At 55.4% G+C, this 54,345-nt stretch carries 65 protein-coding genes (1 of these 65 running past the window's edge); 50 read left to right on the top strand and 15 right to left on the bottom strand.

The window, feature by feature from the left end:
- Window positions 1–53: 53 nt before the first annotated feature.
- The gene (locus tag EU556_RS08480; RefSeq protein WP_135433185.1) at window positions 54–1,445 is read left to right on the top strand and encodes a mercuric reductase; all 1,392 of its coding nucleotides are present in this window, start codon (window positions 54–56) and stop codon (window positions 1,443–1,445) included.
- A gap of 5 nt (window positions 1,446–1,450) precedes the next feature.
- On the opposite strand, the gene EU556_RS08475 is transcribed toward EU556_RS08480, so the two are convergent.
- The 7 genes from EU556_RS08475 to radC form a co-directional block, all read right to left on the bottom strand.
- Window positions 1,451–2,212: a hypothetical protein gene (locus tag EU556_RS08475; protein WP_135433183.1), complete on the bottom strand. Its 762-nt coding sequence runs from the start codon at window positions 2,210–2,212 to the stop codon at window positions 1,451–1,453.
- Window positions 2,213–2,347: 135 nt separating this feature from the next.
- Complete coding sequence (rny, locus tag EU556_RS08470) at window positions 2,348–4,045, bottom strand: ribonuclease Y (protein WP_135433181.1); 1,698 nt, start codon at window positions 4,043–4,045, stop codon at window positions 2,348–2,350.
- A 128-nt stretch (window positions 4,046–4,173) separates the two neighbouring features.
- A complete protein-coding gene (locus EU556_RS08465; protein ID WP_135433179.1) occupies window positions 4,174–4,464 on the bottom strand; it encodes a cell division protein ZapA in 291 nt (96 codons plus the stop codon).
- Between the two features lie 30 nt (window positions 4,465–4,494).
- On the bottom strand, window positions 4,495–4,791 hold the full coding sequence (locus EU556_RS08460; RefSeq protein ID WP_135433177.1) for a hypothetical protein: 297 nt from the start codon (window positions 4,789–4,791) through the stop codon (window positions 4,495–4,497).
- Window positions 4,792–4,917: 126 nt separating this feature from the next.
- Window positions 4,918–7,353 (bottom strand): phenylalanine--tRNA ligase subunit beta, encoded by a 2,436-nt coding sequence (pheT, locus tag EU556_RS08455; RefSeq protein ID WP_135433175.1) that lies wholly within the window; start codon window positions 7,351–7,353, stop codon window positions 4,918–4,920.
- Window positions 7,354–7,478: 125 nt separating this feature from the next.
- On the bottom strand, window positions 7,479–8,126 hold the full coding sequence (locus EU556_RS08450; protein WP_135433173.1) for a DUF1684 domain-containing protein: 648 nt from the start codon (window positions 8,124–8,126) through the stop codon (window positions 7,479–7,481).
- A 316-nt stretch (window positions 8,127–8,442) separates the two neighbouring features.
- On the bottom strand, window positions 8,443–9,207 hold the full coding sequence (gene radC / locus EU556_RS08445) for a RadC family protein (RefSeq protein ID WP_135433171.1): 765 nt from the start codon (window positions 9,205–9,207) through the stop codon (window positions 8,443–8,445).
- A gap of 111 nt (window positions 9,208–9,318) precedes the next feature.
- Between radC and EU556_RS08440 the strand changes: the two genes are divergently transcribed.
- The gene (locus EU556_RS08440; protein WP_135433169.1) at window positions 9,319–10,566 is read left to right on the top strand and encodes a metallophosphoesterase; all 1,248 of its coding nucleotides are present in this window, start codon (window positions 9,319–9,321) and stop codon (window positions 10,564–10,566) included.
- A gap of 59 nt (window positions 10,567–10,625) precedes the next feature.
- Here the strand turns inward: EU556_RS08440 and EU556_RS08435 are convergent, their stop codons facing one another.
- Together EU556_RS08435 and EU556_RS08430 are read right to left on the bottom strand one after the other, a co-directional pair.
- Window positions 10,626–10,964: a hypothetical protein gene (locus EU556_RS08435; protein ID WP_135433167.1), complete on the bottom strand. Its 339-nt coding sequence runs from the start codon at window positions 10,962–10,964 to the stop codon at window positions 10,626–10,628.
- A 31-nt stretch (window positions 10,965–10,995) separates the two neighbouring features.
- Window positions 10,996–12,102 carry a hypothetical protein gene (locus EU556_RS08430; protein WP_135433165.1) on the bottom strand — a complete coding sequence of 369 codons (1,107 nt, stop codon included), beginning with the start codon at window positions 12,100–12,102 and terminating at the stop codon, window positions 10,996–10,998.
- 174 nt (window positions 12,103–12,276) lie between these two features.
- On the opposite strand from EU556_RS08430, the gene EU556_RS08425 reads away from it, so the two are divergent.
- The 11 genes from EU556_RS08425 to EU556_RS26020 all read left to right on the top strand — a co-directional run bounded on the left by EU556_RS08425 (window position 12,277) and on the right by EU556_RS26020 (window position 20,955).
- Window positions 12,277–14,094 (top strand): type VI secretion system Vgr family protein, encoded by a 1,818-nt coding sequence (locus EU556_RS08425; RefSeq protein WP_135433163.1) that lies wholly within the window; start codon window positions 12,277–12,279, stop codon window positions 14,092–14,094.
- Between the two features lie 10 nt (window positions 14,095–14,104).
- Window positions 14,105–15,859: a polymorphic toxin-type HINT domain-containing protein gene (locus tag EU556_RS08420; RefSeq protein ID WP_135433161.1), complete on the top strand. Its 1,755-nt coding sequence runs from the start codon at window positions 14,105–14,107 to the stop codon at window positions 15,857–15,859.
- Window positions 15,860–15,874: 15 nt separating this feature from the next.
- Window positions 15,875–16,633, top strand: coding sequence for a PoNe immunity protein domain-containing protein (locus EU556_RS08415; RefSeq protein ID WP_135433159.1), 759 nt, complete (start codon window positions 15,875–15,877; stop codon window positions 16,631–16,633).
- A gap of 37 nt (window positions 16,634–16,670) precedes the next feature.
- Window positions 16,671–16,856: a hypothetical protein gene (locus tag EU556_RS08410; RefSeq protein WP_135433157.1), complete on the top strand. Its 186-nt coding sequence runs from the start codon at window positions 16,671–16,673 to the stop codon at window positions 16,854–16,856.
- Window positions 16,857–17,275: 419 nt separating this feature from the next.
- Entirely contained in the window at window positions 17,276–17,857 is a 582-nt protein-coding gene (locus tag EU556_RS08405) for an imm11 family protein (protein WP_135433155.1), read from the top strand.
- Entirely contained in the window at window positions 17,857–18,450 is a 594-nt protein-coding gene (locus tag EU556_RS08400) for a hypothetical protein (protein WP_167855512.1), read from the top strand. The genes EU556_RS08405 and EU556_RS08400 overlap by 1 nt, the downstream gene beginning before the upstream one ends.
- 229 nt (window positions 18,451–18,679) lie before the next feature.
- Window positions 18,680–19,255, top strand: a complete 576-nt coding sequence (locus tag EU556_RS08395; RefSeq protein WP_135433151.1) for an imm11 family protein — start codon at window positions 18,680–18,682, stop codon at window positions 19,253–19,255.
- Between the two features lie 5 nt (window positions 19,256–19,260).
- Window positions 19,261–19,836 carry an imm11 family protein gene (locus EU556_RS08390; RefSeq protein ID WP_135433149.1) on the top strand — a complete coding sequence of 192 codons (576 nt, stop codon included), beginning with the start codon at window positions 19,261–19,263 and terminating at the stop codon, window positions 19,834–19,836.
- 142 nt (window positions 19,837–19,978) lie between these two features.
- Window positions 19,979–20,521 (top strand): SMI1/KNR4 family protein, encoded by a 543-nt coding sequence (locus EU556_RS08385; protein WP_135433147.1) that lies wholly within the window; start codon window positions 19,979–19,981, stop codon window positions 20,519–20,521.
- Window positions 20,522–20,582: 61 nt separating this feature from the next.
- Entirely contained in the window at window positions 20,583–20,756 is a 174-nt protein-coding gene (locus EU556_RS26025; RefSeq protein WP_167855511.1) for a hypothetical protein, read from the top strand.
- A 31-nt stretch (window positions 20,757–20,787) separates the two neighbouring features.
- Window positions 20,788–20,955: a hypothetical protein gene (locus EU556_RS26020; RefSeq protein ID WP_167855510.1), complete on the top strand. Its 168-nt coding sequence runs from the start codon at window positions 20,788–20,790 to the stop codon at window positions 20,953–20,955.
- A gap of 48 nt (window positions 20,956–21,003) precedes the next feature.
- On the opposite strand, the gene EU556_RS08380 is transcribed toward EU556_RS26020, so the two are convergent.
- Window positions 21,004–22,035 (bottom strand): hypothetical protein, encoded by a 1,032-nt coding sequence (locus tag EU556_RS08380; RefSeq protein WP_135433145.1) that lies wholly within the window; start codon window positions 22,033–22,035, stop codon window positions 21,004–21,006.
- A gap of 217 nt (window positions 22,036–22,252) precedes the next feature.
- On the opposite strand from EU556_RS08380, the gene EU556_RS08375 reads away from it, so the two are divergent.
- The 5 genes from EU556_RS08375 to EU556_RS08355 all read left to right on the top strand — a co-directional run bounded on the left by EU556_RS08375 (window position 22,253) and on the right by EU556_RS08355 (window position 27,652).
- On the top strand, window positions 22,253–23,092 hold the full coding sequence (locus tag EU556_RS08375) for a TssN family type VI secretion system protein (protein ID WP_135433143.1): 840 nt from the start codon (window positions 22,253–22,255) through the stop codon (window positions 23,090–23,092).
- Between the two features lie 101 nt (window positions 23,093–23,193).
- Complete coding sequence (locus tag EU556_RS08370) at window positions 23,194–24,327, top strand: hypothetical protein (protein WP_210116247.1); 1,134 nt, start codon at window positions 23,194–23,196, stop codon at window positions 24,325–24,327.
- A 33-nt stretch (window positions 24,328–24,360) separates the two neighbouring features.
- Entirely contained in the window at window positions 24,361–25,254 is an 894-nt protein-coding gene (locus EU556_RS08365) for a hypothetical protein (RefSeq protein ID WP_135433139.1), read from the top strand.
- A 33-nt stretch (window positions 25,255–25,287) separates the two neighbouring features.
- Window positions 25,288–25,713, top strand: coding sequence for a GPW/gp25 family protein (locus EU556_RS08360; protein ID WP_135433137.1), 426 nt, complete (start codon window positions 25,288–25,290; stop codon window positions 25,711–25,713).
- Between the two features lie 91 nt (window positions 25,714–25,804).
- Complete coding sequence (locus EU556_RS08355; protein ID WP_135433135.1) at window positions 25,805–27,652, top strand: type VI secretion system baseplate subunit TssF; 1,848 nt, start codon at window positions 25,805–25,807, stop codon at window positions 27,650–27,652.
- 165 nt (window positions 27,653–27,817) lie between these two features.
- Here EU556_RS08355 and EU556_RS08350 read toward each other — a convergent pair whose 3' ends face one another.
- Entirely contained in the window at window positions 27,818–30,370 is a 2,553-nt protein-coding gene (locus EU556_RS08350; protein WP_135433133.1) for an ATP-dependent Clp protease ATP-binding subunit, read from the bottom strand.
- Window positions 30,371–30,679: 309 nt separating this feature from the next.
- Between EU556_RS08350 and EU556_RS08345 the strand changes: the two genes are divergently transcribed.
- The 7 genes from EU556_RS08345 (at window position 30,680) to EU556_RS08315 (ending at window position 36,256) form a co-directional block, all read left to right on the top strand.
- Window positions 30,680–31,120 (top strand): type VI secretion system contractile sheath small subunit, encoded by a 441-nt coding sequence (locus EU556_RS08345; RefSeq protein WP_135433131.1) that lies wholly within the window; start codon window positions 30,680–30,682, stop codon window positions 31,118–31,120.
- A gap of 76 nt (window positions 31,121–31,196) precedes the next feature.
- A complete protein-coding gene (locus EU556_RS08340; RefSeq protein WP_135433129.1) occupies window positions 31,197–32,570 on the top strand; it encodes a DUF5458 family protein in 1,374 nt (457 codons plus the stop codon).
- Window positions 32,571–32,670: 100 nt separating this feature from the next.
- Window positions 32,671–33,072: a type VI secretion system tube protein TssD gene (gene tssD, locus EU556_RS08335; protein ID WP_073287881.1), complete on the top strand. Its 402-nt coding sequence runs from the start codon at window positions 32,671–32,673 to the stop codon at window positions 33,070–33,072.
- A 223-nt stretch (window positions 33,073–33,295) separates the two neighbouring features.
- The gene (locus tag EU556_RS08330) at window positions 33,296–33,970 is read left to right on the top strand and encodes a hypothetical protein (RefSeq protein ID WP_135433127.1); all 675 of its coding nucleotides are present in this window, start codon (window positions 33,296–33,298) and stop codon (window positions 33,968–33,970) included.
- Window positions 33,971–34,183: 213 nt separating this feature from the next.
- Window positions 34,184–34,807, top strand: a complete 624-nt coding sequence (locus tag EU556_RS08325; RefSeq protein ID WP_167855509.1) for a carboxypeptidase-like regulatory domain-containing protein — start codon at window positions 34,184–34,186, stop codon at window positions 34,805–34,807.
- A gap of 128 nt (window positions 34,808–34,935) precedes the next feature.
- Window positions 34,936–35,853, top strand: coding sequence for a UV DNA damage repair endonuclease UvsE (gene uvsE, locus EU556_RS08320; RefSeq protein WP_135433123.1), 918 nt, complete (start codon window positions 34,936–34,938; stop codon window positions 35,851–35,853).
- Between the two features lie 37 nt (window positions 35,854–35,890).
- Window positions 35,891–36,256: a hypothetical protein gene (locus tag EU556_RS08315; RefSeq protein ID WP_135433121.1), complete on the top strand. Its 366-nt coding sequence runs from the start codon at window positions 35,891–35,893 to the stop codon at window positions 36,254–36,256.
- A gap of 74 nt (window positions 36,257–36,330) precedes the next feature.
- Here EU556_RS08315 and EU556_RS08310 read toward each other — a convergent pair whose 3' ends face one another.
- Window positions 36,331–36,684 carry a hypothetical protein gene (locus EU556_RS08310; RefSeq protein ID WP_135433119.1) on the bottom strand — a complete coding sequence of 118 codons (354 nt, stop codon included), beginning with the start codon at window positions 36,682–36,684 and terminating at the stop codon, window positions 36,331–36,333.
- A gap of 309 nt (window positions 36,685–36,993) precedes the next feature.
- Between EU556_RS08310 and EU556_RS08305 the strand changes: the two genes are divergently transcribed.
- Window positions 36,994–38,328, top strand: coding sequence for an NAD(P)/FAD-dependent oxidoreductase (locus EU556_RS08305; protein ID WP_135433117.1), 1,335 nt, complete (start codon window positions 36,994–36,996; stop codon window positions 38,326–38,328).
- Between the two features lie 69 nt (window positions 38,329–38,397).
- Here the strand turns inward: EU556_RS08305 and EU556_RS08300 are convergent, their stop codons facing one another.
- The 3 genes from EU556_RS08300 to EU556_RS08290 form a co-directional block, all read right to left on the bottom strand.
- Window positions 38,398–39,486: an acyltransferase family protein gene (locus EU556_RS08300; protein ID WP_135433115.1), complete on the bottom strand. Its 1,089-nt coding sequence runs from the start codon at window positions 39,484–39,486 to the stop codon at window positions 38,398–38,400.
- 150 nt (window positions 39,487–39,636) lie between these two features.
- Window positions 39,637–40,962, bottom strand: a complete 1,326-nt coding sequence (locus tag EU556_RS08295; protein ID WP_167855508.1) for a phage integrase SAM-like domain-containing protein — start codon at window positions 40,960–40,962, stop codon at window positions 39,637–39,639.
- A 2-nt stretch (window positions 40,963–40,964) separates the two neighbouring features.
- Window positions 40,965–41,645, bottom strand: a complete 681-nt coding sequence (locus tag EU556_RS08290) for a LexA family transcriptional regulator (RefSeq protein WP_135433111.1) — start codon at window positions 41,643–41,645, stop codon at window positions 40,965–40,967.
- Between the two features lie 128 nt (window positions 41,646–41,773).
- Here EU556_RS08290 and EU556_RS26305 point away from each other — a divergent pair, with 128 nt between their 5' ends.
- From EU556_RS26305 to EU556_RS08180, 24 genes are all read left to right on the top strand, one after another.
- Window positions 41,774–41,953 carry a hypothetical protein gene (locus EU556_RS26305; protein ID WP_210116246.1) on the top strand — a complete coding sequence of 60 codons (180 nt, stop codon included), beginning with the start codon at window positions 41,774–41,776 and terminating at the stop codon, window positions 41,951–41,953.
- Window positions 41,954–42,033: 80 nt separating this feature from the next.
- The gene (locus tag EU556_RS08285; protein ID WP_167855507.1) at window positions 42,034–42,354 is read left to right on the top strand and encodes a helix-turn-helix domain-containing protein; all 321 of its coding nucleotides are present in this window, start codon (window positions 42,034–42,036) and stop codon (window positions 42,352–42,354) included.
- Window positions 42,355–42,358: 4 nt separating this feature from the next.
- Window positions 42,359–42,664 (top strand): hypothetical protein, encoded by a 306-nt coding sequence (locus EU556_RS08280; RefSeq protein ID WP_135433107.1) that lies wholly within the window; start codon window positions 42,359–42,361, stop codon window positions 42,662–42,664.
- Between the two features lie 76 nt (window positions 42,665–42,740).
- On the top strand, window positions 42,741–43,052 hold the full coding sequence (locus EU556_RS08275) for a hypothetical protein (RefSeq protein ID WP_135433105.1): 312 nt from the start codon (window positions 42,741–42,743) through the stop codon (window positions 43,050–43,052).
- Window positions 43,053–43,056: 4 nt separating this feature from the next.
- Window positions 43,057–43,323 (top strand): hypothetical protein, encoded by a 267-nt coding sequence (locus EU556_RS08270; protein ID WP_135433103.1) that lies wholly within the window; start codon window positions 43,057–43,059, stop codon window positions 43,321–43,323.
- A gap of 2 nt (window positions 43,324–43,325) precedes the next feature.
- Window positions 43,326–43,727, top strand: a complete 402-nt coding sequence (locus tag EU556_RS08265) for a hypothetical protein (RefSeq protein WP_135433101.1) — start codon at window positions 43,326–43,328, stop codon at window positions 43,725–43,727.
- A 10-nt stretch (window positions 43,728–43,737) separates the two neighbouring features.
- Window positions 43,738–44,046 carry a hypothetical protein gene (locus EU556_RS08260; RefSeq protein WP_135433099.1) on the top strand — a complete coding sequence of 103 codons (309 nt, stop codon included), beginning with the start codon at window positions 43,738–43,740 and terminating at the stop codon, window positions 44,044–44,046.
- 67 nt (window positions 44,047–44,113) lie between these two features.
- Window positions 44,114–44,569: a hypothetical protein gene (locus EU556_RS08255; RefSeq protein WP_135433097.1), complete on the top strand. Its 456-nt coding sequence runs from the start codon at window positions 44,114–44,116 to the stop codon at window positions 44,567–44,569.
- A 70-nt stretch (window positions 44,570–44,639) separates the two neighbouring features.
- On the top strand, window positions 44,640–44,861 hold the full coding sequence (locus tag EU556_RS08250; protein ID WP_135433095.1) for a hypothetical protein: 222 nt from the start codon (window positions 44,640–44,642) through the stop codon (window positions 44,859–44,861).
- A 69-nt stretch (window positions 44,862–44,930) separates the two neighbouring features.
- A complete protein-coding gene (locus tag EU556_RS08245) occupies window positions 44,931–45,812 on the top strand; it encodes a hypothetical protein (RefSeq protein ID WP_135433093.1) in 882 nt (293 codons plus the stop codon).
- Window positions 45,813–45,824: 12 nt separating this feature from the next.
- A complete protein-coding gene (locus EU556_RS08240; RefSeq protein WP_135433091.1) occupies window positions 45,825–46,619 on the top strand; it encodes a hypothetical protein in 795 nt (264 codons plus the stop codon).
- 64 nt (window positions 46,620–46,683) lie between these two features.
- Window positions 46,684–47,130, top strand: coding sequence for a hypothetical protein (locus tag EU556_RS08235; RefSeq protein WP_135433089.1), 447 nt, complete (start codon window positions 46,684–46,686; stop codon window positions 47,128–47,130).
- Window positions 47,123–48,202: a 3'-5' exonuclease gene (locus EU556_RS08230; RefSeq protein ID WP_135433087.1), complete on the top strand. Its 1,080-nt coding sequence runs from the start codon at window positions 47,123–47,125 to the stop codon at window positions 48,200–48,202. The genes EU556_RS08235 and EU556_RS08230 overlap by 8 nt, the downstream gene beginning before the upstream one ends.
- Window positions 48,202–49,248: a hypothetical protein gene (locus tag EU556_RS08225; RefSeq protein WP_135433085.1), complete on the top strand. Its 1,047-nt coding sequence runs from the start codon at window positions 48,202–48,204 to the stop codon at window positions 49,246–49,248. Before EU556_RS08230 ends, EU556_RS08225 begins: the two co-directional genes overlap by 1 nt.
- Window positions 49,248–50,738: a replicative DNA helicase gene (gene dnaB / locus EU556_RS08220; RefSeq protein ID WP_135433083.1), complete on the top strand. Its 1,491-nt coding sequence runs from the start codon at window positions 49,248–49,250 to the stop codon at window positions 50,736–50,738. Before EU556_RS08225 ends, dnaB begins: the two co-directional genes overlap by 1 nt.
- Window positions 50,738–50,938: a hypothetical protein gene (locus EU556_RS08215; protein WP_135433081.1), complete on the top strand. Its 201-nt coding sequence runs from the start codon at window positions 50,738–50,740 to the stop codon at window positions 50,936–50,938. Before dnaB ends, EU556_RS08215 begins: the two co-directional genes overlap by 1 nt.
- Window positions 50,922–51,608, top strand: coding sequence for a hypothetical protein (locus tag EU556_RS08210; RefSeq protein WP_135433079.1), 687 nt, complete (start codon window positions 50,922–50,924; stop codon window positions 51,606–51,608). Before EU556_RS08215 ends, EU556_RS08210 begins: the two co-directional genes overlap by 17 nt.
- Window positions 51,605–51,787, top strand: coding sequence for a hypothetical protein (locus EU556_RS08205; protein WP_135433077.1), 183 nt, complete (start codon window positions 51,605–51,607; stop codon window positions 51,785–51,787). The genes EU556_RS08210 and EU556_RS08205 overlap by 4 nt, the downstream gene beginning before the upstream one ends.
- Window positions 51,784–52,320, top strand: coding sequence for a hypothetical protein (locus tag EU556_RS08200; protein WP_135433075.1), 537 nt, complete (start codon window positions 51,784–51,786; stop codon window positions 52,318–52,320). The genes EU556_RS08205 and EU556_RS08200 overlap by 4 nt, the downstream gene beginning before the upstream one ends.
- Complete coding sequence (locus EU556_RS26300; protein ID WP_210116245.1) at window positions 52,317–52,532, top strand: hypothetical protein; 216 nt, start codon at window positions 52,317–52,319, stop codon at window positions 52,530–52,532. The genes EU556_RS08200 and EU556_RS26300 overlap by 4 nt, the downstream gene beginning before the upstream one ends.
- 4 nt (window positions 52,533–52,536) lie before the next feature.
- The gene (locus tag EU556_RS08195; protein WP_167855506.1) at window positions 52,537–52,974 is read left to right on the top strand and encodes a VRR-NUC domain-containing protein; all 438 of its coding nucleotides are present in this window, start codon (window positions 52,537–52,539) and stop codon (window positions 52,972–52,974) included.
- Between the two features lie 21 nt (window positions 52,975–52,995).
- Window positions 52,996–53,331 (top strand): hypothetical protein, encoded by a 336-nt coding sequence (locus EU556_RS08190; RefSeq protein WP_135433071.1) that lies wholly within the window; start codon window positions 52,996–52,998, stop codon window positions 53,329–53,331.
- 79 nt (window positions 53,332–53,410) lie between these two features.
- The gene (locus EU556_RS26295; RefSeq protein WP_210116244.1) at window positions 53,411–54,223 is read left to right on the top strand and encodes a terminase small subunit; all 813 of its coding nucleotides are present in this window, start codon (window positions 53,411–53,413) and stop codon (window positions 54,221–54,223) included.
- Window positions 54,147–54,345: the 5' portion of a PBSX family phage terminase large subunit gene (locus EU556_RS08180; RefSeq protein WP_135433069.1), read on the top strand. The gene runs 1,064 nt beyond the window's last position; 199 of the gene's 1,263 nt are visible here — the first part of the coding sequence; the start codon lies at window positions 54,147–54,149; the stop codon falls past the right edge of the window. The genes EU556_RS26295 and EU556_RS08180 overlap by 77 nt, the downstream gene beginning before the upstream one ends.

Below are 54,345 nucleotides of genomic sequence, written 5' to 3'. Positions count from 1 at the left end.
TTCAGCTTCCGCACGCGGGCCTAACAATTTAACCGCCTTAAGTTCTGCTTTTTATGCCTACTTCCTACGACGCACTAATTATTGGCTCTGGCCAAGCCGGAAATCCACTTGCTACCGCCTTGGCTAAAGCCGGCCGCAAAGTAGCCATAGTGGAGAAATACCTGCTGGGTGGTTCCTGCATCAATTATGGCTGCTCACCCGTGAAGGCGCTGCTGGCTTCGGCAGAGCGGGTGCATCAGGTAGCTACAGCGCAAGAGTATGGCGTGCATTCCTCTAACCCCCAGGTAGATTTTAAGGCCATTATGGCTCGCAAAGACACTATCATCCAGGAAATGCGCGACGGGGTACGTAAGAACCTCACAAAAGAGCATTCCGGAATTACGGTGCTACACGGCCACGCGGTATTCACGGGTCCCAAACAGGTGCGCGTAATGGCGCCCGACGGTCAGAAACACGATTTAAAAGCGCCTCTGATCTTTATTAATACGGGTACTCGCTCGGCCATTCCCCCCGTTGAAGGGCTAGCCGACCTGCATTTCCTGACCAACAAAAGCATTCTGGAGCTGCAGGAGCTCCCGGAGCATCTGCTCATCTTGGGCGGTGGCTATATTGGGCTGGAGTTCGGGCAGATGTTCCGGCGCTTTGGCAGCCGCGTTACTATCATTGAGCACGCCAAAACGCTGCTGGAGCGTGAAGACGATGACGTGTGCCAAGCCATGCAGGAGCAATTGGGTGCCGACGGGGTAGAGTTTGTGCTGGGTGCCGAGGTAAAGCGCGTCACCCGGAACGCCGACGGTGTATACACCCTCACGGCCCATACCGCCGATGGGGAGCGGCGCCTGCGGGGCTCCCACCTATTAGTGGCCGTTGGCCGGGAGCCTAATACCGACGATCTAGGCCTAGATACCGCCGGTATTAAAACAAATGAGCGAGGCTACATCTTGGTGAACGAGCGTCTGCAAACCAACTTGCGCGGCGTATACGCCCTCGGCGACGTGCACCCTGGCCCGCAGTTCACCCACCTCAGCTACGACGATTACCGCGTAGTGCGCGACAATATTATTCATCGGAAGCGCCGCTCCGCCAAAGACCGCCCTCTACCCTATGTTGTGTTCACGCAGCCCCAACTCGGCCGCATTGGCCTATCAGAAAAACAGGCCAAAGAGCAGAAACTCGATTATCGTGTGGCTACTATGCCCGTTAAGTACGTAGGCCGGGCCCGCGAAACGGGCAATAAGGAAGGGTTCATGAAAGTGTTGGTAGATGCGAAAAACCACATCATTGGGGCCACTATCTTCTCGGAACAGGGCGGCGAAATCATGTCGATGATTCAGCTCGCTATGACCGGTAAGCTCACTTGCGACCAACTACAAAACATGGTGTTTGCCCACCCCACCTGGGCAGAGTCGTTGAATAACCTGTTTGCGAAGCTGGAGAAGGCCTAGTGACTTTACTTCTCATTGAACAGATGGGGATAAGCTACCAACCCGAAGGATGTGAACAGCCTTGCCTCTTTCGTGTCTCGAACGCGGATGTCAGATGAACTATGCTTTCTTTCATCCGGCGACCAAGACAAGCTACTAGCTAGTTGCAATTGCAGCCACCGAAAACTATTCCTTCCGCTGAAGCGCATAAACAACATGGGTTCTGCGCGGGTCATGCGCTGCAAGGGCAAAGGCAAGCCCTTATCCGTGAGCGATGTAAAACGCACCTGCGACAACCGAAATGCGCCGCCATATGTAACGCGGCCGGCATCATTGGCAACGTAGGCATCGGCAAAAAGCTTATGGTAACGTGCAGCATACTCATACGTTACTACCGAATCTAGCCACAACGTCTCAAACCCATCTCGGCTGAACCGACGGTTGCTGCGGCCGAAGCCATACCCTATCAAACCACCTACTAACCATTGTTCATTCAGGTACCGGTAAGTACCTAATCCAAGCTCCATCTGTCGATTTCGGAAATAGGTGGAGTCGCCACCACCGGCACGCAGACCGCCTGCCGCCCTAACTATCACATGCTCTACAGGCGAATAGCTAGCTGATGCTTCCAAACGGCCATTCAAATAAGCACTAGCTACCACTTCTGCCTCTCCTTTCTGGCGTATAACCGGAGCGCCTGGCTGCAAAGGTGCGTACACCGAGCAACTAGCTAACAGCCAGCTTAGCAATACAAAAAAGCCAGTGTAAAAGCGTAGAGGTTGCTGCATATCACTACTTAAAAAGATTGATGTGCCCTAGGTCGACAGTAAGTAGAGTAGATTGGTAATGTAAACGTTGCATAAAGCAAAAGGCCCGTTGCACAGTGCTGTGCAACGGGCCTTCTCCATCTATTTTTACCTACTTTATTTAGCGTAGGCCACGGCGCGCATCTCCCGGATAACCGTGATTTTGATCTGGCCGGGGTACTGCATTTCCTTCTCGATTTTCTGCGAAATCTCGTAGCTCAGCTCGGCGGCGCGCTCGTCGGTCACGTTCTCGGCGTCTACCATTACGCGCAGCTCGCGGCCGGCCTGGATGGCGAAGCACTGGTTCACACCTTTGAAGCCGTTAGCGGTTTCTTCCAGTTGCTTGAGGCGCTTGATGTAGCTTTCCATCATTTCGCGGCGGGCACCTGGCCTAGAGCCAGAAATGGCGTCGCAGGCCTGCACCAGCGGCGAAATCATGGCAGTCATCTCGATTTCGTCGTGGTGGGCGCCAATGGCGTTTACCACGTCGGGGTGCTCCTTATACTTCTTGGCCATCTCCATGCCCAAAATGGCGTGGGGCAGCTCGGGTTCTTCGGTGCTTACTTTTCCGATATCGTGGAGGAGGCCGGCGCGCTTGGCGTGCTTCACGTTAAGGCCTAGCTCTGCGGCCATGGTGGCGCAGAGGTTAGCTACTTCGCGCGAGTGCTGCAGCAGGTTCTGGCCGTAGGAGGAGCGGAAACGCATCCGGCCCACCATCTTGATCAGTTCAGGGTGCAGGCCGTGGATGCCAAGGTCGATGATGGTCTTCTCCCCGATTTCTACGATTTCCTCGTCGATGTTCTTGCGAGTTTTGGCCACAATCTCCTCGATGCGGGCGGGGTGAATCCGGCCGTCTTTCACCAGCAAGTGCAAGCTTAGGCGAGCTACCTCGCGGCGAACTGGGTCAAAACCTGAGATAATGATGGCTTCGGGCGTATCATCCACAATGATTTCAACACCAGTAGCGGCTTCCAGCGCCCGGATGTTGCGGCCCTCGCGGCCAATAATCTTACCCTTAACGTCGTCGGACTCGATGTTGAATACCGACACGCAGTTCTCAATGGCATGCTCGGCGGCGGTGCGCTGAATGGTTTCCAGCACCACCTTTTTGGCGTCTTTGGTAGCCGTCAGTTTAGCCTGAGCCACTACATCTTTAATGTAAGAACTAGCCTGAATCTGCGCTTCGTTCTTCAGCGATTCTACCAGTTGCTCGCGAGCTTCGGCGGCAGTCAGGCCCGAAATGGCTTCGAGCTGCTGTAGCACTTGTTGCTGCTTGGCGTTGAGGTCTTGGGTACGCTCTTCCAGCTCCTGTTCTACTTCCTGCTCGCGCTGCTCTAGCTTAGCCAGCTGATTTTCGAGTACGGTGCGGCGCTTCTCTTCCTGGGCTTCCAGCTTCTCGCGTTGCTGCTGGGCCTGGGTTTCAATTCGCTCGCGGGTAGCTTCGAGGTCTTTTTCCTTGCGCTGAATCTGCTCCAGCTGCTTCTGGGTGGTTAGCGTGAGTTGCTTGATGCTCTGCTCCTGCTCAACCACGGCGGCACGACGGTCAGTCAGTTCCTGCTCTAAAGCCTGCTTTTGGCGACGGCTTTCCTGCTCAAATTCCTGCTTAAGGTTACGGAATTTATCCTTCGATTGCTGAATCCGCTCATCGCGGGTGCGGGTGGCCTGTAGTTCGGCATCCTGCAGAATCTGCTGGGCCCGGGCTTTGGCGTCGGCTTCGTGGTCCTGCCGGGCCTTACCGGCCAGCAGGCGCCCCACCACGATGCCGACCACAAGGGCCAGCACAGCGGCGAGAACAATATAAACAGTGGTGGACATGAGCTATGGTTTTTGGAAAGGTGAAATCCATAGCATGAAAGCACAGCCAACGCCCGCGCGGCCGGCAGAGCCGATTGCCCTGCCCCGCTTCGGGCTCACTCTTCGCGCCGGCCCTGACCAAGTTGGGGTCAGACCAGCACCACTCCCGACAGCAGCTCGTCCAGGCGCGCGAGGCGCTCAGTCAGGGCCGCATCGGTCCCGTCCTTTTCCTTGCTGACCTTCAGGCGGTCAGCCATTGTAGATAGGGCAATCATGGCCAGCAAATCTTGCTTGTCCTGAATGCCGTACTGCTCCCGAAATTCCTTTAGCCGCTCATTCAACAAGCGGCCGGCCATACGTAGGCGCTCCTCGTCCTGGGGGCTTACCCGCATGGGATAATCCCGGTCAGCAACGCGGATTTTAATGGATAGATCGGTCATCAGTACTATAGGCGCGGTGGGTTTGGTGGGTTACTCCCTCAAATAGGCAAGGCACTTATCTATTTCGCGGATGTATTCGTTAAGGCGAAGTTTCAGCTCGTTGGTGTTGGCAGGTTCTCCTGCTATGGTATTGACAAGTTTAACAATATTCTCCTGATTCTGGAAATCCTTCAACTGCCGCTCCCGGTCCCGTACATCGGCCCGCAGCTGCTGAATTGTGGTTTGGGCGTCGGCTAGCTCCTCGCGCAACTGCTGATAGGCAGCCACTAAGGTGGTCACCTGCCGCTCTAGGCGGTCTAGTTGAGCAAGCTGCTTAGAAGAAGCCATAGGCAGAGAGAAATATTTTTGGTGAAGGTAACAAACCTCATCCGCACAAACACTCTCCCTAGGCCTAGCGGCTCCCGCAGGAAAACGCTAAATCCAAGGAGAGTGTTCAAGTGGCCTAGGAAATTGTTACTTCCGGATCAGGGCCCCGGCCTGCTTCTCGAATTGCGCAATCAGGCGCTGCATCACGCCGTCAATGGCTTGGTCGGTGAGGGTTTGGGTGGGGTCCTGGAGCAGGAAGCTCACGGAGTACGACTTCTTGTCGGCGCCCAGGTTCTCACCCTCGTACACATCGAACACGTTCAGGCTCTGCAGGAGCTTTTTCTCGGTGCGGCGGGCAATCTGCTGGAGCTGATCGAAGGTGACGGTTTTGTCAACTACCAATGACAGGTCGCGGCGCACCTCAGGGAACTTGGGCAGCTCACGGCCGACCAGGGTGTTCTTGTACTTGCGCATCAGCCAATCCCAATCGAGCTCAGCATACCACACGGGCTGCGACACATCGAGGCGCTTGAGCACCGCATTTGACACGGCACCCAACTGAGCTACTGGCTGATTTTGGGCCAGCAGAGTAAGGCCGCCAGCCAAGTAGGAGTGCTGCACCGGCTGCGACATCGGAGCTGGGAAGCCCAATGAGGCTAGCACCTGCTGCACCGCACCGGCAAGCTGGTGGTAGGTAGCCTTCTCCGACTTCTGCTGCCAGGTTTCGGCGGCGGTGTTGCCGGTTATGTAAATGACGAGCTTGTTGTTCTCCTGGTAAGCACCGTCGGCGAGCCGGTGGTACGTTTTGCCGAACTCGTAGAGCTTCAGGTCGCGCTGGCGGCGGTTCACGTTGTAGCGGATTACCTCTAGGCCACTGTGCAGCATGGTGGGCCGCATCACGTTCAGCTCGGCGCTATTGAAGTTGAGCAGCGGCACCAGCGTCTCATCCTTCTCCCCTTCCTTCTCGAAATAAAGCGAGTTAGTGATGGAGTTAGTGATGATTTCGGAGAAGCCTTGGCCGCTGAGCAGGCGCGCCGTGTTCTGCCGGATGATTTCCGGGTCAGGGTTCGGGAATTTCGCCAGGAAGGAAGCCGAGTTGTGAGGGCGCAGGGCTACGTGGTTGTAGCCGTAGATGCGCAGAATTTCCTCAATCACATCGGCCTCGCGGGTCACGTCTACCTTGTGCGGCGGCACCGACAGAATCCACTCGGCGTGTCCGGCCTCATCCTGCAGCTCTTCGGCAATCAGAATGTCAAGATCAGTCAGAATTTGACGGATACGCTCCGGGGCAATGTACTGGCCTACGAGCTTCTCCACGCGGGGCAGGCGCAGGCGCACCGGCATATGGCTGATGAGCGTGGGGTACACGTCTACTACGGGGGCAGCCACGGTGGCGCCGGCCACTTCCTGCAGCAGCAGAGCGGCGCGCTTCAAAGCCACCGGCACCATGTGCGGGTCGGTGCCCCGCTCGAAGCGGAAAGAGGCGTCGGTTTTGAGTTGGTGTACCTGCCCGGTTTTACGCACGGCGGCGGGCTGGAAGTAGGCGCTTTCCAGGAAGACGCGGGTAGTCTGGTCAGATACGCCGGAAGTCTTGCCTCCGAACACTCCCGCTAGGGCCATGGGCGTGCCGTTGGCGTCAGCAATAACTAAGTCCTCTGCCTTCAACGTGCGCTCTAGGCCATCCAGCGTCACAAATTTCTCGCCGGCTTCGGCCCGCTTCACCCGGATTTTGCCACCCGTAATCTGGTCGGCGTCGAAGGCGTGCAGGGGCTGGCCTAGCTCGTGCAGCACGAAGTTGGTCACGTCCACCACGTTGTTGATGGGCGAAAGGCCGATGCTGCGCAGGCGGCGCTGCAGCCACTCGGGTGAGGGTCCTACCTGTACGTTTTCCAGCAGCAAGCCGGCGTAGCGCGGGGCGGCTTCGGCATCTTCCAGCTCTACGCTGATGTTCTGCGTGGCTTCGGCGGGAGCGTGAAACTGGCTGATGTCGGGTAGGTGACAGGGCTGGCGCAGCAGGGCGCGCAGCTCCCGTGCTACACCGTAGTGAGAGGCCGCATCGGCACGGTTAGGCGTCAGGCCAATTTCAAATACCGAATCAGAGCCCAGGCCGAAATACTCAGCGGCGGGGGTACCGTTGGGCAGCTCGGTGTCCAGCTCCATGATGCCGGCGTGCGAGGTGCCTAGGCCTATCTCATCCTCGGCGCAAATCATGCCCTCGGAGGCCGCGCCCCGGATTTTCGACTTCTTGATTTTGAAGGGCTGCCCTTCGGTGGGGTGCAGTTCGGCTCCTTCCAGGGCCACCACTACTTTCAGGCCGGCGCGCACGTTGGCGGCGCCGCACACAATCTGGCGGGGCACAGCGTCGCCCACGTCTACGGTGGTGAGGCTGAGCTTGTCGGCATCGGGGTGCTTCTCGCAGGTAAGCACGGTGCCCAGCACCAGGCCACGTAGGCCACCGGGCACGCTCTCCAGCTCCTCAATCCCTTCTACTTCCAGGCCGGAGCCAGTCAGCAGCTTGCCAATTTCCTCGGCAGATTTATCGGTGGGGATGAGCGTACGGAGCCAGTCGAGGGATATTTTCATGATGGAGTTACCAATTAGCAGTTGCCGGTTGCCAGTTTCCGGGCGCGGCAAAGGTACGGATTTGGGTTGGCGGCCTCAACAGTGGCCTAGCGCATATAATGGGACATGCCGGAGTGGCCTAGCACCTAGTGCCCTTCACCTTCGGCGTGGGCGGCATGGTCGTGGAATTCCTGCTCGCCGGCGCGTATTTCGATGGGCAGGCGGTTATCAGTGGGCGGTACGGGGCAGGCGTAGCCGCTGTTGTAGGCGCAATAGGGGTTGTAGGCCTCATTGAAATCCAGCACGATGTCGGTGGCACCATTCTCGGGCTTCGCCGCGTCGAGGTAGCGGCCACCGCCGTAAGTAGTAAAGCCGTTGGTGCGGTCGGTGAAAGGGATAAACAGCGTGGAATCCTTGCCGTCGGCCTTCAGGAACATCGTGAGCTTGTACTCCTGCTTGTTGAAAACAAAGGAGGCCCGGCCCCAGCGTAGGTATTTCTCCGCTTTGCCATCCGTCAGCGCCATCGGCACGGTGTCGCGCTGCGTAAAGGTTTCCAGTTGCGCCTCAAACCGGTAGTCTTTATTGGGTGCAAAATAGCGCAGGCTGTCGAAGGCCTGGCGTTGCTCGGAGCTGAGCGGTGAGCCTTGCACGCGGCGGTAGCCATCGTCCTTTTCCTTGCGGGCCTTGCGCAGGCGGGCCGCATATTGGTCGTCGTTAAAAACCAGATCCTTGAAAAAGTAGCCGAAGACAATCAGCAGCCCGATGCCGATAAGAAGTTTAGGATTGATGCGCATGAGCGCAAAGGTAGCGGGTAGATGCTGGTTGCTGATGGTCGGTTGCTAACAAGTGCCGTCATGTCGAGCTTGTCGAGACATGACGGCACTGATGTTGTGGTAGTAATCAAACTGGCCTAGAACACTGCCCCAGCACGTCATGCTGACGAAAAAAGGATCGTATTAGGTACAACTGGTATAGCGCCCTGTGCTGACGTGAGAAGATCCTTCGCACGGGCTCAGGTTGATGTGCTGGTGGATTGGGTTAGCATGGCAACGTTAGCACGCGAGATGTCTCGGCAAGCTCGACATGACGTTCTATTTGCGCTACACTGGCCTAGAGCATTCCTTCATCGGCGAAGCTGAAGTAGCCTTGGTCGGTGTAGATGAGGTGGTCGAGCACGGGCAGGTCGAGGAACTGGCCAGCTTCTTTGAGCTTGCGGGTGAGGGCAATGTCGGCGGCGGAAGGGTTGCGGTTGCCGCTGGGGTGGTTGTGCACCAGAATGATAGATGAGGCCAGTTGCTCCAGCGCTTCCTTGAAGATCAGCTTGGGGTCGGCGACGGTACCGGCTACCCCTCCCCTGCTGATGCTCACACTGCGCATAACCACATTGGCGCGGTTGAGCAGAATCACCCAAAACTCCTCGTGGGGTAAGTCCTGGAGGTGAGGCCGGATGAGGTTGTGAATGTCTCGGGAGCTGGCAATGGTGACGCGGGCTGCGGCATCGGCTTCCTTACGGCGGCGGCCCAGCTCCAGCGCCGCCACAATGGTAATAGCCTTGGCCTCGCCAATGCCTTTTTGGCGCATCAGTTCCTTGATAGAAAAGCGGGCCAGCGTATTCAGGTCGTTGTTGGCGGCCTTAAGCACCAGCTTAGCCACATCTACCGCCGAGAGCTTAGCGGTGCCGGAACCCAGCAGAATGGCCATGAGCTCGGCATCGGAGAGGGCCGCGCGACCTTTTTGCATGAGCTTCTCCCTAGGCCTGTCTTCCTCCGCCCAGCTCTTGATACCAAAGGCAGAGGGGGTTTCGTAGCGAACTGGGGCCGCTGGCTCGGCGGCATTATCGGATAGATTTTCGGTCAGATTGTCAAACTCTTGCATAAGGCACTCTTGTTGTAACGTCCGGAAAATAAAGCAAAAACCCGACTCCTACGTCTGCGTTCATACGCCCGGCCTAAACCAACGGCTGCTTCTGGAGTTTCTACCCTCACTATGTCTCGTTCTCTTTCTGGTATTTTCTTTCTGCTACTGATTGTAGTAGCGGAAGTATATGGCATACAGGCCATTCGTGCGGCGCTGCAAAGTGCTACTCCGCTGGCCCGCCGCAGTGCCACCATCTTGTATTGGCTGCTCACTGTGGGTATTTGGGCCCTGGGCATCTGGGCCATCATGAACCGCACCCAGCACGCCTCGTTCCGCTCTTATTTCGGGGGGGTGCTGCTGGCTATGATTGCGGCCAAAATTGTGATTCTGCTGCCGCTGCTGCTGGAAGATGTAGTGCGCGTGGTGCGCTGGGCTGCGCAGGCTATAGGCAACAGGCCTAGCGGTGCTACTGATAGCCCGGCTATTTCCCGCAGTGAGTTTATTAGCCGGATGGCCTTGGTACTAGGCGCTATTCCGTTTGTGGCCCTGATCTGGGGCATGGTAAAAGGTGGCACCGACTACACCGTGAAGCGCGTAACACTGCGCTTCACCAACTTGCCAGCCTCGTTCGATGGCTTCAAGGTGCTGCAGATTTCTGATCTGCACACGGGTTCGTTCCAGTCGAAAGAGCCCCTGCAGCGTGCCGTGGCCATGATCAACAAGCAAAATGCCGATATGGTGTTTATGACTGGTGACTTGGTGAACAACTACGCCCACGAGGTAGAGGAGCACATTGATACGCTGGCCGGCATCAAGTCTGACTTGCCCATCTTCTCCATCCTCGGCAACCACGACTATGCCGACTACATCAACTGGGCCGACCAAGGTGGCCTAGCCGCCAAACAGGCTAACTTTGTGCGCATTGTGCAGAACCACAAGAAAATTGGCTGGCACCTAATGCTGGATGAAAGTCAGCACATCGAGCGTAACGGCGAGAAGATTGCCATTATTGGCGTGCAAAACTGGGGAGCTCGCATGGGCTTCCCGAAGTACGGCAACCTGGCCAAAGCCCATGCCCAATCTGATGCTCCGTTCAAGATTCTGCTCTCTCACGACCCTTCTCACTGGGATGGAGAAGTGCACCAGTACGAAGACATTGACCTGACGCTTTCCGGCCACACCCACGGCATGCAGTTTGGCGTGAACCTGCCGTTCCTGAAGTGGAGCCCTGTGCAGTACGCCTACCGGCAGTGGGCCGGCCTGTATCAGCGCGGCAAGCAGTATTTGTACGTGAATGCAGGCCTAGGCTTTATTGGCTACCCGGGCCGGGTAGGCTTTCTGCCTGAGATAACTGTATTTGAGCTGCGCCGCGCCTAGGCCACTGTGCGTAGCCCTATAGCTTGCTGTAAGCCGCTGGCTCCGTTGGGGTCAGCGGCTTATTTGCTGGTAGCCATGTGGCACCGCGCCCGCAGCACCCGGAAATTTGCTTCGGAGAGGTCGGGGTAAGCGGCTTTAATCCTGGCCTCCGCCGCCGCCTCCGTTGTAGCCCCGTCTCTGACTTGGTAGTATGTTTCCAGTGCCAGCTTGCCCAACGCTTCGGCGCGGGCTTCAACTCTAGCGGCCTCGGCACCGGAAGTACCCGGAAACGCCCGCTGCACCTCCTGCGCAGTAGCGACCGAGCCGGAGGTGGCATTGAGGCTAGCCTGTACGGCCCGGTTGAACGGATCTTCGGCGGAGCCCAGGGGAGCAGACGGAGAATCGAACGACTCTAGCATATTTCCAATCAACTTACGCCAGCCCATAGCCCTACTTTTTGGGGATGTTGGTGATGTGCACTTCCGTGACGCGCCCTGCTTTCAGCGAAGACATCACTTCCTTTTCCTCAATGGTTGCCCAGATAGAAAACTTGGGGTCGTAGAATGGGCCTTTGTAAACCTCTACCTTCCCGGTAGCGCCTTGGGCAAAGCGCCGCGACAGGCGCCCCCACTGGGGCCGCATTTGGGAGCGCCAATCTACTTTACCATCTAGCAGCACCGTTTGCCGGTCGAGCCAAGCCCCGCCTTTAGTCATTTCCAAGGAAGTACGCCCATTTAGGCGGGCCAGCATTTCAGCTTCCTGAGCTGCCTTACCACCGGCTACGCCCTCCAGGCCAGACCAAAACGCCGATTTGTTGGGCAGCGTGCTCACGTCGCGGAAGGGAATCTGCGCCCGCACCGAGGTAAAGCGTCCATAGGCTGGCAGCGCACTTCTTACGCTGCCCGTGAGCTTGGTAATGGTTTGCACGTGCTGCACCTCCGTAGCTGCCAGCCGGAATCCGGTTTTAGCCACCCCGCCGGCGCCTTTGGTCGTTAGTACATCCCCGGCTACCCGGCCCACCACTTTCCCCCACTGCCGGGCTTTCCAAGTAGGCATCTCCTTGATGGTCTTGTCTAGGGCCATTACAATCTGCACTTGGCGCGGGGCAAACTGGGTTCCTAACTTCTGGTCAAGCCACTGCGCGCTTTGGCGCCCGCTGAGGGGACCGCCCGCAGTGTTACCCATCAGGCTCATGGCCACAACAGTAGTGCCCATCTCAGTCCACGTTTTGGCCTGCCAGGCATCGCGCGTGACAAAGCTCCAGGTTCCTTTGATGGAAGCCCCTACCCCTTCGTAGAAGCCAATGGTGTATTGTCCGTAAGCCCGGGCCGCCTGCACGCCACCAGCCAGTACTCGGCTTCCAACCCCGGGTGCTGCGGCTACTCTGGGCCGCTGGCTAACCGGGCGCGAGGCCGGCCGGGTGGCGGGTCGGGCCTGTTGCGCAACCACTACGCGGCTGCTAGTTGCCGGATGACGACTTGGAGCCCCTTGTGGGCGCCCCGCCTGAGCACGATTACTCACGGGCGGCTGACGACGAGGCGAGGAAGGCGCAAGCATATTAGTATAGATAAGGCTAGTGAGGAACAGCAGAACTATAAACTACGTACGTGCCTGAACACATAGGCCTAGAAGACCTACATTTTCCAGAATTCTTCTAAGTTTACTGAATGCCCGGGATATAGTTAGGGTGTCGTTAGTGAATGTCCAGTTTTTTAAACTTCTATCGGATTCATGAGTCGTCAGGTAACATCTTCTGTGCAATGCGCAGGCTCTGCCTTAGCCCCCTCGGCTGATATACAGCAAATTTCCCTCACCCAGAGCCTGTTTTCCCACCATGAGTTTCAGGTGGTAGTACCCTTCGACCGGGTAGAAGGTAGCAAGGCGTCGTTTTTCTCACAGGCGCACAAACGGCTGCTAGGCCAGCCGCTTACTCTGGCCGTGGAGGCCGATTCCTTTCACTTCAACCAAGGGCAAAAATTACAGTTCAAGGGCGTCGTAACGCACCTAGAGGCGGGTAAGGATAACGACTTCGCCGGCAGCATTGTGGCCCGTGGTTTCAGCCCATGCTATCTGCTGGCCAGCGGCTCTAAGAAGCGCACCTTCGTGGCCAAAACCCTCGATGCCATTTTCAACGAGGTACTGCAACCCTACCCGGCCAACCTGCTGGCGCGCAAGATCAACCCCCAGCACAAAACCCCGCTGCCCTACGTGGTGCAGTACCGCGAAACCAACTTTGAGTTTCTGAGCCGCCTAGCGGCCGAGTACGGCGAGTGGTTTTACTATGATGGTGAATCGTTGCAGCTCGGCACGCCGGCGGCTAGCGAGGAAATTGAGTTCGTGGCCGATGGCGACTACAACAGCTTCAGCTTCGGCATGACGCTGGTGCCCACCAAGGCCAAGATGTACGAGTACAACTACCAGAAGCACCAGCACTTCAAGAGCAGCACCAGCAGCCAGAGCCTGCCCAGCCTCCAGAACCATCCTTTCGGGGGCTTTGCCCTGAGCCAGGCCGAAAAGCTATTTACCGACGAAGCCCACACCACCGCCGAAACCTGGATTGAGGGCAATAGCCAGCTTGACGAGGAAGCTAAGCTGCTCAAAGCCAACGCCGCCGCTAACCTGGTTACGCTGCAGGGCTTCAGCGACAACCCTAACATCCATCTGGGCAGCGTGCTCAACGTGAGCGGCGAAGGTATCGGGACGGAACACCTGACGCCCGAGAGCTTCGGTAAGTATCGGGTGCTGGAAATCACGCACTTTATTGACGAGGCCGGCAACTACAGCAATCAATTTTCGGCGGTGCCACATGTGCTGGAAGTGCCCCCGCTCAACCCCCACTACGACGCGCCCCAGGGTCAGCCGGAACTGGCGGAAGTCATCAACGACAAAGACCCCGAGAAGCTGGGCCGCCTGAAAGTGCGTTACCACTGGCCCGTTGATAACCCAGCCCAGGCCGAAACCGATTGGGTACGCTTGCTTACACCCTACTCCGGGAGTGGCAAGGGGCAACTGTTCAAGCCCGAGGTAGGCTCGCAGGTGCTGGTTGACTACCAGGGTGGCCTAGCGGAGCAGCCCTTTGTGTTGGGCAACATGTTCCATGCCAACAACAAGCAAGGCGCCAAGTACTCGCCCGATGGCAACTTGATGAAGGGCATCCAAACATCGGGCGGCAACAAGTTCGTGATGCAGGATAAGGGTGGCGAACAAAAAATTCTAATATCTAACTCCAACAATAAGGGTACGGCAGTTGAAATCGGCTTCAACGGCGACGGTAGTATCACCATCAAAAGCAACGGCCCGGTAACTGTGTTAGGCTCTACCATCACGCTCGAAGCTGGTGACAAGGGGGAGATTATGATGCACGCCAAGAACGTTACCGTAGAGGCTGAAGAGAATATTAGCTTGACCGCAAAGAAGAAAATAGACCTAGACGCGAAGGATCTGGGCTTAGAAGTGGGTAATGATATGCAAGCCCAGATCAGCAGTAATTTGAATATGAAGGCCGGTGGTAAGGCTAAGCTTATTTCCTCCGACACCGATATTATTTAGATAGTGTGCTATGTCGAATCCCCTCGAATACGTCATCACAGGGGCGCTAATGAAGTGTAGCCAAGGCACAGTGCCGATGCCCTTCAAAGCCACACCCCGTACCAGTAAAATAGCTGGACTACAGGCTGCTAATGCCCTCGACAAAGCCCCACTAGTTAATATTCCCTCGTTTGTCATCTGTCAAAAGCTCACGCAAATGGCAGGTGGCACACCCACGCCGTGCACCCCTGCTCCTACTATGTGGCAGGACACCTACCCAGCCAAGGTGGGCGGGGCAGAAGCCTTACTTTGCCGTTCCTGCATCACCTGCCCGGTAGGCCAGGGTAAGATTGAGTTCATGACCTCAGGCCAGCTACCGCTGCCGCCTGATATGAGCCAGCAGATCAAGGAGACAAAAGAAGAAGCCGATGAGGCGCTGGAGCAAGCTGAGAAAGAAAAAAACTCCGTAGGTGAGGCGGGCTTGTTGGAAGGCATGATTCCCATCTGGGGTTCGGGCCGCGACCTAATTCACTCCATTCAGACGGGCGACAAAGTAGGCATGGCTTTGAACGCGGCCTTTCTGGTCTGGGACGTGGCCTCGGTGGCGGCTGGGGTACTAAGCTTTGGTACAGCTACAGCGGCCATGATGGGGGCCAAAGCCGGCGTGCGCACCGCCCTGAAAGCCGGCACCAAAGTCGCCGCCGGTATGGCCAAAAAGCAAATGGCCGAACTGGCAGCTAAGGCGGTGGCTCTGAAAGGTGGGCTCAAAGCCCTTAAGCCTTTCGGCAAGAAAGTAGCGAAAGAATGCGTAACGGCATGTTTCCCGGCTGGTACGCTCGTTGCCATTGAGGGAGACTATTGCAACATTGAGGACATTCGAGTGGGCGATATGGTCTGGGCTTGGGAGCAGGACCAACAAAACTTAGCCCTCAAGCCCGTCATCTCAGTCAGTCAGCATGAGGCGCACGCTCTAGTGGAAGTGCACGTAGGCGATGAAGTAATCCGTGCCACACCGGAGCACCCGTTCTTGCTTAGCACGCGAGAGTGGAAGCTAGCCGGACAGCTGGAAGTTGGCGACGAATTGCTACGCTCCGATCAAGTCAGTATGCCCGTGCGTGAGGTAGTGCATCAGACTGAGCAGACTACCCCGGTCTATAACTTCGAGGTGGCCGACTGGCATACTTACTTGGTTAGCTTCTGGATGCTCATCGTCCACAATGGGCCCTGCGACGATATTGCCAAGCTGGTTGTAGGTAAAGCAACTACAGTAGTACGCAAAACAAAGAAAGAACTAGACGAAGCATATGCAGCAGCAAAAAAGATAATAAATGATCCGAAGAAAATAGACGAGGCATATGCCGCGTATAAAAAGAAAAAGGGCGTAAAGGCGCGCACTAAAAAGAAGTGGTACCCAGGCTATGAAAAGACCGCCAATGGTCGACTGGGAGAATATCAAGCTGATATTGCCTTTGCTAATGAGGGGCACATTAAGCTTGACAGTCCCCATACCGCACTGGATGCACCCGCCGGGCGACAGGGACTAGATGGTGTGTGGAGGAATGCAACACCTCCGCCCGAGTACATCGTAACAGAAACTAAATTTGACACTGCTAAGCTGTCCAAAGGACAAATGTCAGATAACTGGATCAGAAAAAACCTGAATAAGCTCTCAGATCAGAAGTTAGCTGATAAAATCCGGGATGCTATGGATACTGGCCAGGTAGAAAAGCGACTACTACAAGTCAGTAAGGAAACAGGAGAAGTAATCCAGACAGTTTTGAAATAACAGCCAAGATTTACAATGCAACGTGAACAGCACAAAGACATCTCTTACTTTGATGAGAGGATAGAGTCTCGTCTTAATGAAGTTACGAAAAGAGAAATTGGCGTAGCGAGCAATCCAAGCCAATACGCTAAACTGGATAGTGTTTACGCTAATATTTTTTATCTCAGTGTTGACATATTGCAAGGACGCTATTCGCGTGGTGATGCGTTAGCGGAACTAGCAACGGATTTCCCCGATCTGATTCGTAAATGGGAGCAATATCTAAACCATCCAGCGCACGAACCCTTTGAGTTTGCTGCCCCTATCACAGCAGATGTGCGCTATCTGGATAACTATACGGATGCTTTGCGAATGCTGGCATGGGCCTACCTCTTCGATTTAGAGGAGGCATTATGGCTACGACTTGTCGCCTGTATTAGCAACGTCGGCCAAGACGCACTGATTGAACGTCTGATTTTGCGTCGCTTGCCATGGTTAGCTAATCAACGCCCTCCCACCACTCAATTGGTGTATCCCAAAGCGTACCAGCCCTTGTATGATGCCATTGATGCCGTACCTGTTGAGCAGCCCATCTTAGTGCAGAGATTTCTTCAGGGTTGGTACAAAAATCTAAAAAAGGTATCCTGGCACGATACGCACAAACAAGGTAGTTTTTTCGGCTACTGGGCTTGGGAAGCCGCGGCTGTAACACTGGCTTTTGGCTTAGATGACACTAACTATAATACAATGCCGCATTACCCATCTGATGCTGTGAACTTCGCAAGAACATTATAGTATCTCATCATCAGCAATCAGAAAGTAAATAAAACTCATGGATCAAATTGAATTTGTTGAACGGCTTAAGAAATATGGCATTGATCAAGCTGTTGCTGATTACAGGGCCATGCTGTTAACTCCGGTGGAAGCGAAATATCAAAGTTCTGCTCAGGGGCAACTCAAAATGAAGTTGCAGGCGTTGAGTAAAGAGGAGCAGGAAGAACTTTTGAAATATGTATGAGTCATAGTTGAAGATAGCGTAGGAATATTGTTGTCGTTATTAGATGGAGCGAGCAATATTGGAGTAACCGGCAAATTTCAATTGTATTATGAGCAAGATGGGCAACGAGACCATATCAATAATAAGGATGGTGATATGCTTATGACGTTGCTGTATGATGAAGACGATGAGTAAAACCGTTTAGCCTACACGATTCTTGATTTCATTGCAACAGTTTGCTGATTAGAAAAAGGGAAGCCTCGATTTATGTCGAGGCTTTTTTTATTTATTCGTACAATGGCCAAGATGCCATTTACGTAAGAGACCGACTAAAAGAAACTGAGAAGCTTGGAGGTAAAGGTCAAGTTCTGAGAGAACTTGAAGCGTTGCGTTCCGAAATGGAAATCGGCATATTTAAAGGACGATTGTAAATGCGAAGAATGCAGATTTACAAATTCATAGAAGATTCTGATCAGTACAGCGTCCCATTTGATTGGGATGACGATGACAACAATATTGACTACGTAAGTCACATCGTGGACACGTACTTCGATAAACACCAGCGGGTCGGTGACAACTGGCACCCTCCCTTCTTTGGTGTAATCGATCCACGCGTGAAGGTGGGCGACCTGGGTACGTTAGCGGGAAGTGAGCGTATTGTTTTTAGTCAGCGAGTTGTGGACGTATTGCAACCACTACTGGGGGATAGTGTAGAGTTGCTCCCCTACCCAACGGAGGTAGGCACCTACTATCTCGTTAACGTATTGGACGTGGGCAATTACTTAGATCGAAAACAGACAAAGTGCAGGGAAATACTATCCAATGGATTATGTGCTGGTATCAGCGAATTTGTATTTCGGGCAGATTTGGTGAAAGGAAAACCTATCTTTAGAATACCAGATAGTCCAGTGTTTAGATACGTTTCCGACGAATTTATCGCTGCCTGCCGTAAGCACAAACTGACAGGCATCGATATGGAAGAAGGAAACAAAGTCTGGGATTTGGCAACTCCGGCTGGATGATGGAAGCCTATCCGTTAGTCCAAGCTGTGCGCTTGCCCCGGGGCACCGTTGAGGCTGTTGTGCCTTCACTAGTGCACCAAGGCAAAGTGTACGCTTATGAAGTCGCCGTCACTCTTTCCAAGGGCTCCGCTCTGCGCCTCGACGCACGGCAGTTTCCGCTTGAAGTACCAGCGTTGGCAGGGCAGTCCGGGGAGATGCTTATCTATCTGACAGAATTTGGTGACCTCGATCTGGAACCAGTTGGCGCAGCGCACACGCTAGGCCGTTACCTAGGGTCCCAACTCAGCGTTGTTTTCTTTCCAGACTTACTAGCGCGTTACCGCCTCCTCGAACTGGAGCTAGGCGGGGACTATGAGAACATACCGGGCTTTCAGGACGACTATGACCGCATCTCAACTGCTTACCATCCGCTTGGTTTCCCAATCGAGCCTTACGAAGCCGTGCCTTTATTGTACACTGATTTTGGGGTGCTAGCCCTTGGCGTACGGGCCTTGGAGCAACTGGAAGCTATAGCTCAAGTAGGCGACCAAGTGTTCTTCAGCGCAACGAGTTTTAGCCTCGTTTCTTTCAAAGAATTGCCGCCATTACATTAAGGGTACGTAGTACGTGATGCACAATTGAAGGCGTAGCCCTGAACGCAGCCTTATTGGTGTGGGACGTAGCCTCGGTGGCGGCGGGGGTACTGAGCTTCGGCACGGCCACGGCGGCCATGATGGGGGCCAAAGCCGGCGTGCGGGTAGAACCTGAGTTATTGAGGTAATCAAATCTTTACGTTTAGCTAGAAAAACCAGCATATGTTGACATTTGTAGATAAACAGTTAAATGAAAGTTTATAAATACACCACAGATTCTGATGCGTACAGTGTTCCCTTTGATTGGGACGATGACGATGTCAACAGTGACTACCTAGATGAAATAGTAGAAACGTATTTTGATGGGAGGGCACGAGCAAGTAAATATTGGGATCCTCCTTTTTTTGGAATTCTTGATCCACGGAAGAAGGTTGCAGACTTAGGGTTCTTGGTGAGCGATGGAGTCCTCGTTTTTAGCCAAAAAGCCGTAGATGCGCTCCAACCACTCTTAGGTACGGAAGTTGAATTACTGCCTTATTCTACCGAAGTCGGCACTTATTACTTAGTCAACGTACTCGACGAAGGAGAGTACTTAGATCGGGTACATACCGATTGTGATAGAATCATGCCTGACGGTCGTTGTGCTGGCATTAACAGGTATGCCTTTCATGCCAATCGTCTGCGCGGTAAGCATATCTTCCGAATCTCAGACAAGTTGACTTCCCGATTTATATCCGGCGAATTTGTTGAAGCGTGCCGTCAACATCAGCTGACAGGCATTGACCTGACAGAAGAGTCAAAGGTCTGGGAATCAACAACCTCTTAGGCGCCATGGAAATATATTATTATAATACTAACGTTGCTGATTACAGCGTCCCGTTTGACTGGGATAAGAATAATGACCACATAGATTATATAGATGAGATAGTAGAGACTTATTTTGACACCAAAGAACGCGTGGGCAAACATTGGCAGCCTACATTTTTCGGTGTAATTGATACACGCGAGAAAATAGCAGATTTAGGCTCCTTGGTTAGTGATGGAGTGCTCGTTTTCAGTCAAAAAGCTGTAGACATACTACGACCACTATTAGGTAAAAGCGTTGAATTGTTGCCTTATAAGACGGAGGTCGGCCCTTACTATTTAGTTAATGTGCTTGACGAAGGCGAGTATTTAGACCGCGAACGAACAGAGAGCGACGAAATACTTTCCGACGGTCGCTGTGTGGGTATCAATAAATTTGCGTTCCACGCTGACCGTCTGCGAGGCAAGCATATATTTCGCATTTCAGATGACCCAGTTACGCGATTTATATCTGGCGAATTTGTTGCTGCTTGTCGCGAGCACGGTTTATCAGGCATTTATTTGAATGACCAAGCGAAAGTTTGGGATTCGGCAACTGCTTAGTTTATGCCTGCAAGCCATCCGCTGGTTTAAGTTATACTTATGGTCTAGGGTAGTACGCGGCCATTAGGGAAGCCAAAGCCGACACCAAAGTTTCTGGTTGTTCACTTAGCTGATCTAAGGCAGCTGATTACCTCCCCTGTGCATGCTTATTTTCGATCAGCTTCATTCAGGGCCTATTACCACATCAGATGCTAGTGGCCTAGCATCTTACCGGTTTGCCGATGGGGTGGGCTTTCCGCCTTCTTATGTGAGGTTTGTTACCCAACTCGGCTGGGGCAAGCTCTGCGGTCTTTTTCTGCTCTACATTCCGCTAGGCCATCATCCCGATTCTTGGACCATTCGCAGCACGATAATTCGGCGGCACATGGACGAGTTCTATGAAGAAATGGAGCACGACCCGCTATTTATAGAGCCTGATGGCTACCCAGGAATTGAGCAGTCCTTGGTCCCCTTTGCTATGAGCGAAAACGGGGAATATCTCGCCTGGAACGTGGCCCACCGCGCTGCTGATAATGAATTCCCGATCTATGTTTTGATGGCCCGAATGGGCGGCATCCGTTACGGCGCTCCTGACCTGTACGCCTTCGTAGAGAAGTGCACCGATGCCGTAGCCGTTAAGCTAATGCTGGGGCCTGGCTACTCCGCGCTGCCACTTACATTTGAACCTTTGCCTCTAGTAAGCTAGGCCACCTCTTCCGTATGTGCGTTGTGGTGCAAATCACGGAGTTACTTATTATGCAGCTCTTATGATTACGGACTTCAGGGTTGGGGCAAAGGTGGTTACTTGGCAACACGCGGGCCAGTGGGTCAAGCTCACGTTTCGGTACACAGTAGCGGCTCACCACATTCAGCACCTGGACGAAGTGCTGATTCAGTCGGACGTCCGGGAAAATGGCTCGCGGAATCTGACACTATTATAGCGCCGATGGCTCAGTGAAGGCCCGGCCGGCCATGCCCAAGCTACGGCACCCCGTGCACGGCGTGTACGCCATATGGTTTGAGCAACACCAGCGCCAGCAAACGGTGCTGTTACTGACGGATGAGTACACCCCCTACGACACCACCTGCACCTTCGATGTGGAAAGCCACGCGTTTTCCAACATCCACCCCACCAAATAGTGGCATTGTGGGCCACCTAGGCCACTGCCAGGGCGCTAGGCCTCTTACTTACAGGCCTACGGTGGTATACCCCAGCACGGCCGTTTCGCCCTCGTCTGCCAGCACGAACGACTGGCTGGAAGCAGCCATTTCGTAGTGAAGCACCACATCGGTTTCAAAGGCGATAAAGTAATTGCACAGGATTTTCAGGGCCCGAGTTTGCCAGCTATCCGGGGCCAGGTACAGTTCCAGCTCTGGGGTAGACAGCCCTAGCAGGGAGATTTCGAGAGCCGGTAGGGTTTCCTGATAAGCACCGCTCAGCACGAAGTCGCGGCCGAGTTCCCCCTGACCTAGCACGGCTCCGGGCGAAGCACTGGTTTCCTGCAATACGTCGGACGGAAACGACAGCGGAGCTACCGTGCGCAACCGCACTGGTACCTCTAGCACACTTTCAAATACTTGCTGGGTGCGCGGCAGGTCCCCTACAATGCGGTGAGCCAGTGGTAGCAGATAGAGTAACGTAGTTACCTGCCGCGGGGGCAGCTGCCCCGCCAGCTCCCAGAACCGCGCCAGCACCTCATTGTACCACTGCGCCGATAGGTTGGTCATGTACCGGCGCTCCTCCTGCTCCAGCAGCACCCGGAAGCGGTAAAACTCCTGCTCGAAGGGCAAAAAAAAGCGGCGGGTGGCTTTTTCGCGCCGCCGCTGCGCCTGAATATCCTCAATCATGGCGCGCACACCCTGGCCGGGCGTTGGGTCGCCGGGCTGGTGAAACAGCTGCTGGGGCAGCGCATCGTAGAGGCCTTCGCGGTGCACTTCAATGGCAGTGCGGGGGCTGTGCCACCGCTCCGTTTGCTCTTCCGTAACGGTGCCAATATCGCGGCGGTACCGCCGAGCAAACAGGCTCACCGGGCGCACAATAAACTCGTCAAACTGGTAGCCGTAGGCCAGTAAATCAGCCAACACTACTTCCAAGCGCAGGTCTAGGGGTTGGCGCTGCAGCTTTTCCAGGAGCTGAAACCCCGACGTGCCCTCCCGCCGGGCTGGGGCCGGGGCTGTCGGCGGCAAGGCCGCGCCAAAGAATCGTCCGAACGTGCTCATGCTTGATATCCTACCTTTTTTCTGACAACTTACAATCGGTTGAGAAAAGCGCAAAAGGCCCCTGAAGCAACCTGACTGCCTAAAATCTGGTAAAGCAAGGTAGCCAGTTGTGTTTCCTGGTCACGTATGCTCCGTCGGGACTAGATGGAGAAATTTTAGTTCTTTTAGCAGATAGGTCATTTAATTTCTTCATCCTTTACAGTCTGAATAGCATAGTATGCTGACTCCTAACCCGGAAGCACAAGCACGAAGCGCGGCAACGAACATGCTGTCTAACGCCCGCTCCGGCCTGCAACGGAATCCTACGTTTATCAGCATTTTCTTGTATTTGCTGGGCAGCCTGTTACTGGTTGGCTCGCTCGGCGCTGGAGCTGTCTACAGCCCGCTTCCGTACAAGGTTACGTTTCTGTTGATGCAGGTAGCCGCGCTACTGCTGGGCTGCTTGCACGTGTATACGCAGCAGCGGCTACTGCCCTGGTTCAACCCCGATGAGTGGACGCACGGCACCGCCATGACGGTGCTGAGCTGGCTGGCTGGCGTAGCAGGCGTAGCACTGCTGGTGTGGCTACCTAGCCTAGAAGACCGCACACCTCCCTCAGCGTTCCTGATGGCCACCTTGCCCGCTACTGTGCCCTACTTCTTTTATGAAGCGTACCGCAGCTGGCGCCAGATTCCGCATCGGCACTACAAGCTGTGGTACTACCAGGCCAACAAGCCCGGCCCCGACCTGGCCCGCATGGACCTCAACAACTTCATGGTGGTGCACTTCTGGATGTCGCGCCGCTTTGGGGAGTCGTTGTACCATGATTTCTCGTCGAAGGCGCCTTATGATATGCTTTTCAGCGACCTGTTCCACATCTTCCTGACTGACTACAACGTGCTTAAGCCAGAGCAGGCCCTGCAGTACCTGGATGAGCAAGGCCAACCCTACGGCTGGATTTTTTACGCTAAGCAGCGCTGGTGGAAGCCGCGGCGCTACATCAACCCCGATTACAGCTTCCGAGACAATTTTCTTAAGCAAGGCGACATCATAGTAGCCCAGCGCGTGGCCCGGTAGCCTGGCCCCTTGTTCGTATTACGCTAGGTTAACTACTTCTCCTTTACCCACCCTTTATGCTACCCGAAATCAAGCACTACCCTGTGAACTGGGTTGATGGAATGAAAATTTCCCGCCGCCACTTCACTGAGCTTGAGCAGTTTACTACGGAGCACCTACGCGATGCTACCGGCATAGGCCTAGGGCCTCACCGCTACGGCCTGCTGCCCTCCGACCCGCACGGTTTGTCTTCCTTTGAGCTGCTGCTCAACGTAGATCCGCAGGCGGGAATACAGGCCCGACTTACGCACTGCCGGGCCGTAACGGCCGCCGGGGCCCGCATTGAACTTACGGGTGGCAACGAACCGCTTACCCTGCGCACTAGCCTAGCCCAGTTGCTACAGGAGTTTAACCTGCCCGCCGCTACGGAGCAGCTGCGCTTTAGCGTGGTGGTGTCCGTGAACCCGCACGTGCGCGTGCCTACCGGCCAGCCATCCCCAGAGGAGGTACCCCCGCGACACCCCTACACCCGCCCGGCCTACCAGCTGAGCATAGTGCCCACCCAGCAGGTGAATACCTCGGCCGTCAGCTCTTACCACTTGGTAGTGGGTGAGCTGCTGTACACCGAGGGAGCGTTGCGGCCGGTTACGCAGTTTATTCCCCCTAGCACTTCGCTCACCAGCCACCCGGCCCTGCTGAAATGGCTGCACCAGCTAGAGCATGTGCTGCAAGAGATAGAAACGGATGCGTTTAAGGTGATTCATAAAGTGAAGCTGCGCACCGACAAGAAAAGCCACCTCAGTGAGCAAGTGCAGTTTCTGGCCGAGCGCACCGTCTTTGCCCTAGCGCAGCACCTGACCACGCTTCATTTGAGCGCCGCCGAGCAGCCGCCCATTCAACTGCTGGATACGTTGCTGCGCGTAGCTAAACAAGTGAAAACGGCCCTCGACTGCCTAACTGAACCCGAGCGGGAAGAAATGCTCAAGTACTTCGAGCAGTGGTCGGAGACGCTGCCGGCTACCCTGCTCAATGCCCTGAGCGCCGCCGTAACCATGCGCTACGACCACCACCGTGTGCACGAGCACCTGGCTCAGCAATATGCCTTGTGGCAGCTGATTGCCAACGTATTCCGCCAGCTCACGCAGCTGGAGTATATTGGCAAGAACAAGGAAGGCTGGAAAACTTTCATCAATGAAAATCCTGTGGCCCCCGCGGCCGCGCCCGAGAAGCCAATTACGCGCTGGAATCCGTTCTAATTCCAACTTTCGTCTGATACCTCTCCCACCTGCATGAAGCCACTCAACCACGCCGAACGGACTACCCGCCTGTGGAAATTTCTTGCATTTTATGTGCTGGCCTTGGCGTTGCCCCTACTGGCTTCCTACTTCCTGTTCTCCAACAACTCCATTGCTGATGAGAATGCGAAGCTGAAGCGGGAACTAGAGCGCACCCGCGACGAGCAGCATAAGCTGTTGGTGCAGCTTGATACCCTCACGGGCCATTTGCAGCGCATCGAGCTGACGGACCGCCAGCTCCGGACCGAAACCAACGACTTGGTGGTAGGTGAGCTAAACAAGCGCAGCCAAGACTACCTAAACGCCATTGCCGTAACACTAAATGAGCTTCGCGGTGACTCGGCGCAAATGCAGTTCCTCACCAATAAACGCTTAGCTCACAACGTACTCCGCGACTTCGACCTATTCCGCAGCAACCGCAATACGGTCGATTTTCTGCGTCAGTCGCTCGACAAAAAGGGCATCGATGTATCGGGCAAGGAGCAGTTGGCGGCTGAGCTAGCCCAAACCAAGCAACTGCTAGCTACTTACCAAGCCGCTGCGGCTAACCGGCCTGCTCCCGCAATAGCTGGTAGTGGTAGTAGTGGAGGCGGCAATGGCAGCAGCGGTGCCCGTAACGCCGACCTACAGCGTCGGCTCCAGGAAAGCAACAACCAGGTAGCCTTACTTTCCGACCAGGTAAACTTCGTAAATGCCGACTGCCTGCGGTTGCGGGCCTCGGGTATGAGCAAGGAGCAGCGTAAGGAAATGCTGGAACAGGCGCGTAAAGGGTTTGTTGCCATTCTGCAAAACCCCAGCTCCGAGGATATGAAAGCCAGCGTGGAGAAAATGATTGACTCCATTGACAAGGAGCTCGGCCGGAAGCGGGGCCTCTTCGGTTATAAATAAGCTAGGCCACTTCAGCGCTTTCCTTGGCACCTTATGGCTAACGATTATTACCGCCTGCCGCTCAACTTCGAGGAGCTGTTACAGCGCCGCCCATTGGCCCGCTGCTCAGCCCAGGAGTCGATTGCCCAGCACCTCTACCTAATGCTGACGACCCATTTCGGCGAGTCGCGCTTCGACCCAAATTTCGGCTGCGTGGTGTGGCAGCAAGACTTTGAGGCCATGACCAACATGCGCTGGAAAGACAACGTGCAGCGCTCCGTAGAGCAAAGCATTGCCGAGCGTGAGCCTCGCCTGGAGCAGGTGAAAGTAGTGGTTGGAGTAGAGGATTTCGAGATGAAGGGCGTGACCCAGCGCATCCGGAAGCGGCTAGAAGTAAACGTGCGGGCCGTGCTGCACCGCACCAACGAGCCTTTTGCCTTCCGGGCCAGCCTGTTTGTAGCTCCGTTATCAGTGGTATAAGTCTGTTATTGACTATGGAAGTGGCCTAGGCCAGTATCCTGCTGAATGCAAGAGGCCTAGGCCACTCTATATAGATTCCAATTTTCTGTTCATGCAGTTTTCCGAAGATTTCACCAAAGCAGGTATCAAAAGCCGACTCACCCAGAAAGCCGCCGAAATGTGGGGCTACACGGAGGCTGATATGGAAGGCTTCGACCCGCTGGTGGAGTTGCTGTTGGAGGCTTGCGCGGTGGAGCTGGAGAAGATCGGGCAGGAAATCAACAACACCCAGTACCGGCTGGTAGAGCGCTTGGCTGGCCTACTGAACCCCGACGTGGTGGATGCCCCACGGCCGGCTCACGCCATTGCTCAGGCTCCGCCCCGGGAACCGCTGCTGCTGCTGCCCGCCGATGCGCAGTTCGTATTTCAGCGGCCGACGGCGGGCCGGTCGGCTACTGGCCCAGGCATCTTCTTCTCACCACTGCAAGCCACGCGCCTCACCGATGGAGCCGTCCGGTACCTGGCCACCGACGACCAGGTGTGGCGGGTGGAGGCAGCCGGCCAGAAGCGCCCCGTAGCGGCGGCTACGTACTTTGAACCCGCGGAGTACCGGCGGCTCTGGATGGGCCTAGAGCTAAATGCCGAAGTGACCACGCTGGCTAACCTGACGTTTTACTTCGATTGGCTGAACGAGCCCCGCCGCGACACCTATCTCTCTTACCTGCCGGGTGAAGCCTGGCGCCTGGGCGACCAACTGCTACCCGCTGCAACTGGCCTAGACCCTGCTACCACCGATGCTACCCCACTCCTCCACCAGGAGTATGACTTTCTGCAGCGCGTGGAACAGCACGTCCGCAACCTGTACGGGCCCAACTTTGTGCGCCTGCTCCCAACGCCCGGCACCGAGCTGCAACTGTACCTGCGTGAGACATTTCCGGCTGCGCTGGCCCCGCGCTTTGCCCCCGAGGTTGTTCAGACTTTTGCGCAGCCTCTGATTTGGCTAGAGCTCCGCTTCTCGCACGCCTTACCGCCCGAGGCACTAACCACGATTACCTGCGGCCTGAACTGTTTCCCGGTGCTTAACCGGCGGCTCAACAAGCAGCTATTTCGGTTGCAGCCGGCCCTCAATATTTACCCGTTGGCTTCGGAAGAAGCGTTTCTGGCCATTCGGGAAATCTATAGCCTGCGCAACGTGGTGTTCCGGTCTACTACGCTTACCAGTCTGCGCGAAAACGACACTGACACCTATACCCTGCGGTACGGAGCCGGCCGCTTCGATGCCCGCTCTGGGCAAGAGGCGTTGCTGGAGCTGCTGGAGCTGCTGCGCGACGAAAGCCGAGCCTTCACAGCCACGGGTACTGATTTTGTGACCAACACTTTGCGCGAGCTCAACCAAAACCTTGCACGTCTAGAAGAGCGGCTAGGCCAGTCGGGAGCGGAAACCGGTCGCGACCCAGCTCCTTATGTGATGCTGCGCCCCCGCGATTCTAATGACAGCGTGTACCTAGAGTACTGGTCGAGCAACGGGGAAGCAGGCAACCGCCTTCCCACCGGCACCCGGCTGTTGGTCTACGATGGGCATTACCTCGACGACGTGCAACTGCTGACCACCACCACGGGCGGGCACGAGCGGCCCCGCCCCGAAGAACGGGTGCACGCGCTGCGCAAGAACCTACTCACTCGTAACCGCGTCGTGACGCTGGAAGACATACGGGCGGTGTGCTGGGCCGAGTTGGGCAACCAGCTCGGGCAAGTGCACATCGAGAAGGGCTTCCGCAATGGCAACACCCCTACGGCCGGCTTTGTGCGCTGCATCCGGGTGGCTCTCACCCCCGCTGTCGGCAGCCGACTATCGGCCCCGGAATGGCAGCGTACCGCACAAGAGTTGCAAACTTTACTGGCTAGCCAGTCAGCCATGAACTTGCCTTATGAGGTAAGCGTGGCCACTTCCAGCGTGTAGCACCAATTCGCTTACTACACTTGCTTTGGTACTGCTTGTTGAAGCACCTCCACCGATTCGCTAGGCCAGTCCTTAGCTAACAGAAGAGGTGCTTCAACAAGTTTAGTGCAGTGGGCTTATGGTCAACTGCCATGCACTGTAGTTGACCATAAGCCTATCGTGTAGCTAGCTACCTATTTCCTGCGCTGATGTAACCGCAGTCGGCTCCTCCACTGGCTGTTCAGCGGCCTGCACTTGCCAGGTTAGTTCTTCCTGGTCGGCTGCTTTGTCGAGGGCGATGACGGAGCCTTTACTTACTTCGCCCGCAATAATCATCCGGGAAATGGGCCGCCGCAGTTGCTGCCGAATAACGCCCTTGATAGGCCTAGCGCCGTAGCGCGGCGTGAAGCCCGACAGGGCCAAATGCGTTCGGGCAGCTTCCGACAATTCCAGCGTGATGCCTTGCCGACGCAATTGCTCTTGTAAGGGCCGCAGGTGAATGTCGAAGATCTGCACCACGTTTTCTTCTGAGATGGGCGCAAACGGTACTATCTCGGTGAGGCGCGCCAGAAACTCGGGACGGAAGTGGCGGCTCATAGTTTCCATGAGCGCATTGGTAGCCGGAATCTGCCCTTCCCCAAACGACTTGATAATTTGCTCGCTGCCGATGTTAGAGGTGAATAGGATAACCGCGTTGGAGAAGTCACCCTCCCGGCCCAGGCGGTCGTGCAGGCGACCTTCGTCCAGAATCTGCAGGAAGATGTCGAATACTGAGCTGTGCGCCTTCTCAATTTCATCGAATAGCACCACCGAGTAAGGCTTCTCCCGAATCTTGTTCACCAGCATTCCGCCTTCTTCATAGCCCACATAGCCGGGAGGCGCCCCATAAAGTAACGCCGCCGAATGCTCTTCCTTGAACTCTGACATATCGAAGCGAATCAGGAAGGACTCATCGTTGAATAGAAAGTCCGCCAATGACTTCGCCAGTTCGGTTTTGCCCGTGCCAGTAGGCCCCAACAGGAAGAACGAGCCGATGGGCTGCCCCGCTTTGGTCAGGCCGGAGCGCGACTCCAGAATAGCTTCGCAGAGGGCTTTCACGGCGTGATCCTGGCCTACCACGCGCCGCTGCAGCACTTGGTTCATGTTCAGAAGCTTATCTCGCTCGTTGCTTTGCAGCTTGCCGAGCGGAATCCCGGTTTTACCCGATACCACCGCGGCAATGTCGGTGCGTTCTACGCAGTCTTTCTTGGTAGCCGATAGGCCTACCACGGCCGCCAGCAGCTCCCGAATGTAAGTTTCCAGCGCCTCTGAGGTTTCCAGCGAATCGGGCTGCTGCTCCTGGTCTAGTTGGTTTAGCCAGAGGTGACTCACCTGGTTCTGCACCTGATAGAGAAACCAGCGCAGCTCCTTTAGGCGCTCAGGCTCGGGCAGGCTACGGTGGGCTTCCGCTATGTTTTCAAACTCCTGCTGCAGGCCTAGCAGCTCAGCGCCGGCGTGGTCATCAAGCATCCGGATGGCCGCCATGGTGCGGTCCACGAGGTCAATGGCGGAATCGGGCAGCTGTCGGTCTTTTATGTAGCGCTTGGCCAGACGCACGGCTTCTTCCACAGTGCCGGGTGCTACTTGCAAGCCATGGTGCGTTGCGTAGTACGGCAGCACGCTAGAAAGCATGCGCTCTGCTACTACCACGCTAGGCTCCTCTACCCGCAGCACGTCAAAACGACGGTTGAAGGCTTCATCGGTTTCAATGTACTGGCGGTACTCATCGTTGGTAGTGGCCCCAATCACCGTGACTTCGCCGCGAGCCAGCTCCGGCTTCAGCAGTTGCGCAATACCAGCCCCCGCCGAGCCTTTAGGGTCAAGAAGGGCATGAATTTCGTCAATAAATAGAATGGCGCGGGTGTACTGCTTGATTTCGCTGAGTACGCTTTTGATGCGGTCCTCCACTTCCCCTTTGTACGAGGCCCCGGCTACCAACGTGCCCAAATCCAACTCAAACAGCGTTACCTGCTGCAAGTGCAGGGGCACTTTCTTCTGCACAATCTGTTGGGCAAACCCTTCTACCAGAGCCGATTTACCTACTCCGGGCTCCCCAACCAGCAGCACGTTGGGCTTGGTACGCCGGCCTAATATTTCGGCCATCTGTCGTGTTTCCCGGTCGCGGCCCACAATGGGATCTAGCTTGCCGGCTTCGGCCTGAGCAGTTTTGTTTACGCAATAGGTGGCCAGAGCACCGGCCTTGGCGGCAGGAGCGGCCCGGTCAGTGAGCGGCGTGGTCTGCTGCCCATCAGCCCCCATGGCTACGGGCTGCAGGGCTTCCGGCTCGGCAGCTTCCATCACCTCGCGCTGGGTGAGCGGCAACGATTTTAGCTGCTCAGTAGTGTAAGCCAGGCCAGGGCGCAGCACGGCGGCCAGCGCACAGAGGGGGTCTGTTTGGTCTTTAGAAAGCTGCAGCGCTACCAGGTCAGCTACTTCCAGCACACCCTTCAGGTCTTTGTCGGCGGCGGGCATTTCGGGTGGGCGGGTAGCTTTAGGGAGCCCCTCCAGCCGCACCTCAGTCCACTCCCTCAGGTAATGAATATCCTTATCCAGCTCTATTGCCAGCCAGGAGGCTAGGCCTATTTCATTATGCAGCAGCGCCATTAGCAAATGTGGGGCTGCGTAGTATTCATGTCGATACTCGTGCGCTACGGCCTGTGCAATGTGCAGCACTCGTTTTAGCTCGTCGGTATAAGCCATACGGGACGTTAAAATCTGAATGATAAAAGCAGGTTAAAACTTGAGAGACGTACTAGGTATACGGCTGCTTTTTACGGCAGCACAACTGGTATTGCGGTAAGGTAAAGCAATAAACCATTCTCAGCCGAGGCCCTGTGGTTATGGCAAAATTTTGTAACCGCCATACCCCTCAAACACTCCAAAACCAGCGTTAAATAATTGAGAACTATGTTTTAATTGCGTTTCGATTCTATATTTTCCTGTACCTTACTACTAGAAGCCCCGTATACGGAGCAGTTATAGTGTAGCAGTAAGTGTAATCCTTTCCTTATGTACAACTACGGCATTGGTGGACAAGAGCGCAAACTAGACAACGCTCAGGAGGCCATTACAGATATTCCCCTCAATCGTACCCTACTTGTGCAAAAGCTCACCGCTGACCCGCCGTTGCGGGCAAAAGTGGTGGAGGGCCTACGGACGCCCGAAGCAGTATTTGCGCACTTCAAGCCAGAAGTGGAAGTAGAATTTGAGAAAGAAGACGGTTCTACCATTCCGGAAACGCTCCACTTCGAGTCGCTCGGCGACTTTGGTAAGAAGGGTATTGTCAACCAGAGCCGCTTTCTGCAGGATTTAAGCACACAGTCTGAGGACTTGCAGAAGCTGCTACGTCAGCTCAAGTCCAACAAGATTCTCAAGTCGGCGCTAGATACGCCCGAGACTAAGGCGGCCTTCTTAGCTACCATTCAGGCCATGATAGAAGAGCTGGACTAATCCGGCTTCTACCTGCTTTATACCCGGGGCGCCCCCTGCCCTATCCGTCCTATATTCCATAGAGCCTTTCCTCTATATGGCAACCGAATCACAAAAGAATACTGCGGCGGCAGCTTCGCGCGAACGGGAGCATGCCCCTGGCCTAGAGCAAAGCACGCAGGCCCTAGCCAAGTTCGGCGGTTTCGATTTGTTGGAAACGACCATTGATGGTGCTTCCAACCTAAATCCCGAGAAGAAAGCCCGCAAGAAGATCTTCCTGACCGAAGACAGCAAAAAAGCCGACCGTCAGCAGCTCAAAAAGCGCTTAGCCCTGTGGCACCAGATGCTCAGCCAGGCTGACTCCGTAGCCGATGCCATTGAGCAGTGCGAGCAGCAGGTAGAGTCGTCGCAAACGCAACTTACGAGCAACCTCAAGAAAGCGCTGGAGGCTACCCACGACATGGAGCAGTCGTACCGTTCGGTGGCGCTGTTTTACCGCAATACTGATCAGGATGAGGTAAAGAATATCTCCATTCTGAACGCCGACAAAGACCAACTGCAGGACCTGGACAACACCACGTTTATTGATGCGGTGTCGGGTGAGTTGGAGCAGAACTACGACCGCCTCGACCTACGTGACAATTACTCTTTGCTGGTTGTACCAGGGTATCTGGGTTCCAACAAAGTAGTGGATAAGTGGGCTAAGATCGCGCACAAAAATAAGGTGATGCTGGTCACCGACTTTGAACACTACGACACCCCCGACGACGTAATCGAACTCTTCGAGGAGGCCAACCTGACAGGCGCCGATCCGCACAAATCCAACGTAATTATGGCTTGCAACTGGCTGGTGGGCCGGGGCAAGCTGGAGGAAGTAGGCGAAGAAGAAGACTTGTTCGTGCCACCATCCTCTGCGCTGGCGGGCCGCATCTACAGCACTCTAGCTTCTCAGGTAACAGCGGGCCGCAAACACGGCACCCTTAATGAGGTAGATGGGGTGCGGTTCCCACTGCGCAAGAGCGAAATTGCCAACCTCGAAAAGCTAGGCCTAGTGCCCATGGTAAACGAGTATGGCCGTGTAATGGCATTCTCGGCCAAAACGCTGTTCAACGGCGACAACATCGGTCTGCAGACGTACTCCGTTGTGCGCGTATTCGACTACGTGACGAAGGTACTGATTGACTTCCTGAACCGGCGCGCTTTTGAGAACTGGGACCACAACATGCGCATGGACATTCAGAGCCAGATAGTTCGCTTCCTAGATGGTATTGCAGGCCCTGGCAAGCTGATTGAGAAATTTTCCATTAAGAAGTTCGAGCGCGATCCTAACCAAAAGGACCGCATTCTACTCGACATTCATATGGTCCCCTACTTCCCTGCCAAAACGTTCCTGGTGTCGTTGGACGGCACCAAAGGCGACGACCCGAACGAGCCGGGCCGCGACTGGAATGCCGAGTACAAACAGCAGTAGGGTACGCCCGCTTACGTGGCCCCGCTGTTTTGGCGAAGTAAATGAACAGAAGTAGAGTTATTCCTTTTCAACCCATTTTCTAACCCTAATAATTTATAGTATGGCCTCATTTAGTGCGTTTTTCAATGCCGCTGGCAGCGGCGACTGCGAAGTAGTTAGCTGCAGCTACTCCTTCGACCAAGCAATTGATGACAAAGGTCGTCCCTCTTCCAAGGTGCAAGGCGGCACTATTAAAGTGACCATAGTATCTACCGACAGCGCTTCGCTGACGAGCTGGATGCTGGACCCGTATAAGCGCGAGAGTGGTAAAATCACTTTCAAGCGGATCGACCAGGATTCTACGCTCAAAGAAATTTCCTTCGAAGAGGCCTACTGCGTGAGCTACGCTGAGCACTTCGATGCTCGCGGCGCTGATACCAATACCTCCATGACGCTGAGCCTAACTATTTCCGCCAACAAGATTAACGCCAACGGCGCCGTTCTTGACAATAAGTGGGTATAGGCTGGTATAACCCGTAACCGCTAAAAGCCCCGACTACGCTTCTGTAGTCGGGGCTTTTTTGTGCCCTAGCTCAGCTAAACCACCACCCCTACCGCTAGGCCAGTAGTGCCCCCAAGGCTGCGAGACGCTACTCATAGCAACCCCTACTGAACAGTAGGCGTATATCTCGCATTGCTAATTCTCTCTCCCTTTTTTCCTCTCTCAACTCTCGCATCCCACTCCCATGAAAAAGACCCTTCTTTTGCTGTCGTGCGCCGCAGGCCTCACGTTAGCTTCCTGCTCGCAGAACAAGACCGAAGATACGGCTACCACCACGGCCGCCGACGGTACCACGACCACTACAACTACCACTACTACCCAAACGTCGTATTCAGAAGATGCTATTCAGCGCCGCGCCGACCGCATGGCTGCTGATATGGCCGCCAAAATGAAGCTCGACGATGCTACTCGCACCAAAATCCGGACGGTGTATATCACGCGCGGCCAGCGCATTGGCGAGCTGCAGCAGAAATATGCCTCCGACACGACGGGTATGGCCGCCGCCATGCGCGACGTATACGCCTCTTCTGACGCGGAAATGAAATCGGTATTCACTGACCCCACCCAGTACTCGGCGTATGAGTCGAGCCGCACGGAGTACATGGACGACCGGTACATGGACGATGATGCCATGTCTTCCTCATCGAGCATGGATTCTTCTTCTATGAGCAGCTCAACCAGCGGCAGCATGTCGGCCTCATCGGGTTCTGACATGGGCAGCGGCGACGGCAAGGTGAAAATCAAGCGCGATGGCGACGTGAAGCTGAAAGATTCTGAAGGCAACAAAGCCAAGATTGACGCTGATGATGCCACCATCAAAACCAAGCCAGCCGACGGCGGCAAGACCGTTATTAAGTAATAGTATTGGCTAGGCCACTCTGGTGGCCCAGTATTTTAAAGCCCGCACCTGCAACGGTGCGGGCTTTTTTCGTCTCCCTTATGCACTTATCCGTCTACCAAACCTAGGTTATTGTAGGTTTAAGTGAATTTTACCGCTTGGTCTGCGTTAGTTTGTGCGTTGATGTTCCTAGGATTTACTCATAGTATGTTTCGCCTATTTCGCTGCTGGCTAATGCCGCTCTTGCTTGTGCTGCTGGGGGCAAGTGCTGTCACTGCGCAGGTCCGCGTGACGGGCAGCATCACGGACGCGACCACCCGCAAGCCGGTGCCGGGTGCTTCCGTAATTATTCAGCGTACCCGCCAAGGCGTGGTGGCCAACTTCGATGGCGACTTCAGCATTTCGGCCGCCAACAACGACACCCTTATTTTCCGAGCGGTGGGCTTCAAGGCACAACGGATGCCGCTGGGGGGCACGGGTCTTTCGCAGCTTATCGTGCAGATCAAGCTTCAGCAGGACACCGTGCAGTTGGGTGAAGTGCGCGTAACGGAAGGCCGCCCCGACCGTGCAGCCATCAACAAAGCCCTGCGCAATATCAAGCGGCCTAGCACCGCGCCTACTAGCGCCGTGAAGCGCCCACCGGCACCTAAGCCCCTGTTCCCCGTCGATTCTACTGCTCCTAAGGCCCCTACCCCTACGCTGGCTAGCCCCATCAGCCTGATTTATGAGCAGTTTTCGCGAGAAGGCAAACAGCGGCAGAAAATGATGGAAATACAGGCGCAGGAAAATGCCGAGAAAGCCCGCAAAGCCCGCCAGCAGTACAATAAGAACTTCAAAGACAACCGCGGCTACGAGTAAGTAGAGAGACATAGGAAGTATTGGCAAGTGGCCTAGAAGGTGAACAAGGCGCCCTCTAGGCCACTTGTGCGTTAGGCCCATTGCAGCGCGTAGTCACTAAATCATCATTTCTTACGTACAGCCGATATATGAAAATCGGCTATCCTTGCGTCAACGAGTCATTAGACTGCACTTCTACCAGCACGTTTCGGCTGGCTTCTTATTCTGATGAGCGTTTGGAGCTCACGGTGCGTAATAACCTCCGCTGCCTGCTGCGTATTCTGGAGTTCAACGTGGCCCAAGGCATGCTCTTCTTCCGCATCGGCTCGGGCATTGTGCCGTTTGGCTCGCACCCCGTTAACACCTTCCCCTGGCAAACGCATTTTGCGGCTGAGTTCCGGGAAGTAGGCGACTACATTAAGGCCCACAACATGCGCGTGTCGTTTCACCCCGACCAGTTTGTGGTGCTGAACTCGCCCGACGCGGGTATTGTGGAGCGTAGCATTGCCGAGCTAGTATACCAAGGCTCCATGCTGGATCTGATGGGCCTCGACAGCACGCATAAGCTCCAGATTCATGTGGGTGGCCTGTACGGTGACCGGGAACTGGCTATTACGCGCTTCATTGATACCTACCGTCGCTTACCGGCCGCTGTTACGGCGCGGTTGGTTATTGAAAACGATGACCGGCTATTTAGCCTGCAAGACTGCCTGCGGGTGCATGCCGCGGTGGACATTCCTATTCTGTTCGACAACTTCCACCACGAGTGCCTAAACCACGGGGAGCCTATGGCTGAAGCGCTGCAACTAGCAGCCAGCACGTGGCACCCCGAGCGCGACGGCACCATGATGATGGACTACAGTTCGCAGGCCGTGGGCGAGCGAAAAGGCAAGCACACTTCCTCTCTAATTGAAGAGTTGTTCCGGGAGTTTCTAACCCATTTGCAGGGCGTAAACCCTGACATTATGCTCGAAATCAAAGACAAGGAAATCAGTGCGCGGCGCGCCGTAGCTATTCTGCACGAGCTTGGCCTAGCCTCTCCTGCTCCGCAATCCTTACCTATCTAACTTACTTTCACCCTCCTCGACATTTCCGACTTCCCTCATGGCGAAATCCTCGAATACCCCCGACACCAAGCAACTCGACGAAACCCTGCGCGCCCTCCAAGGTGGCCTAACCAGCATCCCGCTCAGCACGGCCAACACCACCATCGACGATTGGCAGGAAGTACTGCAACAGAGCGGCATTCCGGCCTTGCAAGACATTGACCGGGAGTTGGGCAACTTACAATCGATGCTTAGTGTGGGAGCTAAGGGCCTCGACGGCAAAGCCATTGGCCGTTCGCTTAGCATGCTCGGCAGCCAGACCACGCAAGTAGCTGCTACCACTCAGGGAGAATTGCGCTCCTCACTCACGGCCTTAGCTGATTTGCTGTTGCGCGCTGGCGGCGACCTGGAACAAGAGGCCTAGCCTGTATCCCGCTAAATTTCAAACGCCTCCTGGTGCTCGGCACTGGGAGGCGTTTGAAATTTAAAGCCCTAGAGTTATGGAGTAATAGTACGGGTAACTGGCTTGCGCTGCGAGGCGTTGCGACGCGGAGTCGCCGGCCGCTCTATGCTAGCTGACCGCCGAATGGTTTCAGGGGTCACAGTAGGCTGAGGCCGCGTAGTACCCTGATCGATGGTGCCCAACACGCCCGATTGCGTAGGGCTATTGGTGGTAGGGGTGCGTTGGTCGATGGTGCCCGGGTTAGTAACGGGGTTGGCTGGGTTAATGGGCGGCACCGTGGTTTGGTTGACTACGCCGCCGTGCTGAGTGCCAGTAGGAGTGGTTTGCGCCTGGGTGGCGGTAGTAGTGCCTAGTAAAAGCGCTGCGGCTACGAAGAGTGAGTAGTTCATATGAGAGCACACAAAGTAGAATGATGGAGAAGCAAGGCTACAGCCTAGTCCCTGCTTACGTAGCCCACCTCTTGAAGGTCATATAAGCCTGCTTAATAGTTGCTTATATAAGCAGTGCGCAAACTTTCACAGCCACTACCGCAGTGCACTTAGCCCCTTACTTATTCAATGGAGTATCGTTTTAAGCTGACGGCCCGTAAGCAGCTGAGCTGTTGTGATTAGGTACCAAGTAGTAGCTTGCGGCCACACTACTCTTACCCTCAGCTTCTGCATTTATCTTTAACCTGCCTTTGCGCGCCCACCTGATTTATGGATAGCTTAACTAAGATTGAAGACCTAGGCAAACCGCGGGTAGTGATTGTGGGTGGCGGGTTTGCGGGCCTGGAGCTAGCGCGAGAGTTGCGGCATGCCCCCGTGCAAGTAGTGCTCATCGACCGCCAAAACTTCCACGCCTTTCAGCCCTTGCTCTACCAAGTAGCCACGGCAGGCCTAGCGGCCGACAGCATTGTGTCGCCGTTCCGCAAGATTCTTGACGAGCAGGAGAACTTCTACTTCCGCATGGCCGAGGTGCAGTCGGTTGATACTGAGCAACACTTGCTGGAAACCTCGATTGGTCTGTTGCGCTACGACTACTTGGTGCTGGCCACGGGGGCTACCAGCAATTTCTTCGGCGATGCGCAGATGCAGCAGCACGCCATTACGCTTAAGAGCGTAGCCGACGCCATTGAGCTGCGTAACACCGTGTTGGCCAATTTCGAGCAGGCCCTCCAGCTCGGCGACATGGAGCAGCTCAACAGCCTGCTTGACTTTGTGATTGTGGGCGGCGGCCCCACCGGGGTTGAAATTGCGGGTGCCCTCAGTGAGCTGCGTACCCACGTGTTCCCGCGCGATTACCGGGAGCTGGATTTCAAGCAAATGGATATTCACCTGATCCAGAGCGGACCAGACTTGCTCAAAGGCATGTCGAAGGAGGCTTCCGAAAAATCGTTGGAGTATCTGAAGCAGTTTGGGGTGCAAGTGTGGCTAAACCGACGCGTGAAGTCGTACGATGGCTACACGGTCACGCTCAACACGGGGGAAAAGTTGATTACCCGCACGCTCATTTGGGCGGCCGGGGTCACGGGCAGCCCCATCAGTGGCCTACGCCCCGAAAGTTTGCTGCCTAGCAACCGCTATCAAGTGGATGAATACAACCAAGTAGCGGGCTACGACAACATATTTGCCATCGGCGACATTGCTGCCATGCGCAGTGAGGCCTACCCCGATGGCCACCCCATGGTGGCGCAGCCGGCTTTGCAGCAGGGGAAGCTGCTTGCCCACAACATCACCCAACACTTGGCTGGCCGCCCGCGCCAACCCTTCCGCTACGACGATAAAGGCAGCATGGCCACCATCGGCCGCAACCACGCCGTAGCCGACATCAAACTATTTGGCCGCGAGTACCACTTGGGTGGCCTGCTGGCCTGGCTGGCCTGGAGCATAGTGCACGTGCTGTCGTTGGTGAGCTTCCGCAACCGTCTGGCCGTGTTCCTGAACTGGAGCTGGAGCTACCTCAGTTACGATAAAGGCCTGCGCTCCATCATTGGCGGTGCCAGAATTTCTCAGCCGCGGGAGCAACCACACGAAGAAAAGGCCATTACCTAGGCCACTACGCACTAGCTAATCTCACTTGCGGTAATCCTAGCTTTAGCCTGCTTTGCTACGGCTAGCCGGTTATCGGTTGAAAACTGCTAAAAGCTTCTTAGCCTGGGTTGCGAGTACTTTGCTGTACCTCTTTTCCACGAATGTGTGTAATACGTAGGCCGCCAGTAGCATACCCACCACTAGGCCTACCAAGAGTACATACCGGTTTACCCTACCGTATAGGTGTTGAGAGATAATCCAGCCTATATTTCCGTGCAGGAGATAAAGCGGGTAGGTGAGTGCTCCCAACGACGCCAACCAACGCAGCCGTAGCGTGATTTTGCGCTGGCTAACAAGGTACATGACCAGAAACAGAAGCGCGATGGTGCCAGCAATGAGCGGTTGGGAAAAGGGTTGGTTGAACTGCACCTGATACACTTCTGCCTCGGCCGCACCACTGCGCAAGGCTAACAGAAAAGCCAGGGCCAGCAGCGCATACAACTTCCACTGCGCCTGTAAGCGGTACTGTAACAAGTACAGGATCATGCCAGCGGCGAAAAACGGGCTAAACCGCGGAAACACCAGGTGAGTGGCATAGTTGCTGGCTGGCAGCGGGCCCACCAGCGCCGCGTAACCAAGCCATAGTAGCAGTACTACATCAAGGTGCTTCATCAGCCGAAGCCCAATAAGTACTGCCATTAAGAAGTAGAAGGTAATTTCTATCCGCAGCGTCCAATAGGCTGTGTCTAGCATCTGCTGCCCAAAGAACTCCTGCAGCATGCTCATGTTGTAGGCGTATAACTTGATGGTGGCCGTAAATTCAGGTTGCCAGTACATACTGCCCGGCTTTGGCCCCCACATTAGGGTGATCAAGAAAGTAATCGTGCAGGCTACCCAGTACGCCGGATACAGCCGTGCCACCCGCGCCACGAAGAAGTCGCCCACGTTTTTATGGTAGGCCGACATCAGCACCACGTAGCCACTGATCAGAAAGAAGAGTTCTACACCCAGATACCCATATTTGGCCCCTGACAATTCTGGGTACCGAACAGGACTAAGCGGACCTAACGCCCACCCCCGGTAGCCGTAGTGGTAAATCATCACGGCAAATGCGGCCACAAAGCGCAGCAGGTCAATTTCATAGAACCGGGCGGGTGGTGTAGTAGGCGTTGGTTCCATGTAATGGAGCAGAGAAGCAAAAGCTGGCCATTACGCTGGCGCGGCAACGGCACCAGTCCGTTAGGGCTGAAAAACAAAAACCCACCTCATGCTGCCATGAGGTGGGTTTAAAGTGGAGCTGCAGGGTTTCGCATTTCTTTCTCTTTATTTCTATTTAGTAATACGCTTGAAGATTATACCCTGTGGTACCACTGCGCAGGTATTACTAAATGAAACTGAGTTGTCAGTAGAACTGGCAGTAAAATTAGAGGCTTCTGCCACTTTCTGCCAGGCCCGTAGCAACAGAGGTGCGTAACGCTCCAGCGTATCGTAGCCATAAACGCTGGCGCCGGCGGTGTGGCCTAGGGCCAGCTCCTTTAAATTACTGTCGCCATCACTGCCCCACAAGACCATGTCAGCGCCAGTGTGCCGGGGCGTGTGGGTGGTGATGACCTGCCAGAGCTGAAGCACTTCCTCTTCGGGTTTGCCCATCTTGAAGCGTACGCGCACATGGGCCCGCGTCAGCTCTGCCGTTTGGGCTAGCTCCTTAATGTAGAGGTTTCGGTTCTGCTGGGCCACTACAGGCACCTTCCCTTCCCAACGCTCCCAGATGGTAGCGGCAATGGGCGGCAAGGGCACGGCTACGGCTTCGTTGGTTTTAGTCTGGTAGAAGCGCAGCACGGGCACGCGGCCGCAGCCGGGTATGTCCTCTTCGGTAACGTGATGCGGCTTAAGCTTGCGCAGGTCGGAATCACGTAGCAGCAGCAACGTCTGAAACATTAGGCGTTCTTGCTCCCGCTGTAGATAAGGCTGTAGATCCTGGAGTTTCCAGATGGCGGCCAGCTCATCCCGACGAAGCGAAGCCGGACGCCCGTACTTGGCACTGAACTTTAGCCATGTCGGAATAGGCTGCTCACTCAGCGTATGACACACTCGCAGGAACTTGACGTGGCCCGCGATGGTGCTATCACTGAGGCCAGCCTTTTGCAGGTAGGCTAAGTAGTCGTAGAAGACAGGCTTCGTGAGGTGGGCTAGCACGAAACCTGGATGAAAGGTTTCGAGGTGGCCTAGCACCTGCTGGTAGCGCCGGGCGGCATCACTTCCCTGCCCCGGGTGCTCAGCTTTCCACTGAGCATAGAGTTCAGCAAAGCTTTTATCAGGTACTTCCTCCGGAGCAACTGCTTTCCGCACGGGCTTTGCCCCGAGAGCGGCAATGGCTTCCGTCAGATGGGCCAGCTCGACGGGCTTGCCGTGGGCTTCGGCGGTGCTGAAGACAGTGAGCACCGCCTTCTCAACGGAGGCCAGCCGGGAATTAAGCCGCGTCTTATCCAGGTCCTTCGAAACCTTCAGGGCTTTTGTCGGGTCGAAGTGTTCAGGCTTACACTTTACGCCCGTTGAGAGTCGGGCTCGCTGGCCCTGCCATGCGATATCTAGGAAGATGAGGCAGCGGCCCGAGCTATCGGGTGTCTTCACCCATTGCCGGTACGTGAGCTTCACCGCTATATAGTTAGCTTCTTCCGATACGACCACATTTCCAGTACTTCATCTGGCTGGATTAGATCGGGCTTGAATTCTGGGTTATCGGATTCGATAATCAGGTAGCCTTTTTTATCTACCAGGTTCGTTACTCGCTTTAGGCAAATACCATCTGTAGTCACAATAACATAGACAGTCCCATCAACTATCTCAGATGCTGAGTCAACGAACTCGCAGATAACAATATCTCCAGGCTCAAAATTGGGCATCATGCTATTGCCTGAGACTTCGAACATGCGGTAGTTGCCGTGTTCAAATCCTGGAAGTGAATAAGTAGGTAGTGTGCCTAGGTACTCTTCATCGTTAAAGCTCTTCCGATAGCCTGCCTCAGCTTTAACTGGCACCATTAAGGTCTGGGCCTTCTGCTGATTGTTGGTAACTATAATGCGGGTAGGCATACTATTAAACGATTCTTTGCCCGTACGTACTCCAGTTTCTATGTACTCAGGCGTGGTGTGATAAATCTCCGCCAGCTTCTTTAATACCGGCATTTTAATCTGCATCGTCTCATCTTTTTCATATAAAGAGATGGACGCATCAGAAACCCCGACCTGACGGGCTGCAGCCTCTTGTGAGAGGCCAGCAAGGCGCCGGAGCTTTTTTAAACGTGTAGCTTGGTTGGTTTCGTGGTCGGGTGTTTTCATCTCGGAAGCAGGTTATGCCTCCACAATTCTAGAGATAACTTGGAGTTATTGGAAATTATTACCAAACATTACTAGGACTTTCCAAGTATTACCAATATACTTGTCAAAGCAAACCAAAATAGACCATTATGGAAACCTCAACAGCACCCAAACCCATCCCTATGACGGCGGAAGTGCCTAAATGGGTGAATAAGGCTATTCGAGATGAAAGCCTTAAGCGCCAGTTAGCTGGTGAAGATGTGACCATGAAGGACATACACAGGGAGTGGCTTGTAGAGATGGCCACTAAACTGGGATTTGGAGGCTAAAAAAATTTGACCTGTATCTCCAACTTTCTCCAACTAATCAAAATATACTCTAACACCCTTCACCTAAAATTCAAATGAGAGTGTCTTACAACTCAATCGACGTAACGCCTGAAACTACAGAGGAGAAGCAGATGATGTTCGCTGCTAAGGCGAATGCCCAGCAGTTAAGCCAGCGCTTCATTCTGAGCGATAAAAGAACATCTGGCTTGGACTATGACGACCGCTTGACAGTGCGTCTGGCAATGAGCCGCAATTCCATCCTTAAGTACATCGCTGCAGGGAAGCTCCAGCCATACCCTATTGATGGCAAAATCATCGTGTCGGAGCGCTCAGTTCGCCGCTTTGAAGATGGGCTTGTACCCATGGCTATAGTCGGGTCTTCTGAAGACAAAGCCGCCTAGTCATATGCAGCTAGCCCTCCCCCCTGGAACTACGCTCAACGTCATGCTGAGCGCTCCGCAGGAAGCACAGTATGTGATTGAAGTTGGTAAGGCTCAGGCTAAAGAGGCTGAACTGCAGGCTGCATTGAAAGAGGTCTATGACCTAAAGGCCTTGACGAAGCGCATGAAAATGAGCCGGCCTACCCTCATCAAATACCTGAACCTGCCTGAATGCCACGGCGGCATACGTCACCGCCGCGCTGGTGATAAATATCTGGTAACCGAACAGGCGGTTCGCGAATGGTACGGCGACATCAACGCCAACGCCTAAACGAAAAACGCCCCAGCCGTGCTGGACACACGACTAGGGCACTCATCAACATTTCTTTCTAACGGACACAAAGATAATGCAAAAGCGTCAACTCGGCATACCTGCCCCGATCACTCACTTTGATATTGCTACAACTACGGAAGCGCCTACCCAGATGTGGGCCGCTGAGAAGTTGAAGCTGCGCGTGAATCTCACTGAGTACAAGTTCATGGAATCGGCCCTTGATGGCATTCCAGCCAGTGATATGCCCGCCGCCCGTCAAGCTGTGGTGATCTACGCCCGCCTGCACCTAGGCCTCTGCCTGCTGGATGAATCCCTGTGGCACGCCCACCAGATGAACCTGCGGGCCCAAGCGCAGGAGTGCTTTCAACTCACTGCTATCCAATAGAGCTATGTGCAACTGCATCAAAGAATCGGAAGAGCAGATACTAGCCCACCTCACAGAGCGCGACAAGGGCAAGGCCATTATCAGCAAAGGGGCTGGCTTCCTGAATGTAGCCATCAGCTTCGGTAAAGGTCCTGCCCAGCGCGGCTACGATGAATTTGAATACAAGACTACCCGCATTAAGAACGATGGTAGCACAGGTGCCACTCAGAAGAAAATCACCTGCATGTATCACACCTACTGCCCTTTCTGCGGGGTGAAAATCGAAGAGTAGGTATGGGCTGCTATCACGAACGCCAACGCCTCAACGGCCTGCTCTTCCACAGTGACAGCAAGTTTGCCACTTGGGAAGCCTTCGCCTTGATGCCGAGCAACGTCAACCCCTCAGAGTGGCAGGACCGCCTACGGATAGCAGAAACCATCTACGCTATCCGCTGCGGCAAAGAGCCCGAGCTAGCCCCCTTCGTCGTGCTGGCTGAGCTACGCCAGCTCATTTACAAGCAGACCAAGGCCAAGAATGCCGCTCGGGTCTACTCGCAGGCTGAGATAGATAGCCTACTAGATGCTCTCGAAACCCGCTCCGATTGGAGTGAGCTACTGCGCTGGCTCAAGAATGTGCGCAAGGAAACCGAGAAGCGCTACCAAGCTAGCCGCACTCAACTACCACTAGCCGCTTAATCCCACCACTATGGCATTCACCAAAGAACAAGAAGCTCTGCAAACAGCTCACTTCAATCATCAGAAAGCAATCGGTGCACTCCAAGGTGCTGAGACCCTGCATCATGCCTTAATGGCTACAGGGGTACTGGCTGGGACGGTGTACGATCTGAGCAGGAAGACTATACAGGAGCTGCACGATGCGCGGGAGAAAGCTATGGTGGAATTGCAGGTAGCTAAGGCCTGCGCCTACCAGCCGAAGGATAAGACACCGCTCAGTGAAGGCTATCAGTTTCAGCGGGCATTCGGAGAGCCAGCCACCGCACAGCCTACCGCCTAAAACGCAAAACGGCTCCTAGGCCGGAATCCTAGGAGCCATTCACTAACTCTTTTTTAACACTGCAAAGATGACGAAAGATCAAGTAATACACATTATCAGTCTACTTACCCCTTTAGTGTCGAGGGAAGAGATTGAGGAAGTAAAGGAGCGGCTTAATGCTCCTAAAGCTACTGCCTTCAATGCAGGTGAGGCTATGACGCATACGCTGCAAGGCCTCTTACGTGAGTTGCCCAGAGAGCACGCCGTTGCCATAGCTACGGAGTTTGGCAGACAGCATGCTGTGTATAGCTCCAATCTAGAAGAGTTACAAGCCCACCTCGGCAACTACGCGAGCATGCAGCAAACCAATAAGGTATTGGTGAAGCGGCTACAAGCCGTGCAGGAATTGCTAGATGAGCGGAAGGAAAATGCCCGCATCGAATACCAGGAGGCCACTACGGATTCAGAACAGGAAGCAGTCGTGGCTGCGCGCATGATGGAGCTGCAACTGATTGAGTTGGCCCTTAATCCTGCCCAGCCATGAAAGTCGGACGCGTCGCCTACGCCGGGCCGCTGGCCCTGCTGCTCATCACCCTCCAAGCCACTGCCGCCAAATGATACGCCACCACCTTCCCGCCCCCACGCCCGAGCAGAAAGCTACCCGCGCCACTGCCTACTGGGTACTTGTCTTCCTGGCTTGTGTAGGCCTGGCCATCCTCGGTAGCTGCAAGCTGGCCCAGCCCAAGAAGGCTAAGCAGCCAGCACTAGGCTTGCTGCAAGATAAGGAGGTGCCCCTGCCGAAGTACGGATGGTATCCGAGTGATGCCCGCCCCTAAAACAGTAGCGGCGCTACCCCTCGGAAGGTAGCGCCGCCTATTACTCAAAGTCTTAACAGCCGCAAATATATGGATTCCACTAAAACTGAGTCACAGCAAGATAAGCTGAACCGTCTCTACACCGAGTATGGCTTGCTGAAAGAGGATGTGCACAAGCACCAGCACTATACCATTATCCGCCGCACCGGCATTGAGAAGATAGCAGCCAAGGCCGGCATTCGGCTAGCCTATAAACTAGTGAAGGTGCAGCCAGACTTCGCCGTGGTGAAGGCCACGGGCAAGATGGGCAAAGGCACCAACTGCGTAACGGCCGAAACCTACGGCTCCGCTGGCAAGGATACCAGCCAGAATAAGTACTACGTGGAAATGGCCGAGAAGCGCGCCAAGTCTAGGTGCGTGCTCCAGCTCACGGATTTCTATGCCATGGGCGTGTTTGGGGAAGATGAAGCCGACGATTTTAGCCGGGCCAACAACCCAGCGCCCCAGGCTGAAGCGCCCCGCCCTACGGTAGCCGCGCCCGCACCCGAGGCCAGCGCGCCGGCTTCGGTACCCCAGGCAGCACCCACTACTGCAGAGCCAAGCGCCCCCGCTCCGGATAAGGCCACAGAGTCCAAGCTTCAGCAGCTGGTAAAACTCATTGCCTCTCCCGAGCTGGATAAGGAGGAACGGGATATGCTGCTGTCGGTACCCGTAGATCAGCGCCCAGAGAGTTGGGTAGATAACACACTGGCCAAGCTGCCAGCCGTGATAGCTGAGCGGAAAGACCCAGCGAAGGCATTAGCCACCGCGCGCAATCAGATGCGGATTTGGGCCAATAAGAATGCAACTGCTATCGGCCAAGAATACTACGAGCACCTGATGGCCCGCGCTAGTGCGCTTACAGCCAAAGCTGAAGACCTGCGCCGCGAAGTGCGCGAAGCACAAGCTCAACTCCAAGCCATTCCCGCCTAACTCTTTCTCTTCATGCAAGAATCCTATCTGACCGGCACTGGTGCTGCCGACGTTGCCGCCCCTGTAGTTGAAGCCAACACGGTTTACTTCGACTTCTCATCCGTTACCCTCACGGATGAGTTCAACCTCACGCTGGTAGGTTACCGCCACAGTGATGATGCTGGTGATGAGTTCACCATTACGCGCCACCGCAAGCCACACCCTGAACTGCTCAAGTGCCTGCGTCGCCTAACGCTGCACATGTGCCTGCTCACCGAGAGCCTGACGGATACGCAGCTCTACCCAGCTCCCGCCTACACCCAGTTGCCGCCGGCCGTTGCCGTGCGCAACCTGCTGCGTGATGCAGTGGAAAGTGGTGAAGCCTACGTGCATCCTCTACTGGAAAACTATCGCTGCACTTCTGTGATCTGGAAACCGAAAGGTGTGGTGCTCAAGGGTTCGAAGCGGGCCCGGTATCGTAGCCTAGGCCACTCGCTGAAGGTAGAAACGCCCGTGGTAGATGTGCGCCTCAGCCTCGATGCGGATGAGGAGCCGGAAGAATGGGAGTACCCCTTCTTTGAGCAGATGCGCAACGCGCTTGATGAGCTGAAGACCGAGCTAGTGGCCTTCATGAATGGCAAGTATGGGGAAGGTGGTGAGCAGCTGGAGCTGTTCGGTAAAGACCCTGAGCCACGCTCTGCCTTAGAAATAGCCGAGGAGCTGATAGATGCTTTGGATAAAAGCAAGCTCACGATGGAGGTGACTGCCCCCGGTGGTAAGACGCGCACAGTAGGAGGCCGAAAGGCTGCCAGCACCGACCCTTTCTAAGTCCAGTTGCCCCGCTGCCCGTGGTGGCGGGGCTCTTTTGTGCCAATCCTAACGCATTGTACTGATGGAAGTTAATAGAACATCTTCCTGTAAGCCCAACTACTCCGTCTCTCGGGATGGCCACCCTTTTCTGTTGGGTGAACCAGCACTTGAAAAGCGGGCTCTGTTCGGCCTGGAAGTAGGCTCGTTGGTGCACAGCATTGGCTGTCTGGCTAAAAGTGGAAAGCAAACCAGTGCTTCTCGAATTACACGCTTTCAGAAGCCTGCGACTTATGCAGGTCTATTCAAGGGTCTTGATGAGCAAAAGGAAACGCTCTACGCAGCTTTTCTGCTTCACCCTTCCGAGGTAACTGGCTGGAGTTTATTCAATCAACCCCAGCCTTTCTTCATGCTCTGGTGTGTGCTGGAAGATATTAGAGAGTTGCTGTTGCAGGACTTCTATGATTGCACCATTCGCATTCACAGGGGCATATTCAACGATCCAGACAGAAAGGAGGTAGCTCATGTCTAGCTACTTCAAACTCCGCTCCTACTTGAGCCGTGGTGTTGATGATGCTACCGCTAAGAAGAAAGCTTGCGCCCACAAAGACGAATACTTCTACCGTGATGCTACGGGCCGACTGGCTCAGGTCAGCGTCTACGAAGATGGCTTCGTGTACCGTAGTGCGGCCACCTTTCGGCAGAAGCTCAACCCCGACTGGCCCGGTAAGCCCGGTGAGAAGACGCCGCCGAAGTACGTTGAAATAGAAGGTGAGCAGCTAGGTGTGCCTGTAGGTGCCGTAGCCTGCTCAGCAGCGGAGTATGAGGCAGCCCTAGAAGTCGTGCTGGCCTACGAAAAGAAGAAGGCCGAAGAGCTAGCCAAGGAAACAGAGTTTTCGAAGTCACTCAAGAAAGGCATGAGCAGGGCCCAGCACGCCGCCGAGGAGGCCGACGTAGCCGAGCCCGTAGCGGTACCGTTTGCTGAGCTGCCAGCGCTGTCCGCTGAAGTAGTAGCCGACTTGCACGCCCATTACTACCTCTACGACTTCACGGTCTTAGATATTGAGTTTCAGGGCACCGACATGCTGGAGCTGGCGGCTATCCGCTACCAAGACTGGCAGCCCATTGGCCAGTTGCAAACCTTCGTGCGCTTCCGTGGGGAGCTGAACTACCACGTGGCCAACCTCACGGGCATCAGCAACGCCGACGTGTGGAACGCGCCCGAGGAAAAGGCCGTGCTGCAGCAATTCAAGAAGCTGGCCGGCAACTCGCTACTCGTGTGCCACAACCTGAGTGCTGACCGCCGCATTCTGGAAGCTGCCCGCACTCGTCTGGGTGCGCCGGCGCCCCTATCCAATGAGTGGTTTTGTACCCTGGCTCTCTCTAAGCAGCGCCTACCTAACCGCAAACATGGCCTAGGTGAGCTGTGCGCCGACTTCGGCATTGCCACCCATGGTGCCCACCGCGCCCTACGTGATGTAGAAATGTGCTTCGGCCTGCTCCGCCACCTGCACCAGCTGGAGCCCATTACCGGGCCGCTGGTAGTGAAACCCAAGGGTAAGAAAGCTGCCCTTGCTCAACCCTCTCTTTTCGCCGCTGCCTGATGCATACCGCCCCCAACCGCTTCCGCACCCAGGAAGGAGGCTACCACCCACCTGTTTCCGCCGGCCTTCGCATGAGCTACATAGAACTTCTCAACCGCTTCGACACCCTAGATGCTGAGCAGGCCTTTAGCGCCAGCGCCACGCGCCTGTACGTGAAGATTCTGGCTGAGTGCAACCGCCAACGTTGGCAGAACCCGTTCACCCTTACCGACCGCAAGCTTACTACCCTGATGGGTGGGTCGGTGAACACCATGAAAAAGGCCCGCACGGAGCTAGAAGAGCGCGGCCTACTGGCCTACCAAGCGGGCGGCAATGGCGCGGGTGATGGGTGTGTATATGCCCTGCAAACCGGCCCAACGGATGCCCCGAATAAGGTGTCAATTTCTGACACCTTCCGGCCAAATAAGGTGTCAGGTATGGTGTCAAAAACTGACACCTTAAAGGCAAATAAGGTGTCAGAGAAGGTGTCAATTTCTGACACCATACTATATAAGGAAGAAGACAAGACTAGTTCTGTAGTAGAAGACAAAGACCAATGCGCGGGCGCGGCGGGCTTCAAAAAAATTGAAGGGTCTTCTGCTGCTTCCTCATTACCCTCTGACAGCCCCGTTCTGACGTCGGCTAACTCAGGGGGCGGGGCGCCCGCCGAGGCCCGCACGCTGGCTCTGGCCATTGCCCAGAACTGGCAGGTTTCCGAGCAAAAGAACTTCCGCCGCTTTGCCCAGGTGCACCGCTTCTGCAAGCTGCTAGCCGAGGCCGGCAAGCTCGAGGAGCTGCGCACCCAGTTCCATGCCTACACTGCCTTCCGCGCCCTGAAGGGCATCGGTGCTCACAGCCTCGACAATTACCTAGGCCACGAAACCAACCTGAGCCCCGATGGCATGCCTTACGCCGATGGTGCCTGGTGTGATTGTGATTGGCCAGCCAAGCTGCAGGAAGCCCAGAGCACCCGCAAGCCTGAAGCCCGCCCCGCCTTTGGGCCGGCTCCAACCTCCACTGCTGTAGCAGGCAACCTGCTAGCTAAAAACTCTCAAAAAGTACGCTAATGACTGCCCTCAACTATACCCACGTTGCCCCTCACTCCGACCAAACCGAGGAATTGGTACTGGCTGCAATGCTTATCGAAGCCGACCCACTCCGGCAAGCCTTGGGCTTGCTACGCGGCAACGAAGAAATTTTCTACCAGCCGAAGCACCGCGTGCTGTTTCAAGCCGCCGTGCGCCTGCATAACGCTGGCCAGGCCGTTGATCTGCAAAGCATGGTGTGGCAGCTGCAGAAGGATGGCAAGATGAGCTTGTTCGGGGAAACCGTAGGCCTCGGCGCCGCGGCCCTGGCCGAACTCAGCTTCAAGGCCTCAACCGCTGCTCACCTGGCTACCCACTGCCAGGAGCTAATTGAGCTTTACACCAAGCGCAAGATTGCCGAGCTGGCCCGCCGCTTGGTGAATCATGCCTACGACCCGATGCAGGACCCCGTAGAGCTATTGGCCCAAGCCCAAGGCACCCTCAACCAGCTTACCGACTCGCTCCAGGCCCGCCGCGCGGTGCAGGCGGGCAGCCTGGTAGCCGAGGTGATTGATGAGCTAGGCCGGGCCGTGCAACGCGGCAACAGCCTGACGGGGGTACCCTCTGGCCTGAATGCCTTGGACCGCGTTACCAGTGGCTTTCAGGATGAAGACCTGATCATCATTGCCGCTCGGCCCGGCATGGGCAAAACCAGCCTAGCCCTGAGCTGTGCTCGACACGCCGCCGGCGCGGGCTACCCGGGTGCCTTCTTTACGCTGGAGATGGGCAATAAGCAGCTGGTGCGCAAGATGATTGCCACCGAGGCCAAGGTAACCACCTCCCAAATCCTACGGGGCGACTTAGACGGTGGCCTAGATGAGGTGGCTGAGATTGCCCGCAAAGCCCAGCCGCTCTACACGCTGCCGTTGTACTTGGATGATAGCCCCGGCATCAGCATCAGTGAGATGCGCACCAAGGCTACCAAGATGAAGGCTGAGCAGGGTATCCGCTTTATCATCTGCGACTATCTGCAGCTGATGCAGGGCGACAATACCGGCAAGGGCAAAGGCAACCGAGAGCAGGAAATAGCCAGCATTTCGCGGGGCCTCAAGCTCATTGCCAAAGAGCTGAAGCTTCCGGTAATCGCCCTGGCTCAGCTTAGCCGCTCGGTAGAGCAGCGCGGCGGGGAAAAGAAGCCGATGCTTTCCGACCTACGCGAGTCCGGCGCTATTGAGCAGGATGCGGATATGATCATTTTTCCCTACCGCCCTGAGTATTACGGCATCAAGGAAGATGAGATGGGTAACCCCACCCACAACCTTACCGAGCTCATCATTGCCAAGCACCGCAACGGCCCGCTTGAAAGCCCGGTGGTGAAGTCGGTCATGAGCACTGGCACCTATTCCGATTTGGAGGAAGGCCCGGCCCCCGCTGGGGAGCGTCCCATGTATGTCGAAGGCGAAAAGGTGAACCTAGGCCGCTTGCCCCAGAGCACCGACTTCATGCCCGATGAATCAGACCCCGGCTTCTGATGGAAGAGTACAGCCCCACCCTACAGGACTGGGTAGCTAAACAGCTTGCCCAAGCCGATAAGCCCACCTTTCAAAAGCTCCTGGCCTACTACCGCACCCGCGGTGGCCCAGGCCTCCAGCTAGCCGAATCCGAAGCCGTGCGACGCGGCATAGCCTACCCCCAACCCTTCACGCTACTACCTGATGAATACCGCAATTAAAGAACGCCCTATCCTTTTCTCGGGTGCCATGGTGTGCGCCTTACTCGCTGGCACGAAGACCCAGACGCGCCGGACTACTGGCCTAGACTTTATCAATGAAAACCCTGGCTGCTGGCAGCGGCAGTGGATTCCCGCCAAAGATGGTAAGCATTGGCTATTTACTTGTGGTGATGACCGTGTGCAAGTGCGCTGCCCTTACGGCGTAGAAGGTGAGCGGCTGTGGGTGCGCGAAACCTTCGCTAAGGTGCCGCGCACGGCCTACGCCTGCAGCACTGGGGTTGAGCAAACCATAAACCCTGCTAGTGACTGGGAAGCGGCGGTATACCGCGCCGGCTGGACTCGGTGCCAGGAACACTGGAAGCCCTCTATTCACATGCCCCGCTGGGCTTCCCGGATACAACTTGAAATAGTGTCGGTGCGAGTGGAGCGGCTTAGGAGCATCAGTGCTGAGGATGCCATAGCCGAGGGAATAGAGCAACGGTTTGGTGGGTGGATCAACTATAAAAACCCAGCAAACCACCTCAGCAAACCTGAATACGAGGTGTGTGGTGAGATCATGCCAGCATCTGTGCTTAGCTACGCCACCCTTTGGGAGTCTATCAATGGTGAAGATTCATGGGAGGCCAACCCCTGGGTGTGGGTAGTGGAGTTCAAACGAGTTGAGCCATGAGTGCCAACTCCCAAATCATAGGCCGGCTCCGGAGCGAGTCGGATGATGGCCTTACCCGGCTGCTAGGCCTGTATGCCCCCGATGGTGAGACAGTCAAGCTGATTAAGAAAGAACAGGAGCGCCGCCGCACGAAGGCCGCTCAAAAGAAATTCCGCCAATTCCATACCCCGAAATCATGAGCACTACCCAGTATACCGAGGCCTCTGTTGAGGAGGCGCTATTGATTCTCGACAACGCGTTGACGTTGCCCGCCTCCCGTTACGATGAACTGCCTCAGATGATTGATTGGGCTGTGCAGAAGCTACGCCCGGTTAAAGCTCCGCAGCAAGATGAAGCCGCGCTGGCAGAGCTGGCCAAGAAGTACCCGATAGAGTTGCCATGGATGCAGCAGGCAGCCCCGATGGTGGTCATTGCTGAGGATACGCCGGCGCCGAAGTGCAGCCCGTTGAGCTGTGACGGGTGCCCGACGTGTGAGGTGACAGAAGTAAACATTGTGCTGAGCAAGCGTGCTCTCAAGTCCCTCTCATTCCAGCAAAAGGTGGAGCTGTGTGACGCAGTGGGCGTGCACTTCGCTTTGCTAGATGCGGTGCTGCTGCAGCCTGGCGCCCAGCAAAGCTCCTTCACGGCGGCCCAGTTTTCGCAACTGGTGAGCATAGCTATCCAACGTCACAAGGTAGTTGCTGATATTCTGAAGGGAGGTGAGGGAGCATGAAGTACACCGTTCTCCTACCCGTCACAATCGAAGCAGATCCAGCCGACTTCCGAGGTGCAGCCCAGAAAGGCTTCGAGGCTATAGCTGACCTCTACAACGGTTACCGGCCGGCGAAAATCCACCTAGTGCCGCAGGATGGTAGTGATGAAGCGAACCTCACGCAGGCAATTCTCAGCAGCACTTTCACCGCTAGCACAACCTTCTGTGACTGAGAAAATGACCGCGGCCGAATTCCGCGCCTCACAGCAACGCACGCCCGCATCTGGCACTACCACGCCGGATGCGGGCCGAAGTGCTCACAGATCGAAGAAACCGGCCACTCCTACCAATTCTCTTACCAAGGCCCTGCTTGTTCTGCTGACGCTGGAAGGCTGCACCGTCTGGCGTCAGAACAATGCGGGTGTGTTCGACAACACCCTGCAGGTGTGGCGCGCTGGTAGCTCCAACCCTGGCATCAGCGACATCCTCGGCTACCATCGTGCTACAGGCCGCTTCCTCGCTATCGAGGTCAAGGTCGGCAAAGACAAGCTTCGTCCGGAGCAGATCACCTTCCTCGAAGAAGTGCGCCGCGCCGGCGGCTTTGCCTGTGAGGGCCGCAGCCTGGAGCAGGTCCGGCAAGAATTTACCCAGTGGCGCCACTCCCTAGGCGCATAACCCTACCGCTACGCTCTCCCTATGTGTACGACTCCCGTCTTCTATCCCATTACCGCCCAGGCTCCCGCTAGCCCCGCTTGGCAGTCCCACGCCGAGCTCTTACGGCAAGTGCTGGCCCAGCTCGACCCCAAGGAGCGCCGCAAGATCCTCGACTACATCAGCCTGCCCCCAGACCCACCCAAGCGCAAAACCTACTCGGTAGCCCAGCTACGGCAAGCCGCGCAGCTCGTAGCCGAGAAAGCCGAGAAGCACCCCAGCCGCACGCGGGCGGGCATCCGGGGCCTGGTAGCCCGGGAGCTGGGCATTGCCACCGTGGAACTGCGCTACATGCTGGCCCGCGCTGCCGAACTGAAATGAAGTTACGTTTTGCGCAGCCGAGTTGCGTTTTGGAGCTCAGGCGTTTTGTAGCGAACCGGGATGGTTGGAGTTTCGTGGTATGTCCACTCCCGCCGAAAATCAAGCCCAGCAACCCAGGAAGCTCACTACGCAGCAGAAGCGCTTCGTGGAAGAGTACTGTGTAGACTGGAATTGTACTCAAGCGGCAATACGGGCGGGTTACAGTGAGAAAACAGCACGCTCCATCGGTTCGGAGAACCTGACAAAACCTGACATTCGGGCGGCTATTGATGCACGTCTAAACGAGTTGAGCCTATCCGCTGGGCAGGTCACAAAGCTCATCAGTAATATTGCAGAAACCAGCCTGAATGACTTCCTGACGGTAAAACAGGTTGAGCAAAGGACTAAAATTCAACAGCCACTAGCGGAAGCCATCAAGCAGCTAGAGGATGAAATTGCATTTGACGAAGAATACGCGGAGAAGTCAGCTGATATCTGGGGGCACACAGGCGAAGTGCGTGCAGCTTACCTAGCGGATAAGCAATATGACATCAACCGAAAGAGGTTGGAGGTACTGAGGTTTCAAATGCAATTGGCCCGTAATCCTGAGGCCACCACTACAGTTGATGGCCCGCCCGAGCTAGTGAAGCGGGCTGACTTAGACCTGGTGAAGATTGCTGAGGCGAAGGAAGGCAACCGCATCAAGTCGTGGCAGCCTTCGGAGTTCGGTACTAAAATCGAGTTCTATGACTCTGCTGCAGCCCTACGTGATATGGGCCGTGTGCGTGGCATCTTCGAGAAGGACAACAAGCAGGCGGCTACTACGGCCGTCATGAATGCCACCGTGCAACTGCTGCCAGCTGTTGGCGGTGTACCACTGGCCAGCGCAGAAAAGGAGGTGGATGATGTTTAAGGCCTCTCCTGTCTTCGAAGCTAACCTGAAGGCCACCAAGCCCGTGGTCGTGAACCAGGGCGGCACCAGCTCGGGCAAGACCTACAGTATCCTACAGGCGCTCTTCGTGCTGCTGGCAGCCG

This window comes from Hymenobacter fodinae (assembly GCF_004745825.1).
Classification (GTDB): domain Bacteria; phylum Bacteroidota; class Bacteroidia; order Cytophagales; family Hymenobacteraceae; genus Hymenobacter; species Hymenobacter fodinae.
The sequence above is the reverse complement of the archived record's forward strand: the minus strand, read 5'-3'. Positions and strand labels throughout refer to the sequence as shown.

Coding starts and splice junctions, on each gene's coding strand:
- EU556_RS08365 (WP_135433139.1), top strand. CDS start 24,361: ATGAAGCCACTCAACCACGCCGAACGGACTACCCGCCTGTGGAAATTT.
- EU556_RS08410 (WP_135433157.1), top strand. CDS start 16,671: ATGGATCAAATTGAATTTGTTGAACGGCTTAAGAAATATGGCATTGAT.
- EU556_RS08370 (WP_210116247.1), top strand. CDS start 23,194: ATGAAAATTTCCCGCCGCCACTTCACTGAGCTTGAGCAGTTTACTACG.
- dnaB (WP_135433083.1), top strand. CDS start 49,248: ATGACTGCCCTCAACTATACCCACGTTGCCCCTCACTCCGACCAAACC.
- EU556_RS08340 (WP_135433129.1), top strand. CDS start 31,197: ATGGCAACCGAATCACAAAAGAATACTGCGGCGGCAGCTTCGCGCGAA.
- EU556_RS08250 (WP_135433095.1), top strand. CDS start 44,640: ATGATACGCCACCACCTTCCCGCCCCCACGCCCGAGCAGAAAGCTACC.
- EU556_RS08465 (WP_135433179.1), bottom strand. CDS start 4,464: ATGACCGATCTATCCATTAAAATCCGCGTTGCTGACCGGGATTATCCC.
- EU556_RS08380 (WP_135433145.1), bottom strand. CDS start 22,035: ATGAGCACGTTCGGACGATTCTTTGGCGCGGCCTTGCCGCCGACAGCC.
- EU556_RS08430 (WP_135433165.1), bottom strand. CDS start 12,102: ATGCTTGCGCCTTCCTCGCCTCGTCGTCAGCCGCCCGTGAGTAATCGT.
- EU556_RS08355 (WP_135433135.1), top strand. CDS start 25,805: ATGCAGTTTTCCGAAGATTTCACCAAAGCAGGTATCAAAAGCCGACTC.
- EU556_RS08300 (WP_135433115.1), bottom strand. CDS start 39,486: ATGGAACCAACGCCTACTACACCACCCGCCCGGTTCTATGAAATTGAC.
- EU556_RS26295 (WP_210116244.1), top strand. CDS start 53,411: ATGTCCACTCCCGCCGAAAATCAAGCCCAGCAACCCAGGAAGCTCACT.
- EU556_RS08280 (WP_135433107.1), top strand. CDS start 42,359: ATGCAGCTAGCCCTCCCCCCTGGAACTACGCTCAACGTCATGCTGAGC.
- EU556_RS08310 (WP_135433119.1), bottom strand. CDS start 36,684: ATGAACTACTCACTCTTCGTAGCCGCAGCGCTTTTACTAGGCACTACT.
- EU556_RS26305 (WP_210116246.1), top strand. CDS start 41,774: ATGGAAACCTCAACAGCACCCAAACCCATCCCTATGACGGCGGAAGTG.
- EU556_RS08230 (WP_135433087.1), top strand. CDS start 47,123: ATGTCTAGCTACTTCAAACTCCGCTCCTACTTGAGCCGTGGTGTTGAT.
- EU556_RS08260 (WP_135433099.1), top strand. CDS start 43,738: ATGGCATTCACCAAAGAACAAGAAGCTCTGCAAACAGCTCACTTCAAT.
- EU556_RS08255 (WP_135433097.1), top strand. CDS start 44,114: ATGACGAAAGATCAAGTAATACACATTATCAGTCTACTTACCCCTTTA.
- radC (WP_135433171.1), bottom strand. CDS start 9,207: ATGCAAGAGTTTGACAATCTGACCGAAAATCTATCCGATAATGCCGCC.
- EU556_RS08345 (WP_135433131.1), top strand. CDS start 30,680: ATGTACAACTACGGCATTGGTGGACAAGAGCGCAAACTAGACAACGCT.
- EU556_RS26020 (WP_167855510.1), top strand. CDS start 20,788: ATGCCCAAGCTACGGCACCCCGTGCACGGCGTGTACGCCATATGGTTT.
- EU556_RS26300 (WP_210116245.1), top strand. CDS start 52,317: ATGAAGTACACCGTTCTCCTACCCGTCACAATCGAAGCAGATCCAGCC.
- EU556_RS08350 (WP_135433133.1), bottom strand. CDS start 30,370: ATGGCTTATACCGACGAGCTAAAACGAGTGCTGCACATTGCACAGGCC.
- EU556_RS08435 (WP_135433167.1), bottom strand. CDS start 10,964: ATGCTAGAGTCGTTCGATTCTCCGTCTGCTCCCCTGGGCTCCGCCGAA.
- EU556_RS08210 (WP_135433079.1), top strand. CDS start 50,922: ATGAATACCGCAATTAAAGAACGCCCTATCCTTTTCTCGGGTGCCATG.
- EU556_RS08460 (WP_135433177.1), bottom strand. CDS start 4,791: ATGGCTTCTTCTAAGCAGCTTGCTCAACTAGACCGCCTAGAGCGGCAG.
- EU556_RS08390 (WP_135433149.1), top strand. CDS start 19,261: ATGGAAATATATTATTATAATACTAACGTTGCTGATTACAGCGTCCCG.
- EU556_RS08480 (WP_135433185.1), top strand. CDS start 54: ATGCCTACTTCCTACGACGCACTAATTATTGGCTCTGGCCAAGCCGGA.
- EU556_RS08360 (WP_135433137.1), top strand. CDS start 25,288: ATGGCTAACGATTATTACCGCCTGCCGCTCAACTTCGAGGAGCTGTTA.
- EU556_RS08395 (WP_135433151.1), top strand. CDS start 18,680: ATGAAAGTTTATAAATACACCACAGATTCTGATGCGTACAGTGTTCCC.
- EU556_RS08375 (WP_135433143.1), top strand. CDS start 22,253: ATGCTGACTCCTAACCCGGAAGCACAAGCACGAAGCGCGGCAACGAAC.
- EU556_RS08290 (WP_135433111.1), bottom strand. CDS start 41,645: ATGAAAACACCCGACCACGAAACCAACCAAGCTACACGTTTAAAAAAG.
- EU556_RS08305 (WP_135433117.1), top strand. CDS start 36,994: ATGGATAGCTTAACTAAGATTGAAGACCTAGGCAAACCGCGGGTAGTG.
- EU556_RS08415 (WP_135433159.1), top strand. CDS start 15,875: ATGCAACGTGAACAGCACAAAGACATCTCTTACTTTGATGAGAGGATA.
- EU556_RS08270 (WP_135433103.1), top strand. CDS start 43,057: ATGTGCAACTGCATCAAAGAATCGGAAGAGCAGATACTAGCCCACCTC.
- EU556_RS08475 (WP_135433183.1), bottom strand. CDS start 2,212: ATGCAGCAACCTCTACGCTTTTACACTGGCTTTTTTGTATTGCTAAGC.
- EU556_RS08400 (WP_167855512.1), top strand. CDS start 17,857: ATGGAAGCCTATCCGTTAGTCCAAGCTGTGCGCTTGCCCCGGGGCACC.
- EU556_RS08330 (WP_135433127.1), top strand. CDS start 33,296: ATGAAAAAGACCCTTCTTTTGCTGTCGTGCGCCGCAGGCCTCACGTTA.
- EU556_RS08195 (WP_167855506.1), top strand. CDS start 52,537: ATGACCGCGGCCGAATTCCGCGCCTCACAGCAACGCACGCCCGCATCT.
- EU556_RS08265 (WP_135433101.1), top strand. CDS start 43,326: ATGGGCTGCTATCACGAACGCCAACGCCTCAACGGCCTGCTCTTCCAC.
- EU556_RS08205 (WP_135433077.1), top strand. CDS start 51,605: ATGAGTGCCAACTCCCAAATCATAGGCCGGCTCCGGAGCGAGTCGGAT.
- EU556_RS08440 (WP_135433169.1), top strand. CDS start 9,319: ATGTCTCGTTCTCTTTCTGGTATTTTCTTTCTGCTACTGATTGTAGTA.
- EU556_RS08315 (WP_135433121.1), top strand. CDS start 35,891: ATGGCGAAATCCTCGAATACCCCCGACACCAAGCAACTCGACGAAACC.
- EU556_RS08245 (WP_135433093.1), top strand. CDS start 44,931: ATGGATTCCACTAAAACTGAGTCACAGCAAGATAAGCTGAACCGTCTC.
- EU556_RS08405 (WP_135433155.1), top strand. CDS start 17,276: ATGCAGATTTACAAATTCATAGAAGATTCTGATCAGTACAGCGTCCCA.
- EU556_RS08325 (WP_167855509.1), top strand. CDS start 34,184: ATGCCGCTCTTGCTTGTGCTGCTGGGGGCAAGTGCTGTCACTGCGCAG.
- EU556_RS08450 (WP_135433173.1), bottom strand. CDS start 8,126: ATGCGCATCAATCCTAAACTTCTTATCGGCATCGGGCTGCTGATTGTC.
- EU556_RS08225 (WP_135433085.1), top strand. CDS start 48,202: ATGCATACCGCCCCCAACCGCTTCCGCACCCAGGAAGGAGGCTACCAC.
- EU556_RS08235 (WP_135433089.1), top strand. CDS start 46,684: ATGGAAGTTAATAGAACATCTTCCTGTAAGCCCAACTACTCCGTCTCT.
- EU556_RS08420 (WP_135433161.1), top strand. CDS start 14,105: ATGTCGAATCCCCTCGAATACGTCATCACAGGGGCGCTAATGAAGTGT.
- EU556_RS08425 (WP_135433163.1), top strand. CDS start 12,277: ATGAGTCGTCAGGTAACATCTTCTGTGCAATGCGCAGGCTCTGCCTTA.
- EU556_RS08215 (WP_135433081.1), top strand. CDS start 50,738: ATGGAAGAGTACAGCCCCACCCTACAGGACTGGGTAGCTAAACAGCTT.
- uvsE (WP_135433123.1), top strand. CDS start 34,936: ATGAAAATCGGCTATCCTTGCGTCAACGAGTCATTAGACTGCACTTCT.
- EU556_RS08240 (WP_135433091.1), top strand. CDS start 45,825: ATGCAAGAATCCTATCTGACCGGCACTGGTGCTGCCGACGTTGCCGCC.
- rny (WP_135433181.1), bottom strand. CDS start 4,045: ATGTCCACCACTGTTTATATTGTTCTCGCCGCTGTGCTGGCCCTTGTG.
- EU556_RS26025 (WP_167855511.1), top strand. CDS start 20,583: ATGATTACGGACTTCAGGGTTGGGGCAAAGGTGGTTACTTGGCAACAC.
- EU556_RS08200 (WP_135433075.1), top strand. CDS start 51,784: ATGAGCACTACCCAGTATACCGAGGCCTCTGTTGAGGAGGCGCTATTG.
- tssD (WP_073287881.1), top strand. CDS start 32,671: ATGGCCTCATTTAGTGCGTTTTTCAATGCCGCTGGCAGCGGCGACTGC.
- EU556_RS08385 (WP_135433147.1), top strand. CDS start 19,979: ATGCTTATTTTCGATCAGCTTCATTCAGGGCCTATTACCACATCAGAT.
- pheT (WP_135433175.1), bottom strand. CDS start 7,353: ATGAAAATATCCCTCGACTGGCTCCGTACGCTCATCCCCACCGATAAA.
- EU556_RS08275 (WP_135433105.1), top strand. CDS start 42,741: ATGCAAAAGCGTCAACTCGGCATACCTGCCCCGATCACTCACTTTGAT.
- EU556_RS08190 (WP_135433071.1), top strand. CDS start 52,996: ATGTGTACGACTCCCGTCTTCTATCCCATTACCGCCCAGGCTCCCGCT.